At 72.2% G+C, this 56,922-nt stretch carries 50 protein-coding genes (1 of these 50 only partly in view); 31 read left to right on the plus strand and 19 right to left on the minus strand.

Annotation, left to right across the window (positions count from 1 at the left end; genetic code table 11):
• Window positions 1-841: the 5' portion of a pyridoxal phosphate-dependent aminotransferase gene (locus tag ACFYX3_RS07105; protein WP_389009057.1), read on the minus strand. 371 nt of this gene lie to the left of the window's left edge; the window shows 841 of its 1,212 coding nt (coding positions 1-841); it begins with the start codon at window positions 839-841; the stop codon falls past the left edge of the window.
• 84 nt (window positions 842-925) lie between these two features.
• On the opposite strand from ACFYX3_RS07105, the gene ACFYX3_RS07110 reads away from it, so the two are divergent.
• Window positions 926-1,555, plus strand: a complete 630-nt coding sequence (locus ACFYX3_RS07110; RefSeq protein WP_389009060.1) for a winged helix-turn-helix transcriptional regulator — start codon at window positions 926-928, stop codon at window positions 1,553-1,555.
• Window positions 1,556-1,562: 7 nt separating this feature from the next.
• On the opposite strand, the gene ACFYX3_RS07115 is transcribed toward ACFYX3_RS07110, so the two are convergent.
• The 3 genes from ACFYX3_RS07115 to ACFYX3_RS07125 are packed head-to-tail and all read right to left on the minus strand — an operon-like array spanning window position 1,563 to window position 3,153.
• On the minus strand, window positions 1,563-1,910 hold the full coding sequence (locus ACFYX3_RS07115; protein WP_389009063.1) for a MerR family transcriptional regulator: 348 nt from the start codon (window positions 1,908-1,910) through the stop codon (window positions 1,563-1,565).
• A 26-nt stretch (window positions 1,911-1,936) separates the two neighbouring features.
• Window positions 1,937-2,689, minus strand: coding sequence for an SDR family NAD(P)-dependent oxidoreductase (locus tag ACFYX3_RS07120; protein WP_389009066.1), 753 nt, complete (start codon window positions 2,687-2,689; stop codon window positions 1,937-1,939).
• 47 nt (window positions 2,690-2,736) lie between these two features.
• Complete coding sequence (locus ACFYX3_RS07125; protein WP_389009069.1) at window positions 2,737-3,153, minus strand: VOC family protein; 417 nt, start codon at window positions 3,151-3,153, stop codon at window positions 2,737-2,739.
• Between the two features lie 115 nt (window positions 3,154-3,268).
• Here ACFYX3_RS07125 and ACFYX3_RS07130 point away from each other — a divergent pair, with 115 nt between their 5' ends.
• A complete protein-coding gene (locus ACFYX3_RS07130) occupies window positions 3,269-3,904 on the plus strand; it encodes a uridine kinase (protein WP_389009072.1) in 636 nt (211 codons plus the stop codon).
• A 188-nt stretch (window positions 3,905-4,092) separates the two neighbouring features.
• On the opposite strand, the gene ACFYX3_RS07135 is transcribed toward ACFYX3_RS07130, so the two are convergent.
• Together ACFYX3_RS07135 and ACFYX3_RS07140 are read right to left on the minus strand one after the other, a co-directional pair.
• Entirely contained in the window at window positions 4,093-5,004 is a 912-nt protein-coding gene (locus ACFYX3_RS07135) for a carbohydrate kinase family protein (protein WP_389009075.1), read from the minus strand.
• Complete coding sequence (locus ACFYX3_RS07140; protein WP_389009078.1) at window positions 5,001-5,996, minus strand: pseudouridine-5'-phosphate glycosidase; 996 nt, start codon at window positions 5,994-5,996, stop codon at window positions 5,001-5,003. The genes ACFYX3_RS07135 and ACFYX3_RS07140 overlap by 4 nt, the downstream gene beginning before the upstream one ends.
• Before the next feature lie 275 nt (window positions 5,997-6,271).
• On the opposite strand from ACFYX3_RS07140, the gene ACFYX3_RS07145 reads away from it, so the two are divergent.
• The 4 genes from ACFYX3_RS07145 (at window position 6,272) to ACFYX3_RS07160 (ending at window position 10,593) form a co-directional block, all read left to right on the plus strand.
• Window positions 6,272-6,628, plus strand: a complete 357-nt coding sequence (locus ACFYX3_RS07145; protein ID WP_116161583.1) for a cupin domain-containing protein — start codon at window positions 6,272-6,274, stop codon at window positions 6,626-6,628.
• A gap of 313 nt (window positions 6,629-6,941) precedes the next feature.
• Window positions 6,942-8,282, plus strand: a complete 1,341-nt coding sequence (locus ACFYX3_RS07150; protein WP_389009081.1) for a discoidin domain-containing protein — start codon at window positions 6,942-6,944, stop codon at window positions 8,280-8,282.
• On the plus strand, window positions 8,282-9,616 hold the full coding sequence (locus ACFYX3_RS07155) for an MFS transporter (RefSeq protein WP_389009084.1): 1,335 nt from the start codon (window positions 8,282-8,284) through the stop codon (window positions 9,614-9,616). Before ACFYX3_RS07150 ends, ACFYX3_RS07155 begins: the two co-directional genes overlap by 1 nt.
• Complete coding sequence (locus tag ACFYX3_RS07160) at window positions 9,613-10,593, plus strand: TolB family protein (protein WP_389009087.1); 981 nt, start codon at window positions 9,613-9,615, stop codon at window positions 10,591-10,593. The genes ACFYX3_RS07155 and ACFYX3_RS07160 overlap by 4 nt, the downstream gene beginning before the upstream one ends.
• Window positions 10,594-10,619: 26 nt before the next feature.
• Here ACFYX3_RS07160 and ACFYX3_RS07165 read toward each other — a convergent pair whose 3' ends face one another.
• Complete coding sequence (locus tag ACFYX3_RS07165; RefSeq protein WP_389009090.1) at window positions 10,620-11,924, minus strand: MFS transporter; 1,305 nt, start codon at window positions 11,922-11,924, stop codon at window positions 10,620-10,622.
• 67 nt (window positions 11,925-11,991) lie between these two features.
• Complete coding sequence (locus tag ACFYX3_RS07170; RefSeq protein WP_389009093.1) at window positions 11,992-12,570, minus strand: methylated-DNA--[protein]-cysteine S-methyltransferase; 579 nt, start codon at window positions 12,568-12,570, stop codon at window positions 11,992-11,994.
• 234 nt (window positions 12,571-12,804) lie between these two features.
• Here ACFYX3_RS07170 and ACFYX3_RS07175 point away from each other — a divergent pair, with 234 nt between their 5' ends.
• From ACFYX3_RS07175 to ACFYX3_RS07195, 5 genes are all read left to right on the plus strand, one after another.
• Window positions 12,805-13,716 carry an MHYT domain-containing protein gene (locus ACFYX3_RS07175; RefSeq protein WP_389009096.1) on the plus strand — a complete coding sequence of 304 codons (912 nt, stop codon included), beginning with the start codon at window positions 12,805-12,807 and terminating at the stop codon, window positions 13,714-13,716.
• Between the two features lie 71 nt (window positions 13,717-13,787).
• Complete coding sequence (gene uvrB / locus ACFYX3_RS07180) at window positions 13,788-15,926, plus strand: excinuclease ABC subunit UvrB (protein ID WP_382651439.1); 2,139 nt, start codon at window positions 13,788-13,790, stop codon at window positions 15,924-15,926.
• A gap of 150 nt (window positions 15,927-16,076) precedes the next feature.
• A complete protein-coding gene (locus ACFYX3_RS07185) occupies window positions 16,077-16,655 on the plus strand; it encodes a TerD family protein (protein ID WP_041128672.1) in 579 nt (192 codons plus the stop codon).
• Window positions 16,656-16,799: 144 nt separating this feature from the next.
• A complete protein-coding gene (locus tag ACFYX3_RS07190; protein ID WP_389009456.1) occupies window positions 16,800-18,680 on the plus strand; it encodes a TerD family protein in 1,881 nt (626 codons plus the stop codon).
• Between the two features lie 235 nt (window positions 18,681-18,915).
• Window positions 18,916-19,923: a TerC family protein gene (locus ACFYX3_RS07195; protein WP_389009100.1), complete on the plus strand. Its 1,008-nt coding sequence runs from the start codon at window positions 18,916-18,918 to the stop codon at window positions 19,921-19,923.
• Window positions 19,924-19,999: 76 nt separating this feature from the next.
• Here the strand turns inward: ACFYX3_RS07195 and ACFYX3_RS07200 are convergent, their stop codons facing one another.
• From ACFYX3_RS07200 to ACFYX3_RS07210, 3 genes are all read right to left on the minus strand, one after another.
• Window positions 20,000-21,286: an MFS transporter gene (locus tag ACFYX3_RS07200; RefSeq protein WP_389009459.1), complete on the minus strand. Its 1,287-nt coding sequence runs from the start codon at window positions 21,284-21,286 to the stop codon at window positions 20,000-20,002.
• Window positions 21,287-21,406: 120 nt separating this feature from the next.
• Window positions 21,407-22,063, minus strand: a complete 657-nt coding sequence (locus ACFYX3_RS07205; protein ID WP_389009103.1) for an MBL fold metallo-hydrolase — start codon at window positions 22,061-22,063, stop codon at window positions 21,407-21,409.
• Between the two features lie 35 nt (window positions 22,064-22,098).
• Window positions 22,099-22,788: a maleylpyruvate isomerase family mycothiol-dependent enzyme gene (locus ACFYX3_RS07210; RefSeq protein WP_389009106.1), complete on the minus strand. Its 690-nt coding sequence runs from the start codon at window positions 22,786-22,788 to the stop codon at window positions 22,099-22,101.
• A gap of 213 nt (window positions 22,789-23,001) precedes the next feature.
• Between ACFYX3_RS07210 and uvrA the strand changes: the two genes are divergently transcribed.
• Window positions 23,002-26,010, plus strand: coding sequence for an excinuclease ABC subunit UvrA (uvrA, locus tag ACFYX3_RS07215; RefSeq protein ID WP_389009109.1), 3,009 nt, complete (start codon window positions 23,002-23,004; stop codon window positions 26,008-26,010).
• 150 nt (window positions 26,011-26,160) lie between these two features.
• Complete coding sequence (locus ACFYX3_RS07220) at window positions 26,161-26,586, plus strand: Rieske (2Fe-2S) protein (protein WP_376594968.1); 426 nt, start codon at window positions 26,161-26,163, stop codon at window positions 26,584-26,586.
• Between the two features lie 10 nt (window positions 26,587-26,596).
• On the opposite strand, the gene ACFYX3_RS07225 is transcribed toward ACFYX3_RS07220, so the two are convergent.
• Window positions 26,597-27,526 carry a hypothetical protein gene (locus ACFYX3_RS07225; protein WP_352025153.1) on the minus strand — a complete coding sequence of 310 codons (930 nt, stop codon included), beginning with the start codon at window positions 27,524-27,526 and terminating at the stop codon, window positions 26,597-26,599.
• A 230-nt stretch (window positions 27,527-27,756) separates the two neighbouring features.
• Here ACFYX3_RS07225 and ACFYX3_RS07230 point away from each other — a divergent pair, with 230 nt between their 5' ends.
• A complete protein-coding gene (locus ACFYX3_RS07230) occupies window positions 27,757-28,350 on the plus strand; it encodes a papain-like cysteine protease family protein (protein ID WP_389009113.1) in 594 nt (197 codons plus the stop codon).
• 5 nt (window positions 28,351-28,355) lie between these two features.
• On the plus strand, window positions 28,356-29,102 hold the full coding sequence (locus ACFYX3_RS07235) for a hypothetical protein (protein WP_389009462.1): 747 nt from the start codon (window positions 28,356-28,358) through the stop codon (window positions 29,100-29,102).
• Between the two features lie 382 nt (window positions 29,103-29,484).
• Here ACFYX3_RS07235 and ACFYX3_RS07240 read toward each other — a convergent pair whose 3' ends face one another.
• Window positions 29,485-30,237 (minus strand): SDR family NAD(P)-dependent oxidoreductase, encoded by a 753-nt coding sequence (locus ACFYX3_RS07240; protein ID WP_359509137.1) that lies wholly within the window; start codon window positions 30,235-30,237, stop codon window positions 29,485-29,487.
• Window positions 30,238-30,295: 58 nt separating this feature from the next.
• Here ACFYX3_RS07240 and uvrC point away from each other — a divergent pair, with 58 nt between their 5' ends.
• The 13 genes from uvrC to ACFYX3_RS07305 all read left to right on the plus strand — a co-directional run bounded on the left by uvrC (window position 30,296) and on the right by ACFYX3_RS07305 (window position 46,347).
• A complete protein-coding gene (gene uvrC, locus ACFYX3_RS07245; RefSeq protein ID WP_389009117.1) occupies window positions 30,296-32,302 on the plus strand; it encodes an excinuclease ABC subunit UvrC in 2,007 nt (668 codons plus the stop codon).
• Entirely contained in the window at window positions 32,299-33,261 is a 963-nt protein-coding gene (gene rapZ, locus ACFYX3_RS07250) for an RNase adapter RapZ (RefSeq protein ID WP_356904199.1), read from the plus strand. The genes uvrC and rapZ overlap by 4 nt, the downstream gene beginning before the upstream one ends.
• Window positions 33,258-34,283 (plus strand): uridine diphosphate-N-acetylglucosamine-binding protein YvcK, encoded by a 1,026-nt coding sequence (gene yvcK / locus ACFYX3_RS07255; protein WP_389009121.1) that lies wholly within the window; start codon window positions 33,258-33,260, stop codon window positions 34,281-34,283. The genes rapZ and yvcK overlap by 4 nt, the downstream gene beginning before the upstream one ends.
• Window positions 34,274-35,263, plus strand: coding sequence for a DNA-binding protein WhiA (gene whiA, locus ACFYX3_RS07260; RefSeq protein ID WP_030205188.1), 990 nt, complete (start codon window positions 34,274-34,276; stop codon window positions 35,261-35,263). The genes yvcK and whiA overlap by 10 nt, the downstream gene beginning before the upstream one ends.
• Window positions 35,264-35,430: 167 nt before the next feature.
• A complete protein-coding gene (locus ACFYX3_RS07265; protein WP_389009125.1) occupies window positions 35,431-38,382 on the plus strand; it encodes a M14 family zinc carboxypeptidase in 2,952 nt (983 codons plus the stop codon).
• Window positions 38,383-38,600: 218 nt separating this feature from the next.
• A complete protein-coding gene (gap, locus tag ACFYX3_RS07270) occupies window positions 38,601-39,611 on the plus strand; it encodes a type I glyceraldehyde-3-phosphate dehydrogenase (protein WP_116161606.1) in 1,011 nt (336 codons plus the stop codon).
• Between the two features lie 112 nt (window positions 39,612-39,723).
• The gene (locus ACFYX3_RS07275) at window positions 39,724-40,935 is read left to right on the plus strand and encodes a phosphoglycerate kinase (protein ID WP_389009129.1); all 1,212 of its coding nucleotides are present in this window, start codon (window positions 39,724-39,726) and stop codon (window positions 40,933-40,935) included.
• A gap of 7 nt (window positions 40,936-40,942) precedes the next feature.
• On the plus strand, window positions 40,943-41,722 hold the full coding sequence (gene tpiA, locus ACFYX3_RS07280) for a triose-phosphate isomerase (protein ID WP_389009132.1): 780 nt from the start codon (window positions 40,943-40,945) through the stop codon (window positions 41,720-41,722).
• Window positions 41,723-41,819: 97 nt separating this feature from the next.
• A complete protein-coding gene (gene secG / locus ACFYX3_RS07285) occupies window positions 41,820-42,050 on the plus strand; it encodes a preprotein translocase subunit SecG (RefSeq protein ID WP_116161609.1) in 231 nt (76 codons plus the stop codon).
• Between the two features lie 77 nt (window positions 42,051-42,127).
• Window positions 42,128-42,463: an RNA polymerase-binding protein RbpA gene (locus tag ACFYX3_RS07290; protein WP_078908267.1), complete on the plus strand. Its 336-nt coding sequence runs from the start codon at window positions 42,128-42,130 to the stop codon at window positions 42,461-42,463.
• Window positions 42,464-42,624: 161 nt separating this feature from the next.
• Window positions 42,625-44,286, plus strand: coding sequence for a glucose-6-phosphate isomerase (pgi, locus tag ACFYX3_RS07295; protein WP_389009136.1), 1,662 nt, complete (start codon window positions 42,625-42,627; stop codon window positions 44,284-44,286).
• A 4-nt stretch (window positions 44,287-44,290) separates the two neighbouring features.
• Entirely contained in the window at window positions 44,291-44,791 is a 501-nt protein-coding gene (locus tag ACFYX3_RS07300) for a PH domain-containing protein (protein ID WP_376586429.1), read from the plus strand.
• Window positions 44,788-46,347, plus strand: coding sequence for a PH domain-containing protein (locus ACFYX3_RS07305; protein ID WP_389009140.1), 1,560 nt, complete (start codon window positions 44,788-44,790; stop codon window positions 46,345-46,347). The genes ACFYX3_RS07300 and ACFYX3_RS07305 overlap by 4 nt, the downstream gene beginning before the upstream one ends.
• Window positions 46,348-46,378: 31 nt before the next feature.
• On the opposite strand, the gene pgl is transcribed toward ACFYX3_RS07305, so the two are convergent.
• From pgl to tkt, 5 genes are read right to left on the minus strand one after another with little or no spacing between them, the layout of a single operon-like run.
• Entirely contained in the window at window positions 46,379-47,161 is a 783-nt protein-coding gene (gene pgl, locus ACFYX3_RS07310) for a 6-phosphogluconolactonase (protein ID WP_116161612.1), read from the minus strand.
• Complete coding sequence (opcA, locus tag ACFYX3_RS07315) at window positions 47,158-48,216, minus strand: glucose-6-phosphate dehydrogenase assembly protein OpcA (RefSeq protein ID WP_382651412.1); 1,059 nt, start codon at window positions 48,214-48,216, stop codon at window positions 47,158-47,160. The genes pgl and opcA overlap by 4 nt, the downstream gene beginning before the upstream one ends.
• Window positions 48,213-49,745: a glucose-6-phosphate dehydrogenase gene (zwf, locus tag ACFYX3_RS07320; protein WP_376586420.1), complete on the minus strand. Its 1,533-nt coding sequence runs from the start codon at window positions 49,743-49,745 to the stop codon at window positions 48,213-48,215. Before zwf ends, opcA begins: the two co-directional genes overlap by 4 nt.
• Window positions 49,746-49,750: 5 nt before the next feature.
• Window positions 49,751-50,869 carry a transaldolase gene (tal, locus tag ACFYX3_RS07325; RefSeq protein WP_389009146.1) on the minus strand — a complete coding sequence of 373 codons (1,119 nt, stop codon included), beginning with the start codon at window positions 50,867-50,869 and terminating at the stop codon, window positions 49,751-49,753.
• 36 nt (window positions 50,870-50,905) lie between these two features.
• Window positions 50,906-53,008: a transketolase gene (gene tkt, locus ACFYX3_RS07330; protein ID WP_389009149.1), complete on the minus strand. Its 2,103-nt coding sequence runs from the start codon at window positions 53,006-53,008 to the stop codon at window positions 50,906-50,908.
• A 342-nt stretch (window positions 53,009-53,350) separates the two neighbouring features.
• On the opposite strand from tkt, the gene ACFYX3_RS07335 reads away from it, so the two are divergent.
• From ACFYX3_RS07335 to ACFYX3_RS07345, 3 genes are all read left to right on the plus strand, one after another.
• The gene (locus ACFYX3_RS07335) at window positions 53,351-54,304 is read left to right on the plus strand and encodes a heme o synthase (RefSeq protein WP_376586463.1); all 954 of its coding nucleotides are present in this window, start codon (window positions 53,351-53,353) and stop codon (window positions 54,302-54,304) included.
• Between the two features lie 100 nt (window positions 54,305-54,404).
• On the plus strand, window positions 54,405-54,725 hold the full coding sequence (locus ACFYX3_RS07340) for a hypothetical protein (protein ID WP_362645642.1): 321 nt from the start codon (window positions 54,405-54,407) through the stop codon (window positions 54,723-54,725).
• A 70-nt stretch (window positions 54,726-54,795) separates the two neighbouring features.
• On the plus strand, window positions 54,796-55,890 hold the full coding sequence (locus tag ACFYX3_RS07345; protein ID WP_389009153.1) for an amidohydrolase: 1,095 nt from the start codon (window positions 54,796-54,798) through the stop codon (window positions 55,888-55,890).
• 22 nt (window positions 55,891-55,912) lie between these two features.
• On the opposite strand, the gene ACFYX3_RS07350 is transcribed toward ACFYX3_RS07345, so the two are convergent.
• On the minus strand, window positions 55,913-56,881 hold the full coding sequence (locus ACFYX3_RS07350) for a heme A synthase (protein WP_376586461.1): 969 nt from the start codon (window positions 56,879-56,881) through the stop codon (window positions 55,913-55,915).
• Window positions 56,882-56,922: the final 41 nt, after the last annotated feature.

A 56,922-nucleotide genomic window follows, 5' to 3' on the forward strand; every position in this document is an offset into this window, starting at 1 on the left:
CGGGAGCGTTGGGGCAGAGCCGCATGGAGGCCAGCATCGTGAGGCCCTCCAGGTAGTTCTTCGCGTGCTGCTTGGGGCCGGTGACGACCAGCCAGCCGGAGCGGAAGCCCGCGACCCGGTAGGTCTTGGAGAGGCCGCCGAAGGTGAGGACGACCACGTCGGGGGCGAGGGAGGCGGCCGGGTAGTGGACGGCCTCGTCGTAGACGATCTGGTCGTAGATCTCGTCGGCGAAGACCATGAGGTTGTGGCGGCGGGCGAGGTCGAGGATGCCCTCGACGATCTCCTTCGGATAGACCGCGCCGGTGGGGTTGTTGGGGTTGATGACGACGACGGCCCGGGTCCGGTCGGTGATCTTCGACGCCATGTCGTCGAGGTCCGGGTACCAGTCGGCCGACTCGTCGCACAGGTAGTGCACGGGCTTTCCGCCGGCGAGCGTCACGACCGCGGTCCACAACGGGTAGTCGGGGGCCGGGATCAGGACCTCGTCGCCGTCTTCCAGGAGGGCCTGGGTGGCCATCGAGATGAGTTCGGAGACGCCGTTGCCGAGGTAGATGTCGTCGACGTCGACGTCCGGCAGGCCCATCGACTGGTAGCGCTGGGCGACGGCGCGGCGGGCGGAGAGGATGCCGCGGGAGTCGGTGTAGCCGTGGGCCTTGGGGAGCATCCGGATCATGTCCTGGACGATCTCCTCGGGCGCCTCGAAGCCGAAGAGCGCGGGGTTGCCGGTGTTGAGGCGCAGGACGCTGTGGCCCGCCTCCTCCAGGGCGTTGGCCTGCTCGATGACCGGGCCGCGGATCTCGTAGCAGACCTCGCTCAGCTTGCTCGACTGCCGGAACTCCATGTGCCGACCTCCCCAGAAGTGTTGATGCTTGGTTTTACCAAGTTCGAGCTTGGAAAGTCCAACAACATGTCTAGACTGCGTCGCATGCCACGTCAGCCACGCCGCCGCAGCTACGACCAGCACTGCGCCGCCGCGCGCGCCCTCGACCTCGTCGGCGACCGCTGGACCCTGCTCGTCGTCCGCGAACTCCTCGCCGGGCCGCGCCGCTACACCGACCTCCACGCCGACCTGCCCGGCGTCAGCACCGACATGCTCGCCGGCCGCCTCAAGGACATGGAGGGCGCCGAGCTCGTCACCCGGCGCCGACTGCCCCCGCCCGCCTCGGCGTACGTGTACGAACTCACCCCGCGCGGAAGGGACCTGCTGCCCGTCCTGCGCACCCTCGCCGCCTGGGGCGCGCCCGAGCTCGGGGAGCCGCGGCCCACCGACGCCGTCCGCGCCCACTGGTACGCGATCCCGCTGCTCGGGGTGCTCGCGGAGCTCGGCGCGGGGGTCGTCCAGGTGACCCTCGACGAAGGTGAGTTCCACGTACGGATCGGGGCCGACGGGAGCGTGTCCCACGGCGACGGCGGGGTGGACGCCCCCGACGCCCGCCTGCGGACCGATGCGTCGACCTGCCGGGCCCTCGCCACGGGGGAACTGACGCTGGACGAGGCGGTGGCGTCGGGCCGCGCCGCGCTGGAACGGGCCGCAGCGGTGGTCGCGCGGGCCTGAGGTCAGGTCACGACTGCGCTGCCAGCGCCCTCGCCAGGCGGTCGCGGGCAGCGGTCTGGGCCGCGATGCGCGCGTCGATCAGGGCGAGGCGCTCGCGGGCGATCTCCAGGGCGCGGGCGGACGGCGGGACCGCCGAGACGTCGCCGTCGAGGCAGGTGCGGAACGCCGACACGTCGTCGAGCGTGAGCCCCGCGTCGAGGAGGTACCGGATGTTGGACACCCGCGCGACGGCGATCTCCTCGTACACCCGGTACCCGTTGGCCGCGCGGACCGACGCGATCAGCCCCGCCTGCTCGTAGTGCCGCAGCGCGCGGGCCGACACCCCGGTCCGCCGGGCCAGTTCACCGATGCGCAAGGACGCCACCTCCCCGCGCAGTCGTATCACGACACCAGCGCGCCCCCGTCGACGGGCAGGACGGTGCCGGTCAGGAAGGCGGCGTCCGGAGCGGCGAGCGCGGTGATCGCCCAGGCGACCTCCTCGGGCCTGCCGACCCGTCCCAGCGGGGTGTGCGCGAGCTGCCACGCCCGCACCGCCTTCCGCTGCTCGGGGGTGAGGCCCATGTGCTCCGCGATCGGGGTCTCGATCGCCCCGGGCGCGACCGCGACGACCCGGACGCCGGCCGGCGCGAGCTCCACCGCCCAGCAGCGGGTCAGCGTCTCCAGGGCGCTCTTGGTCGCCGGATAGAAGGAGTTGGCCGGCCAGCCGCGCTGGCCGATCGTCGTCGTCACGTTCACCACCACGCCCCGGGACTCCCGGAGCGCGGGCACGGCCGCCTGGGTGAGCAGGACCGGGGCGACGAGGTTCGTCTCCAGGAGCGGGGCGATCACGGAGCGGTCGAGGGTGCCCAGCGGGCCGCCCGCGGAGATCCCGGCGTTGTTGACGAGGACGTCGAGCCGGCCGTGGGCCGTCAGCGAGGCACGGACGATCTGCTCGGCCGCGCCCTCCGCCGTGATGTCCGCGGCGAACGGGTGGATGCCCGGGTGCCCCTCGGCGGTCTCCCGCAGCGGCTCCTCCCGGCGGCCGACGGCGACGACCGTCGCCCCCTGCGCGGCGAAGGAGCGCGCGGTGGCCCGGCCGATGCCGGTGCCCGCGCCGGTGACGACGACGACCCTGGTGGGTGTGGTGGTGTCCATGGCGCCGATGCTCGAACCCTGACGCCAGTGACAAGGTCAAGCCCGGCTCACCGCTCGGGGCTGAGGAACTCCAGCCGGTTGCCGTGGCAGTCGGCGACGTAGAAGCGACGGTGGCCCGGGAAGTCGTCGTCCCACGTCACCTCGACCCCCTGGCCGGTCAGCCGCCCGGCCAGGCCGTCCAGGTCGGCGACCAGGATGCCCGGGTGCCCCTTGCGGGCCGGCCGGAAGTCCTCCTCGACGCCCAGATGGATCTCCAGCGCGTCCGAGCGGACCCACAGGCCGCCGCGCGCCGCGAGGACCGGAGGCTTCCGGATCTCGGTCATGCCGAGCACGTCCACGTAGAATCGGCGACACACCTCCTCCTCGCCCGGCGGCAGGGACAGCTGCACGTGGTGCAGCCCGAGGCCGAAGGGCGTCGTCGTCGCCGTGGTCTCGTAGGGCAGGGGTTCCTGACGCCGGCTCATGGGGAAGCGAGTCCTCTCCTCCGCGGGGTGCCGTGCGGTCGCGCGGCCAGGTCACCGTAATGCCGGGGGTGTCGGCCGGTACACGTCAGGGGCGGCGACGGGCAGGATGAGCGGGATGCGATACGAGGCGATCACCTGGGACCGACTGGCGGATGAACTCGCCGGCCACCTCGACGCGTCCCCCGCCGCCGCGGGGGACGACTGGCTCAAGGTGGGCATCGACGGGCCGCCCGCCGCGCCCGGCGGCGAACTCGCCGGACTCCTCGCCGAGGCGCTGCGCACGCGCGGGCGGGCGGTCCAGGTCGTGGGGACCGGCGGCTTCCTGCGGCCGGCGTCCCTCCGGTACGAGTACGGGAAGCAGGACCCCGACGCGTACTACAGCGGGTGGACCGACACCGGGGCCCTGTGGCGGGAGGTCTTCGGGCCGCTGGACCCCGGAGGCACCGGGCGGGTGCTGCCCGACCTGTGGGACCCGGTCAGGGACCGCGCGACCCGCAGCCCGTACGTCACGCTGCCACCGCGCGGCGTGCTCGTGCTGCACGGCCCCTTCCTGCTCGGCCACTGGTTCCCCTTCGACCTCACCGTGCACCTGCGCCTCTCGCCCGGCGCGCTCGCCCGGCGCACGGAGGAGCCCTGGACCCTGCCCGCCTTCGCCCGGTACGAGACGGAGGTCGGCCCCACGGACTCGGCGGACGCCGTCGTACGCGCCGACGACCCGCGGCACCCGGCCTGGACGGGCTTCCGGGCGTAGCCCGGGGTCGCAGGGCCGCCCGGCCCTACGGCGCCGTCCGAGCCCCGGCCGCCGCTCCTGGACCGTCGGGCCCTGCGACCCCGCCCGGCCCTACGGCCCCCATCCGAGTCCCGGCCGCCGGCCGCGGGCGGTCCGGCCTGAGACCCCGCCCGGCTTCAGGGGCGTCCCGCTCTACGGCCCGTCCGGATTCACGGCCCCGTTCGATCCGCCGGTCTCCCTCCCACCACCGTGACCGCTTCCGCGCCCGCGCGGCAGCCCGCCTCCGCGGCACGCACCGGGTCCGCGCCGGCCAGTCGCGCCGCCAGGAACGCCCCCGTGAACGCGTCGCCCGCGCCCGTCGAGTCCACCGGCCGCACCGGGGGCGCCGAAACCCGTGCCGTGACCGTCCCGCCCTCGGCGACCAGTGCGCCCCCGGCCCCGAGGGTGACCACGACCAGCGGGAAGCGTCGGCTCAACTCCTCGGCGGCCGCATCTGGTTCGCCGCACAGGGTGAGCGAGCAGGCCTCGTCGGCGTTGGGCAGCAGCGTCTCGGCGCCCTCCGCCGCCGCGAGGAACCGGTCCGCCCCCAGCTCCGCCAGGAAGCCCGCCGAAGCCGGGTCCACGCTCACCGGGACCCCCGCGTCCCGCGCGTCCCGCAGCGCCCGGCAGGCCGTCCCGCGGCTCGGCGCGGCGAAGAACAGATATCCCGAGAGGTGCAGCCGGGCCACGCCGTCGAGCAGTCCCGCGGACCAGTCGGCGGGGGAGAGGCGCAGCGCGGCGCCGCTGTCCGTCAGGAAGGTGCGCTCCGCCGAGCCGTCCACGAGCGCGATCACCGTGGCCGTCGCCGCGTCCGGGTCCTGGACGAGCAGCGGTCGCACGCCCGCCCCGCGCAGCGCCCGCTCGTGCCAGCCGGCCGCGTCCGTCCCCACCCGGCCGAGCAGCCGCACCTCACCCGCGCCCGAACGCGCGGCCCAGCAGGCCGCGTTGGCCCCGGCGCCGCCCGGCAGGGTCCGGATCTCCGCCGCCGTGTCCGTGGCGGGGGAGAGCGGGGTCCGGTGCCGGGCGACGACGTCCGTGACCACGTCCCCGACGACGAGCAGCGCGCCCCCGGCCCGGCTCACCGGCCGTCTGCGCCGGCCGCCGGAGCACGGTGCGACCCGGGGCCGCGCGAACCCGGCTCCAGGGCCGCCGCACCGCCGGACCCTCTCCCCGACGCGTACGCGCCCGCGATGGCCGCCGCGAGCCGCACATTGCCGCGTACCGCCGCGAGGTTGGCCTCCAGGGACGCTCCCTCCGTGTGCACCATCAGGTATTCGAGGAGGAACGGCGTCACCGCCTGCCCGGTGATCCCCTTCTCCTTCGCCGCCGCCAGGCCCCCCGCGAGCACCCGGTCGTGCAGCGCGGGATCCAACTGCTCGGCCTCCGGCACCGGGTTGGCCACGACCAGCGCGGCCCGGGGGCCGGCCAGGCCGTCCTGCGCCCGTATCACCCCCGCCACCTCCTCCGGGGTGCGCAGGGTCCAGTCGACCGGCTCGCCCGAGGAGGAGAGGTAGAAGCCGGGGAAGTGCTCCGTGCCGTACCCGACGACCGTCACCCCCAGGGTCTCCAGGCGCTGGAGCGTCGCGGGCACGTCGAGGATCGACTTGACCCCGGCGCACACCACGGTGATCCCGACCCGGGCGAGCAGCCGCAGGTCGGCGGACTCGTCCTGCGTCTCGCGCCACTCGCGGTGCACGCCGCCGAGCCCGCCCGTCGCGAACACCCGTATGCCGGCCGCGTCCGCCAGCCAGGCCGTCGCCGAGACGGTCGTCGCCCCGGTCGCGCCGGTCGCCAGGGCCGGGGCCAGGTCGCGGTGGCCCAGCTTCCGCACCGACGGGTCCTCGGCGATCCGGGTCAGGGCCGCCTCGTCGAGCCCGACTCTGGCCGTGCCGTCGATCACCGCGATCGTGGCGGGGACGGCGCCCCCGGCCCGTACCGACTCCTCCAGTTCCGCCGCGACGGCGAGGTTGCGCGGGCGGGGCAGGCCGTGGGCGATGAGCGTCGATTCCAGCGCGACGACGGGCCGGCCCTCGTGGAGCGCCTCCCGTACCTCTTCGGACACCTGTGTGGACATGCTCCATTCCTTGGCGCGATCACCGGCCCCGCAAACCTCGTCGGCGAGCTCCTGCCACCCGCCGGGAGGTGCCTGCGGAATCCGTGACGGGGGGCCGCACGGGAGCGGCGGGGACGGCCGCGGCACCCTTGGGGCGCTGGGGCGGAGGCCCTGTGCGGATTCCGTCGCCGTCGCGAGTTCTCGCCATCGTGCCTGGTGGGGGCTGAAACGGAGGCTGTTGTTCCATCCAGTCCCGACCTTGGAGGCCCTTCAGGGCCCCGCTACAGTCACCGCCCATGACCACTCATGACCTCCCCTCCTTCGCCGTGCACATCCCCGACGCGGAGCTCGAAGTCGAGCCCCTCGACCCCTCCCAGATCGTCTCCGGCACGCCCGAGGTGACGGGCAAGGTGCTGTGGGAGTCGGCCGACGGCAAGCAGCTGCGCGGCATCTGGCAGATCACGCCCGGCGTCGTCACCGACACCGAGGCCAACGAGCTCTTCGTGGTGGTCTCCGGGCGTGCGACCGTCGCCGTCGAGGGTGGGGACACTCTGGAGATCGGCCCCGGTGACGCGTGCGTGCTGCGGGAGGGCGACCGGACGACCTGGACCGTGCACGAGACCCTGCGCAAGGCGTACCACATCAGCCTCTGAGGGCCCTCCCGGCCTCTGAACTCCGGTCGGGGGACGGGGAGTCGGGAGTCTGGTAGGAAACCTTCCTGTCCGCTATCCTCCCGGGCAGCGGCTCGGCGCGGCGCCCCACCCGAGGGGCGTGACGCGCTCAGCGAGAGCTCTGACCCGGCCGCCGAGCACCACCCCGCCGTGTGGCGCCCGAATCGCCACCCGGCCGGTCGCCCGTGTCCGTCCCCCACGGCACGGGCGCCCCGGCCCGCACTTCCGCGGCCGGTCCGTGGTGCGCCGCACCGGTGTCCAGCTCTCGCCACCCCTCAGGCCAGGGAGCCCGGGTATGCGCCTGTTCGCCTCCGCCCCACCTCGCCGCACCACCGACCGTCTGCCCCTCGTCCTCGCCGCCGTGCTGCTGCTCGTCGGCGGACTCCTGCTCGCCCTCCCGGACCGGGCCGGAGCCGCCGCCGACACCCTGATCTCCCAGGGCAGGCCGGCCACGTCCTCCTCCGTCGAGGACAGCACCTTCGGCCCGGAAAAGGCCTTCGACGGCAACGCCACCACCCGCTGGGCCAGCGCCGAAGGCTCCGACCCGCAGTGGATCCGCGTCGACCTCGGCCCCTCGGCCACCGTCTCCCGCGTCAAGCTCGTCTGGGAGGCCGCCTACGCCAAGGCCTACCGCGTCGAGATCTCCGCCGACGGCACCACCTGGACCCGGCTCGCCACCGAGACCGCGGGCAACGGCGGCACCGACGACTGGACCGGACTCACCGGCACCGGCCGCCACCTGCGCGTCTACGGGACCGCGCGCGGCACCTCGTACGGCTACTCGCTCTACACCGTGGAGGTCTACGGCACCACCTCCACCACACCCCCGCCCACCGGCGCCTTCACCGTCGTCGCGGCCGGCGACATCGCCGCCCAGTGCACCGCCTCCAGCAGCTCCTGCGCCCACCCGAAGACCGCCGCGCTCGCCCAGCGGATCGCGCCGTCCTTCTACCTGACGATGGGCGACAACCAGTACGACGACGCCCGTCTCTCGGACTTCCGGAACTACTACGACAAGACCTGGGGCGCCTTCAAGGCGCAGACCCGGCCCGTGCCCGGCAACCACGAGTCCTACGACCCCGCCGGCGCGTTCTCCGGCTACAAGTCGTACTTCGGCGCCATCGCCTACCCCCAGGGCAAGCCCTACTACAGCTACGACCAGGGCAACTGGCACTTCGTCGCCCTCGACTCCAACACCTTCGACGACGCCGCGCAGATCCAGTGGCTCAAGGACGACCTCGCGCGGAACACCAAGGGCTGCGTCGCCGCCTACTTCCACCACCCGCTGTACTCCTCCGGCGGCCACGGCAACGACCCCGTCTCCAGGCCCGTCTGGCAGATCCTCTACGCGGCCAAGGCCGACCTCGTCCTCAACGGGCACGACCACCACTACGAGCGCTTCGCCCCACAGGACCCGAACGGGCGGGCCACCGCCGACGGCATCGTCGAGATCGTCGGCGGCATGGGCGGCGCCGAGCCCTACGACATCGAGACCGTCCAGCCCAACAGCCAGAAGCGGATCAGCGGCACGTACGGCGTCCTGAAGCTGGACCTCACCGACACCGCCTACACCTGGCAGTACGTCGGCACCGACGACCAGGTCAAGGACTCCGGCCCGACCTACACCTGCCACTGATGTACCTCGCGACCACCGGTCGCCGCGACGCGCCGCCCCGTCCCGCAGGGACCCGGCGGCGCGTCCCCGGCACCGTCCTCGCCCTCGGCGCCGTCAGCCTCGTCACCGACGTCTCCTCGGAGATGGTGACCGCCGTCCTGCCGCTCTACCTGGTCCTCGGACTCGGCCTCTCCCCGCTCCAGTTCGGCCTCCTCGACGGCCTCACCACCGGAGCCACCGCACTCGCACGGCTCCTCGGCGGCGCCGGCGCCGACCGGGGCGGCCGCCACAAACAGGTCGCCGGACTCGGCTACGCACTCTCCGCCTGCTCCCGGCTCGGCCTCCTCCTCGCCGGCGGGGCTCCCGGCTGGATCGCGGGCGCCCTCGCCGCCGACCGGCTCGGCAAGGGCGTCCGCACCGCCCCGCGCGACGCGCTCATCACCCTGCACAGCCCGCCCGAGGACCTCGGCCGCGCCTTCGGCGTCCACCGCGCCATGGACACCACCGGCGCCCTCCTCGGCCCCCTCGCCGCCTTCGCCCTGCTGTGGGCGACGGCCGACGCGTACGACGCCGTCTTCGCCGTCAGCGCATGTACCGGGGCCTTCGGCGTCCTGCTGTGGCTGCTCTTCGTCCCGGGGCGGAGCGCAGGCCACGGGCGGCTCCGAGACTCCGGGCGGCCGCGCGCCCCGGAGGTGCCGCGGGACCCCGAGGGGCTGCCGGGCGCCCGGCGGGAGGCCCCGGCCGCGGCGGCACGCGCGCGTGGCGGGCTCCTCGCCGTCCCGCGCTCGCCCGCGTACCGCCGGATCGTGCTCGTCGCCGTCCTCCTCGGCGCCGCCACCGTCGGCGACTCCTTCCTCTACCTGCTGCTCCAGCGGCGGCTCGACCTCGACGCCCCCTGGTTCCCGTTCCTGCCGCTCGGCGCCGCCGCCGTCTATCTGCTGCTCGCCGTCCCGGCCGGCCGCCTCGCCGACCGCTTCGGGCGCCGCCGGCCGCTCCTGTACGGGCACGGGGCCCTGCTCCTCGCCTACGGACTGCTCCTGGCCCCCGTGCCGGGCCCGGCGGCCCTCGTCGGCGTCCTCGGGCTGCTCGGGATCTTCTACGCCGCCACCGACGGCGTCCTGATGGCCCTCACCGGACCGTTCCTCGCCGAGGGACGGCAGGCCGGCGGCCTCGCGGTCGTCCAGACCGCGCAGGCCCTCGCCCGGCTCGGCGCCGCCGTCGGCTTCGGCGCCCTCTGGACGGCGAGCGGGCCGGAGACGGCCCTCGTCACGGCGCTCCTGGCCCTCGCGGCGGCCCTGGGCTGCGCCGCCCGTCTGCTGCCGTCCGGGCCGACCCCCGAAGGGACCACGACATGAACACCACCGCCTCCACGCGCGCGCGTGCGGCGATCCTCGTCCTCGCCCTGCTGCTGCTCGGCGGCGGAGCCACCGCCTACACGCTGCGGGCCGCCGAGGGACGGGCCTCGACCACCGGCACCGCCGAACCCGGCTTCACCCTCGACGGCGGCACCGGGGCGCTGTACGTCCGGGACAGCGCGAGCGGGCGCGTCGCGCGCGTGGACCCGGCCGCGCCCGGCGGCCGGGTGGCGGGCGGACCCTCCTGCGACCGCTTCCACGCGGCCGGTTCCACCGCCCTCTGCCTCCAGCGGCGGCCGGGCGTACCGGCCCGCTCGTACGTCCTCGTGCTCGACGGGCGGCTCCGCGAGGTCCGCCGCATCGCCCTGCCCGGCATCCCCAGCCGGGCCAGGGTCTCCGCCTCCGGGCACATGCTGTCCTGGACGATGTTCGCCACCGGCGACTCGTACGCGCGCTCGGCCTTCTCCACCCGCACGTCGATCCTCGACCTGCGCACCGGCTACCTGGTGAAGAGCATCGAGCAGATCCCGCTGACCCTCGACGGCCGCCGCCACCACGCCCCCGACGTCAACTACTGGGGCGTCAGCTTCGCCGCCGACGACAACCGCTTCTACGCCACCGTCTCCACGGGCGGCCGCACGCACCTCGTCGAGGGCGACATGCGGAACTGGTCCGCCCGCACCCTGCGGGAGAACGTCGAATGTCCCTCGCTCTCTCCGGACGGCACCCGGATCGCCTTCAAGAAGCGGGTGTCCGACGGCCCGCGCGAGCCATGGCGGCTGTACGTGTACGACCTCCGCAGCGGACGCGAGCACCCGGTCGCCGAGCGGCGCGGCATCGACGACCAGGCGCTGTGGACGGACCAGAGGACCCTCGCGTACGGATACGGGGGAGCGGTCTGGTCGGTGCCCGCCGACGGCACGGGCGCCCCGCGGCGGCTGGCCGGCGGGGCATCCTCCCCGGCAGTGCCGCGGTGAGGCGGCCACGGCCCGGAGCGGTCCGCTCAGGCCTTGCGGACGACGCCCCGCAGCGCGAGCGCCGCCATCGGCAGCAGCAGGCACGCGGCGATCGCGTTCAGCGGTCCGTAGCCCGCCTGCGAGACGATCAGGCCCGCCATGAGGCCGCCGACCCCGGCGGCGGTGTTCATGACGAAGTCGGAGAGTCCCTGGACGGCGGCGCGCGCGGCCTGCGGCACCGAGTCGGTGAGCAGCGCCGAACCGGACACGAGCCCCGCCGACCAGCCCAGACCGAGGATGAACAGGCCCAGGGCGGTGCGGCCGTGGGACGGTCCGGCGGTGCCCGCCACGAGCGCGGCCGTACCGATGAGACCCACCGCGAGCCCGATCACCGCGAGCCGGCCGAGCCGGTCGGACAGCCAGCCCATGACCGGCGAGAAGGCGTACATGCCCGTGATGTGACCGCTGATCACGAGGCCGATCAGCTGGATGTCCGCGCCGTGATGGGTGAGCGCCACCGGTGTCATCGACATGATCGACACCATGGCGGTGTGCGAGCCGGCGATGGTGACCAGGGCGAGCCGGGCCCGCGGTGACTTCCGTACGGCGTCCATCCCGGCCCGCAGCGAGCGGCCCTCCGCCGCCTCGCCCGGTCCGGAGTCCGCCAGCGCGCGGGCGGTGAGCAGCGGGTCAGGGCGCAGCAGCACGGCCACCACGGCGGCCGCGAGGACGAAGACGCCGGCGGCCCAGACGAACGGGCCCGCGGTGGCGGGGATGCCGAGGCCCGAGACGCTCTTCCCGGCGGGCGCGGCGACGTTCGGGCCGAGCACCGCGCCGATCGTGGTCGCCCACACCACCGTGGAGATGGCCCGGGCCCTGCGGTCCGGTTCGGCGAGGTCGGCGGCGGCGAAGCGGGCCGCCAGGTTCGCCGAGGACCCGGCACCGAAGCCGACCAGGCCGACGAGCAGGACGGGGAAGCTGTCGACGACCGCCCCGAGCACCACCACACCGGCGCCGACCGCCGCGACGAGGTACGCGAGGAGGAGCCCCGTCCGGCGCCCGCGCGAGGCCATCAGCGTGGCCAGCGGCATGGCGACCAGTGCGGAGCCGGCCACCGACGCCGTCGAGGCGAGACCGGACAGGGCCTCGGTGCCGCTCACGTCCCTCGCCAGGACGGCGGCGAGGGCGAAGCCGATGGCGATGCCGAGGCCTCCCAGGATCTGGGTGGCGATCAGCGCGGCCTGGACGCGCCGTCGGAGCGCCGGAAGCTCGGCGGGGGTGACGGGAGCGGTCGTCCCGCCGGGTATCTCGTCGGGCACGGTGGCGTCAGGGGCACTGGGGCTGTGGGTCACTTACGTGAGTGTGCCAGCCGTCCCAACCGATGGGAACGCCACCTCTCGCCCGACGGTCCCGGGACGCTCAGAACAGCGGAGCCGGCAGCACGCCCTCCAGCGCGAGGAGCTGCCGCTTCGTCTCCAGACCGCCCCCGAAGCCGCCGAGCCCGCCGTCGCTCTCCACCACCCGGTGGCAGGGCACGACCACCGGCAGCGGATTGGCGCCCATCGCCGCCCCGACCGCCTGCGCCGCCCCCGGCTGTCCCACACGTCTCGCCAGCTCCCCGTACCCCACGACCGTGCCGTACGGGACGCCCGCCGCCAGCTCGCGCAGCACCTGCCGGTTGAAGCCGGTCGTCAGGCTCCAGTCCAGCGGCAGGTCGAGGTCGTCCGGCTCGCCCGCGAAGTACCGGTCGAGCCGGCGTATCGCCTCCGCGAGCCGGCCCGAGCCACACTCCACGAGCTCCGCGCCGAGCTGCCCCGCGAGCCGGTCGAGCATCCGCTCCCGCCGAGCCGCGTCGGCGTGGAACTCGACCCGCACGAGCCCCCGCCCGGTCGCGGCGAGGAGGAGCGGCCCGATGGCGCTCTCCACGACCGTCCACTCCACCGTGGCGGCCCGCTCCCGGCGGTCCGGTCCCGCTTCCGCCCCCGTGTCGATGTCCATGCCGCCCACCGTACGACCCACCACCGACAAGCCGGTCCGGAACGGCACCCGACAACCCGGTCCGGAACGGTCACCCGGATCACGGACCGGTCTCGCTCCGGTCTCGCGAGCGGAAATTCCCCGGTCACGTGGTCGCCGGGCCCCCGGCGCGCCATAATCTCGCCCCGGTAGTACTACCCAGCGGTACCGACTGTTTTCGGACGACGTTGCACCAGGGGTGGAGGGCACACGCTCATGCAGGGCACGGTCGACGGATTCAGCTACGGGCTCGTCACGCCGGTGGCCGCCTTTCTCATGGCCTGCCTCGGCGGCGCCCTCGGTCTGAGGTGCACCACCAGATCGCTCCGGCACGACGACACCTTCAAGGCGGGCTGGCTCGCCCTCGGCGCCACCTCGATCGGCACCGGCATCTGGACGATGCACTTCATCGCGATGATGGGCTTCTCCGTCACGCAGGCGCCCATCAACTACGACCGTCCCATCACCTTCGCCAGCCTGGGCGTCGCCGTCCTCATGGTCGGCATCGGCATCTTCATCGTCGGCTACCGCGGGGCGACCGCCCTCACGCTGGTCACCGGCGGCACGATCACCGGCCTCGGCGTCGCCACCATGCACTACCTCGGCATGGCCGGTATGCGCTTCCAGGGCCGGATCGAGTACGACACGCTCACCGTGGCGCTCTCCGTGGTCATCGCCGTCGTGGCCGCCACGGCGGCCCTCTGGGCGGCCGTCTCCGTGCATGGATTTCTGGCCAGCCTCGGCGCGAGCCTGGTGATGGGCGTCGCCGTGAGTGGTATGCACTACACCGCCATGGCCGCCGTCAGCGTCCACCTGCACGGCGCCGGGGCGACCGGCGGCTCCGGCGACACCGCGACCTCGCTCCTGCTGCCCATGCTGATCGGCCCGGCGGTCTTCCTGATCCTGGCCGCCGTCGTCGTCATGTTCGACCCGCTGCTCGTGATGGGCGACCCGGACTGGCAGCGGCCCGCCCGTACCCCGCACCGCCCCGGCGTGCCCGCCCCGCGCCACGTCCCGTCCTACTACGGCGAGCCCGCCAACTGGACCGCGCGCCCCGCCGGCCGGACCGTCGGACGGGCCGCCCGCAGGACCGTCCCGCGCGGCGGGCACCGCTCCCAGGACTGGTGACGGGACACCTCGCGACCGGGCGGTGAGCCGATCACCGCCCGAGTGTCAGTGCCGGGTCGTACGGTGGTTGCATGCGGCCCGTTTCCAAGATCGAACGTTCGGTGGCACCCTTCGAGGTCGTCAGCGAGTACAAGCCCAGCGGCGACCAGCCGACCGCCATCGCCGACCTCGAGCGGCGCATCCGCGCGGGCGAGAAGGACGTCGTCCTCCTCGGCGCCACCGGCACCGGCAAGTCGGCGACCACCGCGTGGATGATCGAGAAGCTCCAGCGCCCCACCCTGGTGATGGCGCCGAACAAGACGCTGGCCGCCCAGCTGGCCAACGAGTTCCGCGAGCTCCTGCCGAACAACGCGGTGGAGTACTTCGTCTCGTACTACGACTACTACCAGCCCGAGGCGTACGTCCCGCAGTCGGACACGTACATCGAGAAGGACTCCTCGATCAACGAGGAGGTGGAGCGGCTCCGCCACTCCGCGACGAACTCCCTGCTCACCCGCCGGGACGTCGTCGTGGTCGCCTCCGTCTCCTGCATCTACGGCCTGGGCACGCCCCAGGAGTACGTGGACCGGATGGTCCCGCTCAAGGTCGGCGAGGAGATCGACCGCGACCAGCTGCTGCGCCGCTTCGTCGACATCCAGTACACCCGGAACGACCTGGCGTTCACCCGCGGCACCTTCCGGGTGCGCGGCGACACCATCGAGATCTTCCCGGTCTACGAGGAGCTGGCCGTCCGCATCGAGATGTTCGGCGACGAGATCGAGGCCCTCTCCACCCTCCACCCGCTCACCGGCGAGGTCATCAGCGAGGACCGCGAGCTGTACGTCTTCCCCGCCAGCCACTACGTCGCGGGCCCCGAGCGCATGGAGCGGGCGATCAACGACATCGAGCGCGAGCTGGAGGGCCGCCTCGCCGAACTCGACAAGCAGGGCAAGCACCTGGAGTCCCAGCGCCTGCGCATGCGCACCACGTACGACATCGAGATGATGCGGCAGATCGGCTCCTGCTCCGGCATCGAGAACTACTCGATGCACTTCGACGGCCGCGACCCCGGCTCCGCGCCCAACACCCTCCTCGACTACTTCCCCGAGGACTTCCTCCTCGTCATCGACGAGTCGCACGTCACCGTGCCGCAGATCGGCGCCATGTACGAGGGCGACGCCTCCCGCAAGCGGACCCTGGTCGACCACGGCTTCCGGCTCCCGTCCGCCCTCGACAACCGCCCGCTGAAGTGGGAGGAGTTCCAGGAGCGGATCGGCCAGACCGTCTACCTCTCCGCCACCCCCGGGACGTACGAACTCTCGCGCGGCGACGGCTTCGTCGAGCAGATCATCCGCCCCACCGGACTCGTCGACCCCGAGGTCGTCGTCAAGCCCACCGAGGGCCAGATCGACGACCTCGTCCACGAGATCCGGCTGCGCGCCGAGCGCGACGAGCGGGTCCTCGTCACCACCCTCACCAAGAAGATGGCCGAGGACCTCACCGACTACTTCCTGGAGCTCGGCATCCAGGTGCGCTACCTGCACAGCGACGTCGACACCCTGCGCCGCATCGAGCTCCTCCGCGAGCTGCGGGCCGGCGAGTACGACGTCCTCGTCGGCATCAACCTCCTCCGGGAGGGCCTCGACCTGCCCGAGGTGTCCCTGGTCGCCATCCTCGACGCCGACAAGCAGGGCTTCCTGCGCTCCGGGACCTCCCTCATCCAGACGATCGGCCGCGCCGCGCGCAACGTGTCGGGCCAGGTCCACATGTACGCCGACAAGATCACCCCGGCGATGGAGCAGGCCATCGACGAGACCAACCGGCGCCGCGAGAAGCAGATCGCGTACAACACGGAGCACGGCATCGACCCGCAGCCGCTCCGCAAGAAGATCAACGACATCGTCGCGACCATCGCGCGCGAGGAGATCGACACCGAGGAACTGCTCGGCACCGGCTACCGGCAGGCGAAGGAGGGCAAGGGCGCGAAGGCCCCCGTGCCCTCGCTCGCCGCGCACGGGCCCACGGCCCGCGGCAAGGGCGGCAAGGCCGGCTCCACCGTCGAACTCGGCGACCGGCCCGCGACCGAACTGGCCGCGATCATCGAGGAGATGACCGACCGGATGCGCGCGGCGGCGGCGGAGCTGCAGTTCGAGGTGGCGGCCCGGCTCCGCGACGAAGTGGGCGAGCTGAAGAAGGAGTTGCGCCAGATGAAGGAGGCGGGACTCGCCTGACCGGCGAGGGTCGACGGGCGGTCCGGTGTGTTGCAAGACCGACACAAAACCGGACCGCGCCGCCGCGGTGTCGGTGCCGCTGCGTAGGGTGCTCGACAACCGCACGCACCGGACAGCGGGCGCGGGGAACGCTAACGAGAGGGGCAACGCGTGTCGGTCAACATGACCAAGGGCCAGGCCATCAGCCTGGAGAAGCGGGGCGGAGGCAGCCTCAGCCAGGTGCGGATGGGCCTCGGCTGGCAGGCGGCGCCGCGCCGCGGTCTCTTCGGCTCGCGCACCCGGGAGATCGACCTGGACGCCTCGGCCGTCCTCTTCGCCGAGAAGCAGCCGGTCGACGTGGTCTTCTTCCGTCACCTGGTCAGCGACGACGGCTCGGTCAAGCACACCGGCGACAACCTCGTCGGCGGCGCGGGCCAGGGCGGCGACGACGAGGCGATCCTCGTGGACCTGGAGCGGGTGCCGGTCCACATCGACCAGATCGTCTTCACGGTGAACTCCTTCACCGGCCAGACCTTCCAGGAGGTGCAGAACGCCTTCTGCCGGATCGTCGACGAGACGAACGGGCAGGAGCTCGCGCGCTACACCCTCGACGGCGGCGGCAACTACACCGCGCAGATCATGGCGAAGGTGCACCGGGTCGGCTCCGGATGGCAGATGACGGCCCTGGGCAACCCGGCCAACGGGCGCACCTTCCAGGACCTGATGCCCGCGATCCTGCCGCACCTGTAGAAGGTCCAGGCACGGCACACCCACAGCTCCCGGAGGCGGCAGGCCACCGGGAGCTGTCCGCATGATCCGCACCCGCGTGACCCGCACCCGCGTGATCCGCATCCGTTGATTCCGCGCATGGAAACACCCGAGGGGACAGAGACGATGACGGCCGAGCTGGTCCGGGGACAGAACCACCCCCTGCCCGAGACCCGACTGGAGATCCGCGTGTCGGCCGGTCATCCCGTCCTCGCCGGAGCCGCGTTCGGCGACGAGCAGGGCCGGGTCGCGGGCACGGAGTGGATCGCCCACCCCGGCGCACCCTCCCTCCCCGGTGTCGACGTGCCCGCCCGGATCGCCGCCGACCACCGCCTCGCCGTCGACCTGGACGCGGTCCCCGGCGCCGTCCACCGCGTCTCGGTCCTCCTCGCGCTGACCGGCCCGGCCGCCCGCTTCGGCGCCCTCGCCGCCCCGTTCGTCGCGGTCGCCGGCCTCGACGGCACCGAGATCGCCGGCTACACCATCACCGGCCTCGACACGGAGTCCGCCGTCGTCGCCCTGGAGCTCTACCGCCGCCAGGGCGCCTGGAAGGTCCGCGCCATGGGCCAGGGGTACGAGGGCGGGCTCGCCGCCCTCCTCGGCGACCAGGGCCTGGAGCGCCCCGCCGATCTCGCCGCCACGATCCTGGCGACGGTTGCCCGGGACTCCGCCCCCGCCGCCCCGTCGCACGTCCCCGAGCCGGAGCGCGTGCTCCACACCGCGCCGCCCACCGCCCCGGACCCGGCACCGGCGCCGCCGCCTCCCACCCCCGCGACGGGCACCGGCACGGGCGGTCCCATCGACTACTCCCACCCCGGGCGCCGGACGGCCTCCGCCCAGGCCTCCGCCCCCGCCTCCGAGCCGCGGCAGGCCCCGCCCGTGCCGGTCGCCGGGGACGCCTCGGGCTGGTCGATGGACGAGCGGCTCTACAACCAGGTGTGGGGCATGTTCGAGGACCTGGCCCGCACCGCCGCCGCCTACCGCAGCGCCTGCGACTTCGCGGAGTCCCGGCTCGACCGGGAGCTCGACGAGACGCTCACCGACTACCGCTCCCGGGCCGGCGGCGCGAACGACGCCGCGCGTGCCGCCGCCCGCGCCCGGCACGACGAGCTCGTGGAGCGCGCCCGGGAGGTGCTCGACCGGGACCTCGCCCAGCTCGCCGCCGAGTCCGAGGTCGTCGAGCCGGCGCTGCCCATCGCCTACGCCCGCTGGGACAACCCCGTCTGGCACGCCTACCGGGTCCCGGCCGAGGAGCCGATGGCCGTCCGCCTCGGCGACCTCCACCTCCCCGAGCGCACCGACCTGCGGATCCCCATGCTCGTCCGGCTGCCCCTCGAGCGCGGCCTGTGGGTGGACTCCGGCCGCGGCCACTCCGAGGCGGCCGGGCTCCTCGACGAGGCCGAGCTGCGGCGGCTCGCCCTGGACTGCGCGGTGGCGCACGCGGCGCGGCTCCTCGCGGCGCACCCGGCCGGGGAGTTCACCGTCCATCTGATCGACCCGGCGGGCGCGGGTGCCGCGGCCCTCGCGCCCCTCGTGGAGACGGGCGCGGCCGCCCCGCCCGCCCGGGGCGCGGCCGGGGTCTCGGCGGCCCTTGAGCAGCTCACGGAGCGGGTCGACCTGCTCCAGATGGCGCTGCGGAGCGGGGCGACGGACGCGCTGCCGCCCGGTCTGGACACGGCCCGGCAGCTGCTGATCGTGCACGACTTCCCGCACGGCTTCGACGACCGGGCGGTCACCCGGCTGCGGTACCTCGCCGACGAGGGTCCCTCGGTCGGTGTGCACCTGCTGATGGTCGCGGCCCGGGAGGACGCGGCCGCGTACGGGCCGCTGCTCGACCCGCTGTGGCGCTCGCTGCTGCGCCTCACCCCCGTGCCCGACGACCACCTGGCCGATCCGTGGGTGGGTCACGCCTGGTCGTACGAGCCGCCGCTCGTCCCGCCGGGCAGTTCGATCCTGCGCCAGGTCCTGACACAGGTGGCGTCCGCTCGCCATGGGAAGCAGGCCTGACCTGGCCCCTTGGGTCTTCTTTACCCATCCCTTTACCTTCTCTTGGTCTTTCGGGTACTCTTCTTCCTGCGGAGGGGAGTACTCCCCATTGCGCGGCGCACCCGTCAGTACGGACGGATCGACATCGATCCGATCCCGGGGCGTCGGCCCGGCGCGGCCCGTCCGCCGCCCGGGTGGAAGAGACCTCCGGCAGCGAACGACGCTGATCAAGTAGCCGTACGACGCCGGAGGCGCAGTGGACGTTTCAATGACCCTGTGGGTACTGACCATCCTCGGTCTGGGTGCCCTCATCGGTGCCGACTTCCTCATCGGGCGCAAGCCCCATGACGTGTCGGTCAAGGAAGCAGGAATCTGGACGGTCGTCTGGATCGTGCTTGCCGGGCTCTTCGGCCTCGGCCTGTTCGTGTTCGGCAACGGCCAGGCGGCCGGTGAGTTCTTCGCGGGCTACATCACCGAGAAGTCGCTCAGCGTCGACAACCTCTTCGTCTTCGTCCTGATCATGGCGAAGTTCGCGGTCCCGTCCCACCTCCAGCAGCGGGTGCTGCTCGTGGGCGTGCTGATCGCCCTGGTGCTCCGCGCGGTCTTCATCGCCGCCGGCGCCGCGATCATCGCGAGCTTCTCCTGGGTCTTCTACCTCTTCGGCGCGTTCCTGATCTACACCGCCTGGAAGCTCATCCAGGAGGCGCGCTCCGACGAGGAGGAGGACGAGGTCCCGGAGAACCGCGTCCTCAAGACCGTCCAGAAGAAGTTCGGCGTCGCCGACCGGTACCACGGCACCAAGCTCTTCATCCGTGAGAACGGCAAGCGGGTGCTGACGCCGTTGATGGTCGTCATGATCGCCATCGGCACCACCGACGTCCTCTTCGCCCTCGACTCCATCCCGGCGATCTTCGGCCTCACCCAGGACCCGTACATCGTCTTCACCGCCAACGCCTTCGCCCTCATGGGCCTGCGGCAGCTGTACTTCCTGATCGGCGGCCTGCTCAAGAAGCTGGTCCACCTCAGCTACGGCCTGTCGGTGATCCTCGGCTTCATCGGCGTCAAGCTCGTGCTGCACGCCCTGCACGAGTCCGGGGTGCACGTCCCCGAGATCTCCATCCCGTTCTCGCTCGCGGTCATCGGCGGTGTCCTGGTCATCACCACGGTCACCAGCCTGATCGCCTCCAGGAAGCAGGAGCAGCGCGCGGCGGCCGAGGCCCCGGCCGCTTCCGAGGACGCTCCGAAGGACAGCGTCGAGGCCTGACGCACCCACCGCACACACCGACGGCCGACCGGGTCCACCCCGGTCGGCCGTCGCTGTTTCGTCGGGAAGGAACCGCTCAGACCGCGGCGGGCTCGGGCGCCGGACGCCCGGCGCGGTCCGGGAGGGTCTCCGGGAGGAGCGCGAAGCAGCCGAGGCTCACCAGGGCGAGCAGTGTCAGGTAGGCCGCGACGCCCCAGGGCGGGCCGGAGCCGCCGTCGGAGAGGGCGGTCGCGACGACGGGCGTCAGCGCGCCGCCCAGGACGCCCGCCAGGTTGTAGCCGACGGCCGCGCCGGTGCAGCGGACGCGGGGCTCGTACAGCTCCGGGAGGTACGCGGCGATCACCGCGAACATGGTGATGAAGGCCAGCAGCGAGCCCAGGAAGCCGAGGAACATCAGCAGCGGCCGCGCCGTGTGCAGCAGCGCCACCATCGGGAACGTCCACAGCGCGGAGGCCGCGCACCCCGCCAGACAGAGCGGCCGGCGGCCCCAGCGGTCGCCGAGCAGGGCCACGAGCGGGGTGAGCGCGCCCATGACCGCCACCGCCGCCATGACACAGCTCAGCATCATCGTGCTGCTCACCCCGAGCCGCTCGGTGCCGTACGCCAGTGCCCAGGTCGAGACCGAGTAGAAGACGGCGTACCCCACCGCGAGCGCCCCGGCCGTCAGGAGCACGAGCCGCCAGTGGTCGCGGACGACCTCCGCGAGCGGAGCGCCCGCGCGCCGCCCGGACGCGGACAGCTCCTCGAACTGCGGGGTCTCCGCGAGCGAGGACCGCAGCAGCAGGCCGCCGGCCGCGAGCAGCCCCGCCGCCCAGAACGGCACCCGCCAGCCCCAGGCGCGGAACTCGGCGTCGCTCAGCCCCGCGGTGAGCGCCAGCATCACCCCGTTCGCGAGGAGGAAGCCGATCGACGGGCCGATCTGCGGGAAGCTCGACCACAGCGCGCGCCGGTGCGCGGGGGCGTGCTCGGCGGTGAGCAGGACCGCCCCGCCCCACTCGCCGCCCAGGCCGAGACCCTGCAGGAAGCGGAGGGTGAGGAGCAGTGCCGGGGCGGCGATGCCGAGCGTCGCGTACGTCGGGACGAAGCCGACCGCGACCGTGGCGCAGCCGGTCAGGAGCAGCGAGGCGAAGAGGACCGGCCGCCGGCCGTACCGGTCGCCGACGTGCCCGAAGAGCATCGACCCGAGCGGACGGGCGAGGAAGCCCGCGGCGAAGGTGCCGAACGCGGCGAGGGTCCCGGCCAGGGGCGAGAACGTGGGGAAGAAGAGCGGCCCCAGGACGAGGGCGGCGGCGGTCCCGTAGACGAAGAAGTCGAAGAACTCGATGGCGGTGCCGACGAGCGAGGCGGCGGCGAGCCGGATCATCGAGGGCGGCCGGGACGGCGACGGAGGGTGACTTTGGCGCATGTCGCGCCAACTACCCCGCCGCCGTCCGGGTTACGGGGGCGTACGGAGGTGCGCAGCTCCGGGGCCGCGCGCCCGGCGTCACCAGCCGCGCTCGCGCCATTCCGCGAGGTGCGGGCGCTCGTCACCGAGGGTGGTGTCACGGCCGTGGCCGGGGTAGATCCAGGACTCGTCGGGCAGGACCGCGAAGAGCTTGGTCTCCACGTCGTGGAGCAGGCTCGCGAAGGCCTCCGGGTCCTTCCACGTGTTGCCGACGCCGCCGGGGAAGAGGCAGTCGCCGGTGAAGACGTGGGGGTGGCCGTGCGGGTCGTCGTAGATCAGGGCGATCGAGCCCGGCGTGTGCCCGACGAGGCGGCGCGCGGTCAGCTCGACCCGGCCCACCCGGATCGTGTCGCCGTCCTCCACCAGCTCGTCGGTCCCGACCGGGATGCCCTCCGCGTCGTACGCGCCCGCGTACGTCCGGGCGCCGGTCGCGGCGACGACCTCCGCGAGCGCCTGCCAGTGGTCGCCGTGCCGGTGCGTGGTGACGACGGCCGTGATGCCGTCGTCACCGATCAGCGTGAGCAGCGTCGAGGCCTCGTTCGCCGCGTCGATCAGCAGCTGCTCGCCGGTGGCCCGGCAGCGCAGCAGATACGCGTTGTTGTCCATCGGACCGACCGCGACCTTCGAGATCATCAGGTCCGTGAGCTCGTGCACGTCCGCCGCGCCGCCGACCTTCACCACTCCGCTGTACGTCATGGCCTCAGACTAGCCCCGGGGAGTGACGGCGGCGCCTACAGCGGGGGCAGTTCCGGCAGGGAGCCGCCCTCGGTCTTCAGGGCGGAGCCGTCGCGGCGGCCGGCGAGCCAGCCGAGGAGCTCGGCGGGGGAGCCGCTCACGGTGACGGCGGAGCCCTCCGCGGAGCCGGTGGTCCAGCTGCCCGAGCCGTCCTCGGCCAGGACCCGGGTCGGCGGGACGGACGCGTTGCCGGTGAACCGTTCCGCCAGGAAGTCGATCTCCCGCTGGACGAACTCCTCCGGCAGGTCCTCCAGCTCGTAGCCGACGCCCAGGTCGACGTGGTGCAGGGCCACCTCGACCCAGCGGCGGAAGGGGATCCGGGAGGCGCTGTCGGTGACCCCGTTGCGGAGCTCGACCGTGCGGTTCCAGTCGGCGGGCTCGTCGCCGGCGGCCTGGAAGCGGTCGGCGGTCTCGCGCAGGTCGGCGAGGTGGACGTCGAGCGGGCGGTCGGCGTCGCGCTCGATGTCGGCGTCCCGGGTGGCGGCGTCGGCGTACATGGGACGGCCCTGGAGGACGTTCACCAGAGCGTCGGCGTTGCGGGACACGTGGGCGAGGACGTGGCCGCGGGTCCAGCCGGGAAGCCGTGACGGCTCGGCCGTCGCGGCGTTGTCCCAGGAGGCGACCGCGGCGATCAGCCGGTCGGTCGCTTCGCGTACGGAAGCAAGGTCGAGTTCGTGGTCGATCATGGCGCCGACCCTAGGGGGTGCCGTGCCGGTCGGGCCAGAGCCGATCGCGCCCGACCGTCAACGCACCCCCGGCGCCGCCACTCGTTCGGGTGAAGAGGTCTCCACGCGGCCGGAAATCGAATGTGCGTGCTATAGGCTCGACGGAAGCATCCGGCATCCTTGGTTGTTGGGTGTGTCAGGACATCCGCTCTCTCAAGAAAGGTGCGGACCGGCGTGGCCGACCGTCTCATCGTCCGTGGCGCTCGCGAGCACAACCTCAAGAACGTCTCGCTCGACCTCCCGCGTGACTCCCTCATCGTCTTCACCGGGCTCTCGGGGTCGGGCAAGTCCTCCCTCGCGTTCGACACGATCTTCGCCGAGGGGCAGCGCCGGTACGTCGAGTCGCTCTCCTCGTACGCCAGGCAGTTCCTCGGACAGATGGACAAGCCGGACGTCGACTTCATCGAGGGCCTCTCGCCCGCCGTCTCCATCGACCAGAAGTCGACCTCGCGCAACCCGCGCTCGACGGTCGGCACCATCACCGAGGTCTACGACTACCTCCGCCTGCTCTTCGCCCGCATCGGCAAGCCGCACTGTCCCGAGTGCCGCCGCCCCATCTCCCGCCAGTCGCCGCAGGCCATCGTCGACAAGGTCCTGGAGCTCCCCGAGGGCAGCCGCTTCCAGGTGCTCTCCCCGCTCGTGCGCGAGCGCAAGGGCGAGTTCGTCGACCTCTTCGCCGACCTCCAGACGAAGGGCTACAGCCGCGCCCGGGTCGACGGGCAGACCATCCAGCTCAGCGAGCCGCCGACGCTGAAGAAGCAGGAGAAGCACACGATCGAGGTGGTCGTCGACCGCCTCACCGTGAAGGACAGCGCCAAGCGCCGGCTCACCGACTCCGTCGAGACCGCGCTCGGACTCTCCGGCGGCATGGTCGTGCTCGACTTCGTGGACCTCGCGGAGGACGACCCCGAGCGCGAGAAGATGTACTCGGAGCACCTCTACTGCCCGTACGACGACCTGTCCTTCGAGGAGTTGGAGCCCCGCTCCTTCTCCTTCAACTCGCCCTTCGGCGCCTGCCCGGACTGCACCGGCATCGGCACCCGCATGGAGGTCGACCCGGAGCTGATCGTCCCCGACGAGGAGAAGTCCCTCGACGAGGGCGCCATCCACCCCTGGTCGCACGGCCACACCAAGGAGTACTTCGGCCGGCTCATCGGCGGTCTCTCCCAGGCCCTCGGCTTCCGCACGGACATCCCGTACGCCGGGCTGCCGCAGCGCGCCAAGAAGGCCCTGATGCACGGCCACAAGACCCAGGTCGAGGTCCGCTACCGCAACCGGTACGGGCGCGAGCGGGCGTACACCACCCCGGCCTTCGAAGGCGCCGTCTCCTTCGTCAAGCGGCGCCACACCGAGGCCGAGAGCGACTCCAGCCGCGAGCGCTTCGAGGGCTACATGCGCGAGGTGCCCTGCCCCACCTGCGAGGGCACCCGCCTCAAGCCGATCGTCCTCGCGGTCACGGTCATGGACCGGTCCATCGCCGAGGTCTCCGCGATGTCCATCAGCGACTGCGCCGAGTTCCTCTCCCGGCTCACGCTCAACGCCCGCGACAAGAAGATCGCCGAGCGGGTCCTCAAGGAGGTCAACGAGCGGCTCCGCTTCCTCGTCGACGTCGGCCTCGACTACCTCTCCCTCAACCGGGCGGCCGGCACGCTCTCCGGCGGAGAGGCCCAGCGCATCCGGCTCGCCACCCAGATCGGCTCCGGCCTGGTCGGCGTGCTCTACGTGCTCGACGAGCCGTCCATCGGCCTCCACCAGCGCGACAACCACCGCCTGATCGAGACCCTCGTCCGGCTCCGGGACATGGGCAACACGCTCATCGTCGTCGAGCACGACGAGGACACGATCAAGGTCGCCGACTGGGTCGTCGACATCGGCCCCGGCGCCGGCGAGCACGGCGGAAAGGTCGTCCACTCCGGCTCCCTGAAGGAGCTCCTCGCCAACGAGGAGTCGATGACCGGGCAGTACCTGTCCGGCCGCCGGTCGATCACCACCCCGGACATCCGCCGCCCGGTCGACCCCGGACGCCGGCTCACGGTGCACGGCGCCCGCGAGAACAACCTGCGGGACATCGACGTCTCCTTCCCGCTGGGCGTCCTCACCGCCGTCACCGGCGTCTCGGGCTCCGGCAAGTCGACCCTGGTCAACGACATCCTCTACACCCACCTGGCGCGCGAGCTGAACGGCGCCAAGTCGGTGCCCGGACGGCACACGCGCGTGGACGGCGACGACCTCGTCGACAAGGTCGTGCACGTCGACCAGTCGCCGATCGGCCGCACCCCGCGGTCGAACCCGGCGACGTACACCGGCGTCTTCGACCACGTCCGCAAGCTCTTCGCCGAGACGATGGAGGCCAAGGTCCGGGGCTACCTGCCCGGCCGCTTCTCCTTCAACGTCAAGGGCGGCCGCTGCGAGAACTGCTCCGGCGACGGCACGATCAAGATCGAGATGAACTTCCTCCCGGACGTCTACGTCCCGTGCGAGGTCTGCCACGGCGACCGGTACAACCGGGAGACCCTGGAGGTCCACTACAAGGGCAAGTCCATCGCCGAAGTCCTGAACATGCCGATCGAGGAGGCCCTCGACTTCTTCGAGGCCGTCCCGACCATCGCCCGCCACCTGCGCACGCTCAACGAGGTCGGCCTCGGGTACGTCCGGCTCGGCCAGTCCGCGCCGACGCTCTCCGGTGGCGAGGCGCAGCGCGTCAAGCTCGCCTCCGAGCTCCAGAAGCGCTCGACGGGCCGCACGGTCTACGTCCTCGACGAGCCGACCACCGGTCTGCACTTCGAGGACATCTCGAAGCTGATCAAGGTCCTGTCCGGCCTGGTCGACAAGGGCAACTCGGTGATCGTCATCGAGCACAACCTCGATGTCATCAAGACCGCGGACTGGGTCATCGACATGGGCCCCGAGGGCGGCAGCGGCGGCGGCCTGGTGATCGCCGAGGGCACGCCGGAGGAGGTCGCCTCGGTCCCCGAGAGTCACACCGGCAAGTTCCTCAGGGACATCCTCGACACCGACCGGATCAGTGACGCGGGCGGGAAGATCCCGGCGGCGCGCGGGGCGAGGAAGACGGCGGCGAAGGCTCCGGCCAAGGCCGCCGCGAAGAAGGCGGCCACCGCGACCAAGGCGACCGCGACCAAGGCCACCGCCAAGAAGGCGACGGCCAGGACGCGCAAGGCGTGACGGCCGGCCACGTGCAGTGACGGAGGCGGGGTCCCGGCCGGGGCCCCGCCTTTCACGTCAGGCCCGGGCGACGGCCTCCAGACGGGCGCCGGTATCGTCGGTTCGGTCACCCCTGGGGTGTCTTGTCCCCGATCTCACCGTGGAGCGTTCATGTCCGGCCAGTCCAGCCGCCGCACCGTACTGAAAGGCGCGGCCCTCGCCGGAGCCGCCGGGCTGGGCGTCGCCGCCTGCTCCACCGACTCCAAGCTCGGCCACGCCGAGACGCCGACCCCGACCGCGCCCGTCCCGCTCGGCGCCCCGGACGAGGTGCCGGTCGGCGGCTCCAAGCTCTACCGCGAGCAGCGGCTCGTGGTGAGCTGCCCGGCCAAGGGCCAGTACAAGGCCTTCAGCGCCCAGTGCACCCACGCCGGCTGCGTCCTCGACAAGGTCGAGGACAACGAGGGCAACTGCCCCTGCCACGGCAGCCGCTTCGACGTGACGACCGGCAAGGCGGTCCAGGGCCCCGCCACCGTCCCGCTGCCTGAGGTCCCGATCCGCGTCGAGAACGGCAAGCTGGTGGCCGGCCCCCAGGCCTGAGCCGCGGGACTCACGCCCAGTCCCAGTCGATCCCCAGGATCCCCGGGCGTACCCCCTGCTCCACGAGGTGCACCGTGCGGTGCCGGCCGCTCAGGGTCAGCTCCGCACGGCCGCCCCGCGGCGCGCCCGCCGAGGCCTGCGCGAACCTCCGGCACCGCACCGGGAGCGCCGCCTCGTCGAAGCGGACCTGGAGCGCGTACAGCCCGCCCGCGAAGCTGAACCCGCGCACGTACTCCCCGCTCGGACCCGCCGTACCGTCCTCGAAGCCGTACGAGAACAGGTACGTGTCCCCGGCCCGCAGCCGCGCGTCGAAGAGCAGCTCCGCGACCAGCACGCCCGTCCCCGCGTGCCACCGCACCCGCCCCGTCCGGCAGTTCTCCACCGCCCGCACCTCCACCCGGGACGGGTCGCAGCCGGGGTCGCCGTGGTGGATGGCGAGGTAGCGGTCCACGCCGTCCCGGTGCGCCCGCACCACATGCTGCGACTCGCGCCCCACCAGCTCCCGCGCCGCCCCGATCCGTACCCGCTCGTGGTGCCCCACCGTGTGCAGCCCGCCGTCCGCCGGGGACTCGAGCTCCGCGAGCAGCTCCTCGACCGAGCCCGAGGCCTCCACCAGTGAGCGGTACGAGCGGGCCGCCGGGCGCTCCACCTCGGAGCGGGCGGCCGCGTCCCCCGTCAGGAGCCGCAGCAGCGAGTTCCCCGGCAGCTGGAGTACGTCCTCCAGGGCCCGGACGGCCTTCAGGGACTCCGGCCGCTGCGGACGCCTGGCGCCCTGCTGCCAGTAGCTCAGACTCGTCACCCCGACCCTGACGCCCCGGTGGGCCAGATGGTGCTGGACCCGCTGGAGCGGCAGCCCGCGCACGGCCAGCGCGGTGCGCAGCGCCAGATGGAAGGGGCCGGTCTGCAGCAGCTGCGTCAGATCCGCCTCGGTGTGGCTCACGAGGACTCCTCGGTGAACGTTCACGACGGGGGCGCGGACCGTCGCGCCGCGAGGGGTGGGCGGGCTGGTGGGCCGTGGGAGTCCGTTCACACCCGGGTCACACCGTTCACAGTCCGATGTCACCCCGCATTGAAGCGTGTTGACCCGATCCGGACAACGGAAGATGCTCCTGACCAGCGTCCGGACGCGCTCCTCCACCCCCCTCATCCCCAGCTCCTGGGAGGAACGCGATGCGCAGAAGAAAGCCCAACCTCGCGGTGCTTGCCGCGGCCGCCCTCTTCCTCGTCCCCGCCACTTCGGCGTCCGCCGCGCCCGCGCCTGCCGGTGAAGGCGTCTCCGTCCTGGCCTCCAAGCGCCTGGACATCACCATGCAGGCCCAGCAGAAGAGCAACTGGTGCTGGGCGGGGAGCGGCAACACCATCGCCACCTGGTACGGGCGGAACTACAGCCAGAACCAGTTCTGCAACGCCGCCTTCAACCGTCAGCAGGGCTACGACTGCCCCAACTGGCAGGCCACGCTCGGCAACGTCCAGACCGGACTGAGCTGGGCCGGCATCAGCCCCGGCTCGTACGTCGACGGCTGGCTGCGCTACCCCACCGTCCAGACCGAGATCAACGCGAACCGGCCCATCGAGACGCGGATCCAATGGTCGAGCGGCGGCGGCCACATGCACGTGATCTACGGCTACGACGACGCGAACAGCTGGGTCTACTGGGGCGACCCCTGGCCCTCCAGCGACCGCTACAACTGGGCCTCCCACGCCTGGTACGTCAACAACGGGTCCTTCTCCTGGACCCACTCGCTCTACCGGATCGGGGCGTGACGACGATGAACGCACGAGCCACGGCCGCGGGTCTCCTCGCCGCGGCGGCCCTTGTCGCCCTCGGGGCGGTCCCGGCGGGCGCCGCCGAGCGCCCGCCGTCCGCGCCGACCCCCGAGCGGGCCGCCTCCGCGCCGGGGACGCTGGACACCCTGGCCCGGTTCTTCGCCCGCGACGGGGCCCTCGCCCGTACCGCGGCCGCGCCGCGCGTCGACGGCGCCTCCGTTCCCGTGCGCGTCCTCTCCCCGGACTTCGTCGCCGGGAAGCCCGGCGCTCCCGTCGCCCGCGTCGAGTTCCGCGCCAGCAGGGCCGTGGCGTCGGACGGGCAGAAGGCCTCGCTGTGGACCGTGAAGCAGCCGGGCGGCGGCTGGCAGGTGGTCAACATCGCCACCGGCGACGACGAGATCCGCTACGCCGAACTCGGCCACGGCTTCGTCTTCCGCGAGCCGCAGATCGACGCGTGGTACGTCCTTCGGGGCGCGAAGGTGCTGCCGCTGGACGAGGACGCGGTACGGGCCGTCGGGCGGGGCGGGACGAGCCTCGCGGCCTATCGGGAGCGGGTGGTACGGGCGTACGGCGACAAGCTGCCGGGGTCGGCGTATGCGCGGCGGGGGGTGGCGGGGGGTTACGACGAGCCGGCGCCCGCGCCCCGGGAGACGCCGGCGGTCGCGGCGCTGGGCGCTGGTGCGGGGCTCCTTCTCGCCCTGACGGCCACGGTGACGCTGCGCCGCCGACGCGGAGCCGGACGCCCCTGAGCCACCGCCGCCCGTTGTGGGCCCGGCCCCCGCCCGTTGTGGGCATGCGTTCCGCCGGGGCGGAACGGGTGGGCACAACGGAACGGCGCCCTTGCCGGCGCCAGAGGCCCCCGAGCCCGGACCCGCACCTGACGTGCGCCGCACTCGTGGTGCGGGTCCAGGCCCGGAACGCGGAGGCGCCGCTGAGGGCGCCGTCCCGTGTGCCCACCCTCCCCCGAGCTCTCGGCTTCGCTCGAGCAGGGGCCCCCTCGCCCCAGCGGGACGATTGCCCACACGGAGGTGGGCACCGCCCCACCGGGCGCGGGCCACACGGGGGTGGCGGGCACCGCCCTGCCAGGCGCAGCGCTCACGCGCGGGCCCGTACCGCGGGGCGCCGGGTCCGTCAGCGGGCCAGGTAGCCGCCGTCCACCGGGAGGATCGCCCCCGTGATGAACGACGCCTCGTCCGACGCCAGGAACAGGATCGCCGACGCCACCTCCTCCGGTGTGCCGAAGCGGCCCATGGGGTGGGCGCGGACGATCTCCGTGAGGTATTCCGGGCCGCCCGGCTCCACGCGCGCCGCGGCGACGCGTTCGGTCTCGATGGTGCCGGGGGCGACCGCGTTGACGCGGATGCCGTGCTCCGCCCACTCCACCGCCAGGTGCTTCGTCAGGCCGGTCGCGACGAACTTCGCCGGGCCGTACACCGCCTGCCTCGCCTGGCCGGCCAGGCCGGAGATCGACGAGGTGCACACGATGGCCCCGCCGCCCGAGACGAGCATGGCCTCGATCGCGTACTTGCAGGTCAGGAACATGCCGCGGCCGTCGACGGCCATCACCTGGTCGAAGTCCGCGGCCTCCGCCTCGGTGACGGAGAGCAGCGGGATCACTCCCGCGTTCGCCACCAGGACGTCCAGCCACCCGAAGCGTTCCACAGCCGTGTCGATCATCCGGCGGGCGTCCTGTTCGACGGAGACGTCGCCGACCACCGGGATCACCCCCGGGAGCGTCGCGAGGCGGTCGCCGTCCACGTCCGCCGCCACCACCCGCGCCCCCTCCCTGAGGAAGCGCTCCGCCGTCGCCCGCCCGATTCCGCTCGCCGCGCCGGTGATCACGCACACCCGGTCCGCCAGCCGTCCTGAAGTGTCCTGAGCCATGTCCGGCCAACGAGCGCGCCCGCTCTGAGTGTCGGTCCCCGCCAGTAGGGTGGGGAGCATGGCAGACCCCTCCAGCTACCGCCCCAAGCCGGGGCAGATCCCCGACTCCCCGGGGGTCTACAAGTTCCGCGACGAGCACCGCCGGGTGATCTACGTGGGGAAGGCGAAGTCCCTGCGTCAGCGGCTGGCGAACTACTTCCAGCCGCTCACGAGCCTGCACCCGCGCACGGCCACCATGGTGACGACGGCCGCGTCCGTGGAGTGGACCGTGGTGTCCACCGAGGTCGAGGCGCTGCAGCTGGAGTACTCCTGGATCAAGGAGTTCGATCCCCGGTTCAACGTGAAGTACCGGGACGACAAGAGTTATCCGTACCTCGCCGTCACCATGAACGAGGAGTTTCCGCGCGTCCAGGTCATGCGCGGGCACAAGAAGAAGGGCGTGCGCTACTTCGGGCCGTACGCGCACGCGTGGGCGATCCGCGAGACCGTCGACCTGATGCTGCGGGTGTTCCCGGTGAGGACCTGCTCGGCGGGCGTCTTCCGGAACGCCGCGTCGGCCGGGCGACCCTGCCTGCTCGGCTACATCGGGAAGTGCTCCGCGCCCTGCGTCGGCCGGGTCACGCCGGAGGAGCACCGCGAACTGGCCGACGACTTCTGCGACTTCATGGCCGGCCGCACCGGCACGTACATCCGCCGGCTCGAGAAGCAGATGATGATCGCGGCCGAGGACATGGAGTACGAGAAGGCCGCCCGGCTCCGTGACGACATAGAGGCCCTGCGCCGGGCCATGGAGAAGAGCGCCGTCGTCCTCGCCGACGCCACCGACGCCGACCTGATCGCCCTCGCCGAGGACGAGCTGGAGGCCGCCGTCCAGATCTTCCACGTGCGCGGCGGACGCGTCCGCGGCCAGCGCGGCTGGGTCACGGACAAGGTCGAGGCCGTCGGCACGGCGGGGCTCGTGGAGCACGCGCTCCAGCAGCTGTACGGCGAGGAGAGCGGCGACACGGTCCCCAAGGAGGTCCTGGTCCCCGCGCTCCCCGAGGACGCGGAGTCCGTCTCCGCCTGGCTGTCCGGCCGCCGCGGGTCCCTCGTCTCGCTGCGCGTCCCGCAGCGCGGCGACAAGAAGGACCTGATGGAGACGGTCGCGCGCAACGCGCAGCAGGCGCTCGTGCTGCACAAGACCAAGCGCGCCAGCGACCTGACCACCCGCTCCCGGGCCCTGGAGGAGATCGCCGAGGCCCTGGACCTGGACTCGGCGCCGCTGCGCATCGAGTGCTTCGACATCTCGCACCTCCAGGGCGAGGACGTCGTCGCGTCCATGGTCGTCTTCGAGGACGGGCTGCCCCGCAAGAGCGAGTACCGCCGCTTCCAGATCAAGGGTCGTGTCGGAGACACGCAAATCTGGCACGGCGAGGGCCAGGACGACGTCCGGTCCATGCACGAGGTGATCAGCCGCCGCTTCACGCGCTACCTCGCCGAGAAGGAGAAGACCGGCGAATGGGTGGACGGCGAGGTCCCCGCCGAGACCCCCGAGGACGACGGGCGGCCCAGGCGGTTCGCGTACCCGCCGCAGCTCGTCGTCGTCGACGGCGGGCAGCCGCAGGTCGCCGCCGCCCGCCGTGCCCTCGACGAGCTCGGCATCGACGACGTCGCGGTCTGCGGCCTCGCCAAGCGCCTGGAGGAGGTCTGGCTGCCCGGCGACGACGACCCGGTGGTGCTGCCCCGCTCCAGCGAGGGCCTCTATCTGCTCCAGCGGGTGCGTGACACGGCTCACGACTTCGCCATCCGCTACCAGCGGTCCAAGCGGACGAAACGCATCCGGACCAGCCCTCTCGACGCCGTCCCCGGCCTCGGGGAGACGCGCAAGCAGGCCTTGATCAAGCATTTCGGCTCGGTGAAGCGGCTGAAGCAGGCGACAATCGAGCAGATCTGTGAGGTCCCCGGCTTCGGCCGGAAGACCGCGGAGGCGGTCGCCGTGGCCCTGGCCCAGGCGGCCCCCGCCGCACCCGCCGTGAACACGGCCACAGGAGAGATCATGGAAGACGACGGGGGCACCACCGCATGACCGAGCGCCACACGCACGACGAGCACGACCGAGAAGACGGAGCAGGACACGTGAGTACGGGCACGAAGGAGACCCCCGGCGACAACGGCGCCGAGGCGGCCATTCCCGAGCTGGTGATCATCTCCGGCATGTCCGGAGCCGGCCGGTCCACCGCGGCGAAGTGTCTGGAGGACCTCGGCTGGTTCGTCGTCGACAACCTGCCGCCCGCGCTGATCCCCACCATGGTGGAGCTCGGCGCCCGCTCCCAGGGCAACGTCGCCCGGATCGCCGTCGTCGTGGACGTCCGCGGCCGGCAGTTCTTCGACAACCTCAGGGAGTCCCTCGCCGACCTGGACGCCAAGCAGGTCACCCGCCGGATCGTCTTCCTCGAGTCCTCCGACGAGGCCCTCGTCCGGCGCTTCGAGTCGGTCCGCAGGCCGCACCCCCTCCAGGGCGACGGCCGCATCACCGACGGCATCGCCGCCGAGCGCGACCTGCTGCGCGAGCTGCGCGGCGACGCCGACCTGGTGATCGACACCTCCAGCCTCAACGTGCACGAGCTGCGCGCCAAGATGGACGCCCAGTTCGCCGGCGACGAGGAGCCCGAGCTCCGGGCCACCGTGATGTCCTTCGGCTTCAAGTACGGCCTGCCGGTCGACGCCGACCTCGTCGTCGACATGCGCTTCCTGCCGAACCCGCACTGGGTCCCCGAGCTGCGCCCCTTCACCGGCCTCAACGAGGAGGTGTCGAACTACGTCTACAACCAGCCCGGCGCCAAGGAGTTCCTCGACCGCTACACGGAGCTCCTCCAGCTGATCGCCGCGGGCTACCGCCGTGAGGGCAAGCGGTACGTGACCATCGCCGTGGGCTGCACCGGCGGCAAGCACCGCTCCGTGGCCACCGCCGAGCGCCTCGCCGCCCGCCTCGCCGCCGAAGGCGTCGAGACCGTCGTCGTCCACCGGGACATGGGGCGCGAGTGAAGCCGTACCGTCGGCGTACCTCCACCCTCTCGGTGCGGCGTACGCTCCGCAGGCGCGGCGCCCAGCCCAAGGTGGTCGCGCTCGGCGGCGGCATGGGCCTGTCGGCCTCCCTCGCCGCGCTCCGCCGGATCACCGGCGACCTCACCGCCGTCGTCACCGTCGCCGACGACGGGGGCTCCAGCGGCCGGCTCCGGGAGGAGCTCGGCGTGCTGCCCCCGGGCGACCTGCGCAAGGCGCTCGCCGCCCTGTGCGGCGACGACGACTGGGGCCAGACCTGGGCCCGGGTCATCCAGCACCGCTTCCAGTCCAAGGGCGAGATGGGCGGCCACGCCGTCGGCAACCTGCTGATCGTCGCCCTCTGGGAGCAGCTCGGCGACCCCGTGCAGGCCCTCGACCTGGTCGGCCGGCTGCTCGGCGCCCAGGGCCGGGTGCTGCCCATGTCCGCCGTGCCCCTGGAGCTCCAGGCCCTGGTCAGGGGCCACGACCCGGAGCGTCCCGACGACGTGGACACCGTCCGCGGTCAGGCGACCGTGGCGCTCACGCCCGGCGAGGTGCAGTCCGTGCACCTCGTGCCGAACGACCCGCCGGCCGTGCCCGAGGCGGTCGCGGCGGTCCTGGACGCGGACTGGGTGGTGCTCGGTCCCGGCTCCTGGTTCTCCTCGGTGATCCCGCACCTGCTGGTCCCCGAGCTCCTCGACGCCCTGGCCGAGACGAAGGCCCGGAAGGTGCTCTCGCTGAACCTCGCGCCGCAGCCCGGAGAAACCGAGGGCTTCTCCCCGCAGCGTCATTTGGAGGTTTTGGGACGACACGCCCCTAAACTCGCCCTGGACGTGGTGCTGGCCGACGAGGCCGCCGTGCCCGACCGCGACTCCCTCGCCGATGCCGCCAAGCGGCTCGGCGCCGCGGTCGAGCTGGCGCCGGTGGCCCGGCCCGACGGCTCCGCGAAGCATGACCCGGAGCTGTTGGCCGCCGCGTACGACCGTATTTTTCGGATGCATGGAAGGATCGGCCCATGGCGATGACGGCAGCGGTGAAGGACGAGATCTCCCGGCTTCCCGTCACCCGGACCTGCTGCAGGAAGGCAGAGGTCTCGTCGATCCTGCGGTTCGCGGGCGGGCTGCACCTGGTGAGCGGCCGCATCGTGATCGAGGCGGAGCTCGACACCGCGATGGCGGCCCGCCGCCTCAAGCGGGACATCCTGGAGATCTTCGGGCACAGCTCGGAGCTGATCGTGATGGCCCCCGGCGGGCTGCGGCGCGGCTCGCGCTTCGTGGTGCGGGTGGTGGCCGGAGGCGACCAGCTGGCCCGGCAGACGGGTCTCGTGGACGGCCGCGGCCGCCCCATCCGCGGCCTGCCGCCGCAGGTGGTCTCCGGGGCCACCTGTGACGCCGAGGCGGCCTGGCGCGGCGCGTTCCTCGCGCACGGCTCGCTGACCGAGCCCGGCCGCTCCTCCTCCCTGGAGGTGACCTGCCCGGGTCCGGAGGCGGCCCTCGCCCTGGTCGGCGCGGCCCGCCGGCTCTCCATCGCGGCGAAGGCCCGCGAGGTACGGGGCGTGGACCGGGTCGTCGTCCGCGACGGCGACGCGATCGGCGCCCTCCTCACCCGGCTCGGCGCGCACGAGTCGGTGCTGGCCTGGGAGGAGCGGCGGATGCGGCGCGAGGTCCGCGCCACCGCCAACCGCCTGGCCAACTTCGACGACGCCAACCTGCGCCGCTCGGCCCGCGCGGCCGTCGCCGCCGGGGCCCGGGTGCAGCGCGCCCTGGAGATCCTCGGCGAGGAGGTGCCCGAGCACCTCGCCGCGGCCGGCCGGCTCCGCATGGAGCACAAGCAGGCCTCCCTGGAGGAGCTGGGCGCGCTCGCCGACCCGCCGCTGACCAAGGACGCGGTGGCCGGCCGGATCCGCCGGCTCCTCGCGATGGCCGACAAGCGGGCGCAGGACCTGGGCATCCCCGGGACCGAGTCCAACCTGACGGAGGAGCTCGACGACAGCCTGGTCGGCTGAGCCGTACGGGCGACCCCGTACGGAACCCCGAACTCCGCGCTGCCGGTGCCTTTCTGAGGCACCGGCAGCTTTTTCGTACACCCCGCGAGGCACCCTTGACAGTGCCATGAGCGCCCAAGAGCCTGGCGTCTGTTCACCTTCGTGACTGACAACAGCAAGGGGGGCTCATGAGACGCAGAGCGAGATCGATCCTCGCCGCGGCTTCACTGCTGATCGCGGGAGTGGCGGCGGCACCCGTCGCCGGAGCACAGCCGAACGACCGGGACGGCGGCGACGCCCTGTCCGTGTGGCGCGCCCAGGTCACCAAGGAGCAGGTCCCGCTGCTCCTCGACGCCGGTGCCGACGCCCATGAACTCACCGAGCAGGTCCCGGCGAAGGGCTCCGCGACCGTCGAGCTCTTCCTCACCGGCCGGCAGGCCGGGCGGCTGCGCGGCCAGGGCGTCGAGATCGCCGAGCACAACCTCACCGCCCAGGCCGAGAAGCGGGTCGCCGCCGCCGGGGACGGCGTCTTCCGTCCGTACGGCGGCCCGAACGGCCTCAAGCAGGAGATCCTGGACACCGCGCGGGCCAACCCCGGCCTGACCAAGGTCGTCTCCATCGGCAAGACCCTCAAGGGCCAGGACATCCTCGCCCTCAAGCTGACCAAGGGCGCGCGCAAGGCCAAGGACGGCTCGAAGCCCGCCACGCTGTACATGTCCAACCAGCACGCGCGCGAGTGGATCACCCCCGAGATGACCCGGCGGCTGATGCACTACTACCTCGACGGCTACGGCAAGGACCCCCGGGTCACGAGGATCGTCGACTCCACCGAGCTGTGGTTCGTGCTCTCCGCCAACCCGGACGGCTACGACTACACGCACGCCGACCCCGCCAACCGCCAGTGGCGGAAGAACCTCCGCGACAACGACGGCGACGGGAAGATCGGCCCCGGCGACGGCGTCGACCTCAACCGCAACTTCGCCTACAAGTGGGGCTACGACGACGAGGGTTCGTCCCCCGACCCCACCGACGAGACCTTCCGCGGCAAGGGCCCCATGTCGGAGCCCGAGACGAGGGCCCTCGACGCCTTCCAGAAGCGCATCGGCTTCGCGTACGGCATCAACTACCACTCCGCCGCCCAGCTCCTGCTGTACGGCGTCGGCTGGCAGGTCGCCACCGACACCCCCGACGACGTGGCCCTGAAGGCCCTCGCCGGCACCCCGCAGAAGTCCGCCGTGCCCGGCTACCGCCCGCAGGTCTCCTCCGAGCTGTACATCACCAACGGCGAGGCGGACGGACACGCCGCCAACGTCAACGGGATGCAGATGTTCACCCCGGAGATGTCGACCTGCGCCACCGCCTCCCGCGTCGACCCGAACGACGCGTGGAACCCGGCCGACTGCGCCTCCGTCTTCACCTTCCCGGACGACGAGAAGCTGATCCAGGCCGAGTTCGCCAAGAACATCCCCTTCGCGCTCGCCGTCGCCGAGACCACCGCCCACCCGGACCGGCCCGTCTCCCCGGTCGGCATCGACGCCCCCGACCTCACCCCGAAGACCTTCACCACCTCCTACGCCCGCGGCCAGGAGCAGGAGGTCGCCGTCACCGCCCGCAAGTCGCTGCGCGGCAAGACCCTCAAGTACCGCGTCAACGGCGGCCGCACCCACAGCGAGGAGCTCGACGCCTGGAAGGGCGGCGAGACCTACGGCGGCAAGGACAACCTCTACTTCGACGAGTACCGCGCCGAGGTCGAGGGAACCCGGCCCGGCGACTCCGTCGAGGTCTGGTTCACCGCCCGCACCCGCGAGGGCCGCGCCACCTCCTCCGCCCCCTTCACGTACAAGGTGGCCGAGCGTCCCCGCGGCGACGTGCTCGTCCTCGCCGACGAGGGCGGCAGCACGCCCGCCCGGCACGCCGCGGAGTACGTGAAGGCGCTCGCCGACAACGGCCGCAAGGCCGCCGTCTGGGACGTCGCCACCCAGGGCGCCCCGGACGCCCTCGGCGTGCTCTCCCACTTCCGCACCGTCGTCTGGTACACCGGCGCCGAGCGCCCCACCGGCGCAGCCGAGCTCGCCGTCCGCGCCTACCTCAACGAGGGCGGCAAGCTGATCAACGCCGGTGAGAAGTCCGGCGGCCTCACCGAGGTCGGCCTCGCCGAGACCAACGACTTCGCCCAGTACTACCTCGGCGCCTACCGCCGCGCGGGCCTCAAGAACCCGCCCGCCTTCGCCGGCAGCGGCGCCTTCGCGGGCGTCGGCGCGACGCTCGGCGCCGCCGCGGACAACCCCCTGGACAACGCGGGCGCGTACACCGTCACCTCGGACACGCTGAAGCCGGACCGGTTCCCGCAGTTCGCGAGCAGCGCCTCCGCAGGTGACTACCCGGGCATCCGCACCCCCTTCGAGCCCGCCGAGGGATCGAGCTTCGCGGCCGTCAAGCACACCGACGACACCTGGGCCCGGCTCGCCAGGACCGTCGACCTCACCGGCGTCGCCGCCGGGGCGAACCCGCGCCTGGACTTCCAGGTCAGCTACGACACCGAGCCCGGCTACGACAACCTCGTCGTCGAGGCCCACACCGTCGGCCAGGACGACTGGACGACCCTGCCCGACACCAACGGCGGCACCTCCACGCAGCCCCCGGCCGACTGCGGCGAGGGCTTCTACGTCCGCGGCCACCCCTTCCTCGCCCACTACCTCACCGTCGGCGAGGACGGCTGCGCGCCCACCGGCACCACCGGCGCCTGGAACGCCTTCACCGGCCCCTCCAACGGCTGGCGGCAGGCCTCCGTCGACCTGGGCGCCTGGGCCGGCAAGAAGGTCGAGCTCGCGATCTCGTACGTCTCCGACCCCGGTACGGGAGAGATGGGCGCCTTCGTCGACGACACCCGGCTCGTCACCGGGACCACCACCGAGGCGGAGGGCTTCGAGACCTCCCTCGGAGCCTGGTCCACACCCGGCGCCCCGGCCGGAAGCCCCGGCAACGCCTCCGACTGGACGCGCTCCGCGGCGCTCTTCCACTCCCAGGCGGCGGTCACCACCCGCGACACCGTCCTCCTCGGCTACGGCCTGGAGCACGTGCCCGGCGAGGCGGACCGCGCACGGGTCGTCGGGCGTGCCCTCGCGGTGCTCCGGCGCTGACGGAGAGTAGCGGGGACAAAGGTCCCAAGGCGGCCCGTACCCGTTGGTAGGGGCGGGCCGTCGGCCGTTTTCCCTCACTTTCCGGGCTCGCCCGGATGCGCAGGATGTCCCCCGCCGACGAACGGGGAGGTAGGGTCGTAAGCGGTCGGGGACATCCCAAAGAACACAAATCTCGCCGGCGTCGAGAACTCCGGCGTAGCAGACGAGGAGATCGGTTCGTGACGATCCGCGTAGGCATCAACGGCTTTGGCCGCATCGGCCGGAACTATTTCCGAGCGCTCCTTGAGCAGGGTGCCGACATCGAGATCGTGGCTGTCAACGACCTCGGTGACACCGCGACCACCGCGCACCTGCTGAAGTACGACACCATCCTGGGTCGCCTCAAGGCCGAGGTGACCCACACCGCCGACACCATCACCGTCGACGGCCACACCATCAAGGTGCTGTCCGAGCGCGACCCGGCCGACATCCCCTGGGGCGACCTGGGCGTCGACATCGTCATCGAGTCGACCGGCATCTTCACGAAGAAGGCCGACGCCGCGAAGCACATCGCCGGCGGCGCCAAGAAGGTGCTCATCTCGGCTCCGGCCACCGACGAGGACATCACCATCGTCATGGGCGTCAACCAGGACAAGTACGACCCGGCGCAGCACCATGTCATCTCGAACGCGTCCTGCACCACCAACTGCGTCGCGCCGATGGCCAAGGTGCTCGACGAGAGCTTCGGCATCGTCAAGGGCCTCATGACCACGGTCCACGCGTACACCAACGACCAGCGCATCCTGGACTTCCCGCACAAGGACCTGCGCCGCGCCCGCGCCGCCGCGGAGAACATCATCCCGACCACGACGGGTGCCGCCAAGGCCACCGCCCTGGTCCTCCCGCAGCTCAAGGGCAAGCTCGACGGCATCGCCATGCGCGTCCCGGTGCCGACCGGCTCCGCGACCGACCTGGTCGTCACCCTCGACCGCGAGGTCACCAAGGACGAGGTCAACGCCGCGTTCAAGAAGGCCTCCGACGACGGCGACCTCAAGGGCATCCTGTTCTACACCGAGGACCCGATCGTCTCCTCGGACATCGTCAGCGACCCGGCGTCCTGCACCTTCGACGCCTCCCTGACAATGGTCCAGGAAGGCAACACGGTGAAGATCCTCGGCTGGTACGACAACGAGTGGGGCTACTCCAACCGTCTCGTCGACCTGACCGTCTTCGTCGGCGGCCGGCTCTAAGCTCTAGGGTTCAGGGCAGGCTTTCGATGTGAGCAGGGCTCGGGCAGCGCAATGCCGCGCTGTGCGAGCCCTGTTTGTGTGCTCCACCCCGTACCAAGGAGTCTGTTAACAGATGAAGACGATCGACGAGCTTCTCCGCGAGGGCGTCGAAGGAAAGCGCGTGTTCGTCCGCGCCGACCTCAACGTGCCGCTCGACGGCACCACCATCACCGACGACGGCCGCATCCGCGCCGTCGTCCCCACGGTCAAGGCGCTTGCCGACGCCGGCGCCCGCGTCGTGGTCGCCTCGCACCTGGGCCGCCCGAAGGGCGCCCCGGACCCGGCCTTCTCCCTCGCCCCGGCCGCCGCCCGCCTCGGCGAGCTGCTCGGCGCCGACGTGGCCTTCGCGACCGACACGGTCGGCGACTCCGCCACCGCGACGGTCGCCGGGCTCGCCGACGGCCGGGTGGCCGTCGTCGAGAACCTCCGCTTCAACGCCGGCGAGACCTCGAAGGACGACGCCGAGCGCGGCGCCTTCGCGGACCAGCTGGCCGCCCTCGCCGACATCTACGTCGGCGACGGCTTCGGCGCCGTGCACCGCAAGCACGCCTCGGTCTTCGACCTCCCGGCCCGCCTCCCGCACTACGCCGGCCACCTCATCGCCACCGAGGTCGGCGTCCTGAAGAAGCTCACCGAGGACGTCCAGCGGCCGTACGCGGTCGTGCTCGGCGGCTCCAAGGTCTCCGACAAGCTCGGCGTGATCGACCACCTCCTGGAGAAGGCCGACCGCATCCTCGTCGGCGGCGGCATGGTCTTCACCTTCCTCAAGGCCCAGGGCCACGAGGTCGGCAGCTCGCTGCTCCAGGAGGACCAGATCCCGGTGGTCCAGGAGTACCTGGAGCGCGGGAAGGCCCGCGGCGTGGAGTTCGTGCTCCCCGTCGACGTCCTGGTCGCGCCGGAGTTCCCCGACATGAAGACCAAGGCCCCGGCCCACCCGGAGAACGTCGCCGCGGACGCCATGCCGGCCGGCCAGATGGGTCTGGACATCGGTCCCGAGACCCGTAAGCTCTACGCCTCGAAGCTCGCCGACGCCGCCACCGTCTTCTGGAACGGCCCGATGGGCGTCTTCGAGCACCCGGACTACGCCGAGGGCACCAAGGCTGTTGCCCAGGCTCTCGTCGACTCCCCGGCCTTCACGGTCGTCGGCGGTGGCGACTCCGCCGCGGCCGTCCGCATCCTGGGCTTCGACGAGAAGGCATTCGGACACATTTCGACCGGCGGCGGCGCCTCCCTCGAGTACCTCGAGGGCAAGACGCTTCCCGGCCTCGCCGCACTGGAGGACTGACCGCTTTATGAGCAGCACCCGCACCCCGCTGATGGCGGGCAACTGGAAGATGAACCTCAACCACCTCGAGGCCATCGCCCACGTCCAGAAGCTCGCCTTCGCCCTGAACGACAAGGACTACGACGCCTGCGAGGTCGCCGTCCTGGTCCCCTTCACCGACCTGCGGTCCGTCCAGACCCTGGTCGACGGCGACAAGCTCAAGATCAAGTACGGCGCCCAGGACATCTCGGAGCACGACTCCGGCGCCTACACCGGCGAGATCTCGGGCCTCATGCTGTCCAAGCTGAAGTGCGCCTACGTCGCCGTCGGCCACTCCGAGCGCCGCCAGTACCACGCCGAGAACGACGAGGTCTGCAACGCCAAGGTGAAGGCCGCCTTCAAGCACGGCGTGACCCCGATCCTCTGCGTCGGCGAGGGCCTCGACGTCCGCAAGGCGGGCAACCAGGTCGAGTACACCCTGGCCCAGATCGACGGCGGCCTGAAGGACGTCCCGGCCGAGCAGGCCGAGACCGTCGTGATCGCGTACGAGCCGGTGTGGGCCATCGGCACCGGCGAGGTCGCCACCCCCGACGACGCCCAGGAGGTCTGCGGGGCGATCCGCGGCCGCCTCGCGGAGCTGTACTCGCAGGAGCTGGCCGACAAGGTCCGCATCCAGTACGGCGGCTCGGTCAAGGCCGGCAACGTCGCCGCGATCATGGCGCAGCCGGACGTCGACGGCGCCCTGGTGGGCGGCGCGGCGCTGGACGCCGACGAGTTCGTCAAGATCGTGCGCTTCCGCGACCAGTGAGTATGCGGTAGCGGAGTTACGTCGTACCCTTGCGGGGGTCGGGCAGGTGCCCGGCCCCCGTCCGTATAAGTCCGAGGAAGTTGGTCCAGCCGTGGTTATGGGGTTCTCGATCGCCCTGATCATCTTCAGCGCGCTGCTGATGCTGCTCGTGCTGATGCACAAGGGGAAGGGCGGCGGCCTCTCCGACATGTTCGGTGGCGGCATGCAGTCCTCCGTGGGCGGCTCCTCGGTCGCCGAGCGGAACCTGGACCGGATCACGGTCGTGGTCGGTCTGTGCTGGTTCTCCTGCATTGTGGTACTTGGTCTGCTGATGAAGTTGGACCGGTAACTCCAATCACTGGACGCGCGTTGGGCCTTACGTAGACTGGGGCATCTTCGAGCACCATCACGCAGGGAGTTACGACCGTGGCAAGTGGCAACGCGATCCGGGGAAGCCGGGTCGGAGCGGGGCCGATGGGGGAGGCCGAGCGGGGCGAGTCGGCACCGCGCCTCCGCATCTCCTTCTGGTGCTCGAACGGGCACGAGACGCAGCCGAGCTTCGCCAGCGACGCGGCGGTCCCGGATACCTGGGACTGCCCGCGCTGCGGCTTCCCGGCAGGTCAGGACCGGGACAACCCGCCGGACCCGCCGCGCACGGAGCCGTACAAGACCCACCTCGCCTATGTGCGTGAGCGCCGCAGCGACGCGGACGGCGAGGCCATCCTCGCCGAGGCGCTGGCCAAGCTGCGCGGCGAGATCTGAAGCGTGGTGTGACGGTGTGACGAACGGGCCCTGCCCGCGAACCTGGTTCGCGGGCAGGGCCCGTTCGGCGTTCGCGCCCGCCTTCGCGTCGACCGTTCCCCAGATCAATTAGGTTGGGGGGTGCAGCGGGGCAGACAAGCAGTATTGAGAAGAAGTGGGCGATGTCCGAGATGACCAGCGAAGGCCGTACCAGGCTCAACCGGCTGCCCGAGTGGGCGGCCCTCGGCAAGCACCGTGAGCAGCTGGGCGAGACCCATCTGCGTGAACTGTTCTCCGCCGACCCGGAGCGGGGCACCGGCTACACCCTGCGCGTCGGCGACCTCTATCTGGACTACTCCAAGCACCTCGTCACCGACGAGACGCTGACCCTGCTGCGCGAACTGGCCGCCGTCACCGGCGTCGCCGAGCTCCGCGACGCCATGTTCCGCGGCGACAAGATCAACACCACCGAGGACCGGGCGGTCCTCCACACCGCGCTGCGCGCCCCCCGCGAGGCCGTCATCGAGGTCGACGGCGAGAACGTCGTCCCCGCCGTGCACGCCGTCCTCGACAAGATGGCGGCCTTCTCCGACAAGGTCCGCGCGGGCGAGTGGACCGGCCACACCGGACGGCCCGTCAAGAACATCGTCAACATCGGCATCGGCGGCTCCGACCTCGGCCCCGCCATGGCCTACGAGGTCCTGCGCTCCTACACCCAGCGGGACCTGACGTTCCGTTTCGTCTCCAACGTCGACGGCGCCGACCTCCACGAGGCCGTCCGCGACCTCGACCCCGCCGAGACGCTGTTCATCGTCGCCTCGAAGACCTTCACCACCATCGAGACGATCACCAACGCCACCTCCGCGCGGAACTGGCTCCTCACCGAGCTGCGCGCCGGCCAGGAGGCCGTCGCCAAGCACTTCGTGGCCCTCTCGACCAACGCGGAGAAGGTCGAGGAGTTCGGCATCGACACCGCGAACATGTTCGGGTTCTGGGACTGGGTCGGCGGCCGCTACTCGTACGACTCCGCCATCGGCCTCTCCCTGATGATCGCCATCGGCCCGGAGCGCTTCCGCGAGATGCTCGACGGCTTCCACCTCGTCGACGAGCACTTCCGCACCGCCGCGCCCGAGGAGAACGCGCCGCTGCTGCTCGGCCTCCTCGGCGTCTGGTACGGCGCCTTCTTCGACGCCCAGTCGCACGCCGTCCTGCCGTACTCCCACTACCTGTCGAAGTTCACCGCCTACCTCCAGCAGCTCGACATGGAGTCCAACGGCAAGTCGGTGGACCGCCAGGGCAACCGGGTCGACTGGCAGACCGGACCCGTCGTCTGGGGCACCCCCGGCACCAACGGGCAGCACGCCTACTACCAGTTGATCCACCAGGGCACCAAGGTCATCCCCGCCGACTTCATCGGCTTCGCCCGACCCGTCGACGACCTGCTGCCCGGGCTCGTCGCCCAGCACGACCTGCTCATGGCCAACTTCTTCGCCCAGACCCAGGCGCTCGCCTTCGGCAAGACGCCCGAGGAGGTACGGGCCGAGGGCGTCGCCGAGGAGCTCGTCCCGCACAAGACCTTCCAGGGCAACCACCCGACCACCACGATCCTCGCCGACGCGCTCACCCCGTCCGTCCTCGGCCAGCTGATCGCGCTCTACGAGCACAAGGTCTTCGTCCAGGGCGCCGTCTGGAACATCGACTCCTTCGACCAGTGGGGCGTCGAGCTCGGCAAGGTCCTCGCCAAGAAGATCGAGCCGGTCCTGACGGAGGGCGAGGGAGCCGAGCAGCTCGACAGCTCCACCGCCGGACTCGTCTCGGCCTACCGCTCGCTGCGCGGCCGGTAACAGGATGAGGGGGGAGGGCGCGGTACGGCTGCGGCCGCCGAGGAACGCCGTCGACCAGCGGGCCGTCACCTGGTGGCGGACCCGCCTGCTCGTGACCACCGCCGTCCCGGTGGCGGTCCTGGCCGTGCTCGGCGCGCTGATCGGGCCCGCCCGGTCCTGGCTGCTGCTCGCGGCCGGGGCCGTGGCGGTTCTCGGCCTCGGCTGCACCGCGTTCCTCCCCGCCTGGTGGTTCCGGGTGCACCGCTGGGAGGTCACCGACGAGGCCGTCTACGTGCGGACCGGCGCCCTCTGGCAGGAGTGGCGGATCGCCCCGATGTCCCGGATCCAGACGGTCGACACCGTACGGGGGCCGCTGGAGCAGACGTTCCGGCTGGCCACCGTCACCGTCACCACCGCCTCCTCCAAGGGGGCGATCCGCATCGAGGGGCTCGACCACGAGCTCGCCGCCGAGCTCGCCGAGCGGCTCACCCTCATCACCCGGGCCACCCCCGGGGACGCCACATGAGCGAGGGGGAGTGGCGGCGGCTCGACCCGCGCACCCTGCTCGCCGGCGCCGCCGTCCTGTGCGGGGTGGCCGGCGGTGCGGCCCTCCCGGCCGTGGCCGGCCTCTCGGGCGGCCGGCCCCTGTGGCAGGCCGTCGCCTGGGTCCTCGCCGGCGCCGCACTCCTCGTCCTCGCCGGCACGGCCGCCGACTGGGTCCGGCTGCGCCGCACCCGCTACCGCGTCGGCCCCGAGCAGGTCGACCTCCACACCGGGCTCCTGCTGCTCAAGCGCCGCTCCCTGGCCCGTGAGCGGATCCGCAGCGTCGACCTCACCGCCAACCCCCTCCAGCGCCTCCTCGGCCTCGTCAAGGTCCGCATCGGCACCGGCGAGAGCACCGCCCTCGGCGAGTCCACCCTCGAACTGGACCTGGTCGCCCGCACCGAGGGCGAGCGGCTCCGCCGGGAGCTCCTCACCCGCACCACCGCCCCCGAGGAGCCGGGCCACGACAGCGTCCTGGCCGCCCTCGACCCGCGCTGGATCCGCTACGCCCCCGTCTCCTTCCTCGCCCCCGCCCTCGGCGGCGCGGCGGCCGGCGCCGTCCTGCAGGTCAGCGAGTGGTTCGGCGCCCAGGCGGAGGTCGTCGACTGGATAGGGGACCGCTTCCAGGACACCTCCCTCACCTGGACGATCGTCGACCTGGTCCTGCTCGCCACCGCCGCCGGGACCGTCGGCGCCCTCGGCCTCTGGGTCGAGATGTGGTGGAACTACCGGCTGGAGCGCGAGCCCGGCGGTACCCTCCGCGTCCGTCGCGGCCTGTTCACCGCCCGGTCGGTCACGCTGGAGGAGCGCCGGCTGCGCGGGATCGAGCTCGTCGAACCGCTCGGCGTACGGCTGTTCGGGGCCGCCCGCGTCGACGCCGTCGCCACCGGACTCGCCCAGGACGACGGCGACAAGCACGGCGACCTGAAGAACCTGCTGCCCGCCGCACCCCGGGAGCGCGCCGAGCGGGTCGCGGCCCTGGTGCTGCGCGCGCCGGAGCCGCCGACCCGGGCGCCCCTCGCCGCCCACCCCCGGGCCGCCCGCGCCCGGCGGCTGCGCTGGGCCCTGTGGAGCGTCCTCGGGCCCGTCGCGGTCCTCGCCGTCCTCGGCCTCCTCCTCACGCCGGTCCTGCTGTACGTGGCGGCCGGCTGCGCCCTCGTCCTCGGACCGGTCGCCGCGCTGCTCGCCCTCGACGCGTACCGCGCCCTCGGACACGGCGTCAGCGGCGGCTACCTGGTGACCCGTTCGGGCACCGTCCGGCGCACGACGGTCGCCCTCCAGCGCTCCGGCGTCATCGGCTGGACCGTCAAGCAGTCGTACTTCCAGCGGCGCGCCGGCATCCTGACCGTCACCGCCACCACGGCGGCGGGCGAGGGCGCGTACGACGTGCTCGACGCGGGCGAGAGCCAGGGCCTCGCCTTCGCCGCCGAGGCCGTACCGGGGCTCCTGGCGCCGTTCCTGGAAACGCCTGACCTGGGAACGCCCGATCTGGGAACGCCTTTCGTGGAAACGCCGGAGGCCCGGCCCACCGAAAGGTGAACCGGGCCTCCGGACAAGCCGTACCGGGGACTCAGGCCGAGGCCGGCGGATACAGGCTCCGCGGCAGCTCCGACGCGGCCGCCGCGTCGAGCAGCCACAGCGTCCGCGAGCGGCCACGGGCGCCGGCCGCCGGGGCCTGCACCTCGCCCGCGCCGGACAGCGCGATCGCCGCGGCCTTCGCCTTGTCCTCTCCGGCCGCGAGCAGCCACACCTCGTGCGCCGCCCGGATGGCCGGGAGGGTCAGCGAGATCCGGACCGGCGGCGGCTTCGGCGCGCCGTGCACCCCGACCACCGTCCTCTCGGTCTCGCGGACCGCCGGCAGCTCCGGGAAGAGCGAGGCCACGTGCGTGTCCGGGCCGACGCCCAGCATCAGCACGTCGAAGGTCGGCACCCCGCCGTGGTCACCGGGACCCGCGGCGGCGGCCAGTTCCTCCGCGTACGCGGCCGCGGCGGCATCGACATCGCTGCCGTACGGGCCGTCCGAGGCCGGCATGGCGTGCACCCGGGCCGGGTCGAGCGGCACCCGGTCGAGCAGCGCCGCACGGGCCTGCGTGACGTTCCGCTCGGGGTCGCCCTCGGGCAGGTACCGCTCGTCGCCCCACCACAGGTCGAGGCGCGACCAGTCGACCGCGTCCCGCGCGGGCGCCGAACCGAGCGCCGCGAGCAGGCCGTTGCCGTTGCGGCCGCCGGTCAGGACGACCGAGGCGGAGCCGCGGGCGGCCTGGGCGTCCACGATCTTCGTGATCAGCCGGGCCGCGGCGGCCTCGGCCATCAGCTCCTTGTCGCGGTGGACGACCAGCTGAGGGGTGCTCACTTGGCCGCCGCCTTCTTGGCCGGGGCCTTCTTCGGAGCGGGCTTGGGCGCGGGAGCCTTCTCCTCGACGGTCTCCACCACGGTTTCCACGACCGTGTCGACGACGGTCTCGGGCGCGGTCGTCGCCGCCTTCTCGTCGAGCCGCTCGAGGCCGAACCTCAGCGCCGTCGCGTAGGTGTCGTCCGGGTCGAGCCGGCGCAGCTCCTCCGCGATGAGCTCGGCCGTGTCGCGGCGCTTGAGCGCCACCGCACGGTCCGGCTGGCCCTGTATCGACAGCGTCGCGAGCGAGCCGTCGGGCCGGTCGAGCACGATCGGGCCGGCGTCGGTCTCCATCCGTACGGAGGTGAGACCGGGGCCCCCCGACTTCGAGCGCCGCACCGGCACCTTCAGCCGGTCCGCGAGCCACATCGCGAGCAGCTCGACGCTCGGGTTGAACTCCTCGCCCTCCACCTCGGCCGAGGTGACCTCGCAGGCGACCTGGTCGAGCGCGGCGGCCAGCATCGAACGCCACGGGGTGATCCGGGTCCACGACAGGTCCGTGTCGCCCGGGGTGTACGCGTCCGCGCGCGCGGTCAGCTCCTGGATGGGCTGCTCGGCGGCGTACGTGTCGGTCACCCGGCGCTGGGCGAGCGCGCCCAGCGGGTCGCTCGCCGGGTCGGACGGCGCGTTCACCGGCCACCAGACGACGACGGGGGCGTCCGGGAGGAGCAGCGGCAGCACCACCGACTGGGCGTGGTCGACGACCTCGCCGTACAGCCGGAGCACCACCGTCTCGCCGGTGCTGGCGTCGGCGCCGAGGCGGACCTCGGCGTCGAGCCGCGCCTGCGCGCGGTCCCGCGGGGTGCGCGAGACCCGCTTGATGACGACGAGGGTCCGCGAGGGGTGCTCGCGGGACGCCTCGTTGGCCGCCTTGAGCGCGTCGTAGGCGTTCTCCTCGTCGGTGACGATCACGAGGGTGAGCACCATGCCGACGGCCGGCGTGCCGATCGCCCGCCGCCCGAGCACCAGCGCCTTGTTGATCTTGGAGGACGTGGTGTCCGTCAGGTCGGTCTTCATGGCCGGCGCCAGCTCCTGCCGTCTCGTGCGAGCATCTCGTCCGCCTCGACCGGACCCCAGGTCCCGGACTGGTACTGCGCGGGCTTGCCGTGCGTGTCCCAGAACTGCTCGATCGGGTCGAGGATCTTCCAGGACAGCTCGACCTCCTCGACCCGCGGGAAGAGGTTGGAGTCGCCGAGCAGGACGTCGAGGATGAGCCGCTCGTACGCCTCGGGGCTGGACTCCGTGAAGGACTCGCCGTACGCGAAGTCCATCGACACGTCCCGGATCTCCATCTGGGTGCCGGGCACCTTGGAGCCGAACCGCACCGTCACGCCCTCGTCCGGCTGGACCCGGATGACGATGGCGTTGCGGCCGAGCTCCTCGGTCGCGGTGTGGTCGAAGGGGGAGTGCGGGGCGCGCTGGAAGACGACCGCGATCTCGGTGACGCGGCGGCCCAGGCGCTTGCCGGTCCGCAGGTAGAACGGGACGCCCGCCCAGCGGCGGTTGTCGATCTCCAGCTTGATGGCCGCGTAGGTGTCGGTCTTCGACTGGGGGTCGATGCCGTCTTCCTGGAGGTAGCCGACGGCCTTCGCGCCGCCCTGCCACCCGGCGGCGTACTGGCCGCGGACCGTGGACTTGCTCAGGTCCTTGGGCAGCTTCACCGCGCCGAGGACCTTGGTCTTCTCGGCGGCCAGCGCGTCGGCGTCGAAGGAGGCGGGCTCCTCCATCGCGGTCAGCGCGAGCAGCTGGAGCAGGTGGTTCTGGATGACGTCACGGGCGGCGCCGATGCCGTCGTAGTAGCCGGCGCGGCCGCCGATGCCGATGTCCTCGGCCATGGTGATCTGCACGTGGTCGACGTACGAACGGTTCCAGATCGGCTCGAAGAGGGTGTTGGCGAAGCGGAGCGCCAGGATGTTCTGGACGGTCTCCTTGCCGAGGTAGTGGTCGATCCGGAAGACCGCGTCGGGCGGGAAGACCTCGTGGACGACCTCGTTGAGCTCCTTGGCGGAGACCAGGTCGTGGCCGAAGGGCTTCTCGATGACCGCGCGGCGCCAGGAACCGTCCTTCTGGTCGGCCAGGCCGTGCTTCTTGAGCTGCTGGACGACGAGCTCGAAGAACTTCGGCGGCACGGACAGGTAGAAGGCGAAGTTGCCTCCCGTGCCCTGCGCCTTGTCGAGCTCCTCGATCGTCGCCTTGAGCTGCTCGAAGGCCGTGTCGTCGTCGAAGTCGCCCTGGACGAACCGCATGCCCTGGATCAGCTGCTGCCACACCTCCTCGCGGAAGGGGGTGCGCGCGTGCTGCTTGACGGCTTCGTAGACCTCCTGCGCGAAGTCCTCGTCCGCCCATTCGCGGCGGGCGAAGCCGATGAGCGAGAAGCCCGGCGGCAGCAGGCCGCGGTTGGCCAGGTCGTAGACGGCGGGCATCAGCTTCTTACGGGACAAATCGCCCGTGACGCCGAAGATCACCAGACCCGACGGCCCCGCGATGCGCGGGAGCCGTCGGTCTGCGGCGTCACGGAGCGGGTTGGCTCCGTGGACTGCGCTCAAAGTGCTTACGCCTCCGAACGTACGCGGCGCTCGAGCTCCGCCTCGGTGGACTTGAGCAGGTCGTTCCAGGACGCCTCGAACTTCTCGACGCCCTCGTCCTCCAGGAGCTGCACGACGTCGTCGTAGCTGATACCCAGCTTCTCGACGGCCGCCAGCTCGGCGCGGGACTGCTCGTACGTGCCGCGGATGGTGTCACCGGTGACCTCGCCGTGGTCGGCGGTGGCCTCCAGGGTGGCCTCCGGCATGGTGTTCACCGTGCCGGGGGCGACCAGGTCCACGACGTACAGCGTGTCCTTGTACGCCGGGTCCTTGACGCCGGTCGAGGCCCACAGCGGACGCTGCTTGTTGGCCTGCGCCTTGTCGAGGGCGGCCCAGCGGTCCGAGGAGAAGACCTCCTCGTACGCCTCGTAGGCCAGGCGGGCGTTGGCCAGGGCGGCCTTGCCCTTGAGCGCCTTGGCCTCGTCGGTGCCGATGCCGTCCAGGCGCTTGTCGATCTCGGTGTCCACGCGGGACACGAAGAAGGAGGCCACCGAGTGGATCTTGGAGAGGTCGAGGCCGCGCTCGCGGGCCTTCTCCAGACCCGCCAGGTAGGCGTCCATGACCGCGCGGTAGCGCTCCAGCGAGAAGATCAGCGTGACGTTGACGCTGATGCCGAGGCCGATGACCTCGGTGATCGCCGGCAGACCCGCCTTGGTGGCCGGAATCTTGATCAGGGTGTTGGGGCGGTCCACCAGCCAGGCCAGCTGCTTGGCCTCGGCGATGGTGGCGGCCGTCTCGTGGGCGAGACGGGGGTCGACCTCGATGGAGACCCGGCCGTCCTGGCCGTCGGTCGCGTCGAAGACCGGCCGCAGGATGTCGGCGGCGTCACGGACGTCCGCCGTCGTGATCATGCGGATGGCCTCGTCGACGGTCACCTTGCGGGCGGCGAGGTCCACGAGCTGCTGCTCGTAGCCGTCACCCGAGGAGATGGCCTTCTGGAAGATCGACGGGTTCGTGGTCACACCGACCACGTGGCTCTGGTCGATGAGCTCGGCCAGGTTGCCGGACGTGATCCGCTTGCGCGAGAGGTCGTCCAGCCAGATCGCGACGCCTTCGTCGGAGAGGCGCTTGAGAGCGTCTGTCATGAGAATTGCATCTCCATTAAGTCGTACGTATTCGCGTCAGCGCGCGACGGCGTCGAGAGATTCCCGCGCGGCGGCGACGATCGCCTCCGGCGTGAACCCGAACTCGCGGAACAGGACCTTCGCGTCCGCCGAGGCACCGAAGTGCTCGAGCGAGACGATCCGGCCGGCGTCACCGACGTACTTGTGCCAGGTGAGACCGATACCCGCCTCGACCGCGACACGGGCCTTGACGGACGGCGGCAGGACGGAGTCCTTGTACGCCTGGTCCTGCTCCTCGAACCACTCCACGGACGGCATCGAGACCACGCGGGTCGGGACGCCGGCGGCCTGGAGCTGCTCGCGGGCCTCGACGGCCAGGTGCACCTCGGAACCGGTGCCGATCAGGACCACCTGGGCGTCTGTGTTCTGCCCGGAGGGCCCTTCGGCCTCGAACAGCACGTAGCCGCCCTTGACGGTGTCCTCGTTCGGGGCGTACGTCGGCACGCCCTGGCGGGTGAGTGCCAGACCGTGCGGGGCGCCCTTGCCGAAGACCTTGGTGTGGCGCTGCATGATCTCGCGCCAGGCGAGGGCCGTCTCGTTGGCGTCGGCCGGACGGACCACGTTCAGACCCGGGATCGCGCGCAGCGAGGCGAGGTGCTCCACCGGCTGGTGCGTCGGGCCGTCCTCGCCCAGACCGATCGAGTCGTGGGTCCAGACGTACGTCACGGGCAGGTGCATCAGGGCCGACAGGCGCACGGCGTTGCGCATGTAGTCGGAGAACACCAGGAAGGTGCCGCCGTAGATGCGGGTGTTGCCGTGCAGCGCGATGCCGTTCATCTCCGCGGCCATGGAGTGCTCGCGGATGCCGAAGTGGATCGTGCGGCCGTACTTGTCCGCCTCCGGCAGCGGGTTGCCCTCGGGCAGGAACGACGAGTTCTTGTCGATCGTCGTGTTGTTCGAGCCGGCGAGGTCGGCCGAACCGCCCCACAGCTCCGGGATGACCGCACCGAGGGCCTGGAGGACCTGGCCCGACGCGGCACGGGTGGCGACACCCTTGCCGGCCTCGAAGACCGGGAGCTTCTCGGCCCAGCCGGCCGGCAGCTCGTTCGCCTGGATGCGGTCGAACTCGGCGGCGCGCTCCGGGTTGGCCGTACGCCACTCGGAGAGCTGCTTCTCCCACGCGGCGCGGGCCTCGCGGCCGCGGTCGCCGAGCGCGCGGGTGTGCGCGATGACCTCGTCGGTGACCTCGAAGGTCTGCTCCGGGTCGAAGCCCAGGACGCGCTTGGTGGCCGCGATCTCCTCGTCGCCGAGCGCCGAGCCGTGCGCGGCCTCGGTGTTCTGCGCGTTCGGCGCGGGCCAGGCGATGATCGAGCGCATCGCGATGAACGACGGACGCTCGGTCTCGGCCTCGGCGGCCTTGATCGCCGCGTACAGCGCGGCCGGGTCCAGGTCGCCGTTGGCCTGCGGCTCGACGCGCTGGACGTGCCAGCCGTACGCCTCGTACCGCTTCATCGTGTCCTCGGACACGGCGGTCTCGGTGTCGCCCTCGATCGAGATGTGGTTGTCGTCCCACAGCAGGATCAGGTTGCCGAGCTTCTGGTGGCCGGCCAGCGAGGACGCCTCCGCGGAGATGCCCTCCTGCAGGCAGCCGTCACCGGCGATCACGTAGATCCGGTGGTCGAACGGAGAGGCGCCGGTGGCGGCCTCCGGGTCGAACAGACCGCGCTCGTAGCGGGCGGCCATCGCCATGCCCACGGCGTTGGCGACACCCTGGCCCAGCGGGCCCGTGGTGGTCTCGACGCCGGCGGTGTGGCCGTACTCCGGGTGACCGGGGGTCTTCGAGCCCCAGGTGCGGAAGGTCTTCAGGTCGTCCAGCTCGAGACCGAAGCCACCCAGGTACAGCTGGGTGTAGAGGGTCAGGGACGAGTGCCCGGCGGAGAGGACGAACCGGTCGCGCCCGACCCACTCGGGGTCGGCGGGGTCGTGCCGCATCACCTTCTGGAAGAGGGTGTACGCGGCGGGCGCCAGGCTCATCGCCGTACCGGGATGGCCGTTGCCGACCTTCTGTACGGCGTCCGCGGCCAGGATGCGGGCGGTGTCGACGGCCCGCTGGTCCAACTCGGTCCACTCGAGGTCTGTGGTGGTCGGCTTAGTGCTCACCCTGGGTCAGGGCTCCTCTCCACATGTCTTGAGCCGGTGACTGAGGGTGTACCGGCGTTGTCGAGCCTACCCCCGCGGAACGCCCCTCTTTTCGTGTCCATGCCCCTCATATGAGCGGAGAAATAGAGGGACACGGCAAGAGTGCCGGTGGTCGTGGGAGTTCGCCTGCCGAGCCGCGCCCGGAGCCGTCCTCGAACGGTGTCCACCCCTTGGGACGTACCGCGCCAACACGACCCCACCCCCGCGAAGATCGGCGTCTGGGCAACGTCTACAGTGGCGTGGTACGCGCAAGCTTTACCCCGTCTTCACTCGGGGAGCTTGCTGGGAATTTCTCTGTCAGGGGTGTGCGTGACGGCCGTCGAGTCCCGACCCGCAGGGGTCGTCTTGACTCCCAGCCCGGGGGGCCATAGGCCGTTCGGGGCCCGCGTCAAGGCATTCGTGGCGCTGACCAAGCCGCGGATCATCGAACTGCTGCTCATCACGACAGTTCCGGTGATGTTCCTCGCCGAACAGGGTGTGCCGAACCTCTGGCTGGTGCTCGCCACCTGCTTCGGCGGCTACCTCTCGGCGGGCGGCGCCAACGCGCTGAACATGTACATCGACCGGGACATCGACGCACTGATGGACCGCACCTCCCAGCGCCCGCTGGTCACCGGCGTGCTCACCCCGCGCGAGGGCCTGGTCTTCGGACTCACCCTCGCCGTGGTCTCCACGCTGTGGTTCGGCCTGCTCGTCAACTGGCTGTCCGCCGCCCTCTCGCTCGGCGCGCTCCTCTTCTACGTCGTCGTCTACACGATGATCCTGAAGCGGCGCACCGCGCAGAACATCGTCTGGGGCGGCATCGCCGGCTGCCTCCCGGTGCTCATCGGCTGGTCGGCCGTGACCAACTCGATGTCGTGGGCCGCGGTCATCCTCTTCCTCGTCATCTTCTTCTGGACGCCGCCGCACTACTGGCCGCTGTCCATGAAGGTGAAGGACGACTACGCCCGCGCTGGCGTGCCGATGCTGCCGGTGCTCGCCTCCAACAAGGTCGTCGCCAAGCAGATCGTGATCTACAGCTGGGTCATGGTCGCCGTGTCCCTGCTGCTCACGCCGCTCGGCTACACGGGTTGGTTCTACACGGCGGTGGCGCTGCTCACCGGCGGCTTCTGGCTCTGGGAGGCGCACGCGCTCCTCAACCGCGCCAAGGCCGAGGTGACGGGCGCCAAGCTCAAGGAGATGCGCCTCTTCCACTGGTCCATCACCTATGTCTCCCTGCTCTTCGTGGCGGTCGCGGTGGACCCCTTCCTTCGCTAGTCGCTCAGATGATCGGACCGGTTCGACGGCCGGGTCACGTGGGATAGGCCACGTGACCCGGCCGTCGCCGTTCGTTCTACCGCTCGGTAGCATCCGTGTCATGGCAGAAACGAAGCAGGAAGAGCGCAGGGCGGCCAGGCTCGCCAAGGAGATCAAGGCCTTCTCCAAGGCGCACGGCGGCGCCGAGGGACACCTCGCGCACATCGGCCAGGCGGGCACCCGGATCGTCCTGGTCGGCACGGACGGCGGTTGGGGCGACCTCGTCGCGAAGTCGTACGCGATCGCGCAGCAGGCCGCCGAGAAGGCCGGCCTGACCCTCCACGAGGAGTTCGACGGCGAGTTCGCCGCCAAGGTCGCCACCGGCCCGTACGAGTGGACCCGGATGGCCGGCATCCAGGTCGGCGGTCCCTCCAACAGCTGAGGCAACAACCTCGCGCGGGGCTCACCCGTTAGGACGTGTGGAGACACGCCCACACAGGGAGCCCCCCGAGATGATCGACACGCCGCACCTGGTGGACCAGTACTGCCACGGGGTGCTCCGTACGGAGCTCGGCCTCGGCACCTTCGAGGCCCGGCTCGGCGCGCACCTGGGCGGGGCCGAGGTCCTGCCCGCCGCCGGCACCACCTTCTTCGACACCCAGACCGGCTTCGCCGTGCGCCGCTGGTGCCCGCCGCTCCTCGGTCTGGAGCCGCACTGCCCGCCCGCCCGCTACCTCGCCCGCCGCCGGGAACTCGGCGCCGCCGAGGCCGGCCGCCGGCTCCTGCGCGCCTCCGGGATCTCCACCTACCTCGTCGACACGGGCCTCCCCGGCGACCTCACGCGCCCCGCGGAGCTCGCCGCCGCGGGCGCCGCCGAGGCCCACGAGATCGTCCGCCTCGAAGCCCTCGCCGAGCGGGTCGCGGACGCCTCGGACACCGTCGAGGACTTCCTCGCCGACCTCGCCGAAGCCGTCCACGGGGCCGCCGCGGACGCGGTCGCGTTCAGTTCGGTGTCGGGGGTACGGGGCGGGCTCGCGGCCCTGCCCGAACCTCCGGGCCCCGGCGAGGTCCGCGGGGCCGCCGGGGGCTGGCTCGCCGCACGCCCGGCAGGCGGCCCGCTCACGGACCCCGTCCTGCTGCGCCATCTGCTCTGGACCGCGGTCACCGCGGGGCGCCCCCTCCAGCTGCACACGGAGGATCCGGCCGCCCTGAACGGCTTCGCCGCCGCCACCGCGGGGCTCGGCGCCGACCTGGTGCTGCTGCACCGCTACCCGTACCACCGCGCGGCCGCACACCTGACCGGACTTCACCCGCACGTGTACGCCGACCTCGGCCCCGTCCTCGCCCACACGGGGGCCCGGACGGCGGCCGTCCTCGCCGAGGTCCTGGAACGGGCGCCCTTCGGCAAGCTGCTGTTCTCCAGCGGCGCCCAGGGTCTGCCCGAGCTCCACGTGGTCGCCGCGAACGCGTTCCGCTCGGCGCTCACCCGGGTGCTCGGGGAGTGGGTCATGGACGGCGCCTGGTCCCGTACGGACGCGCAGCGGGTGGCGACGATGATCGCGGCGGACAACGCGAGACGGGTCTACCGGCTCGCGGGGAGCCGGTAGACCCGTCAGGATCGTGGGACCGTCAGGCCTTCGCCAGTTCCGGGTCCGCCTGGGCAGGGATGCCCGGCACGGGCAGCGGGCGCTCGCGCATGCTCAGGGCGAGCCGCAGGACCGCGATCCACATCAGCGAGGAGCCGAGCATGTGGGCGGCGACCAGGAGCTCGGGGACGCCCGTGAAGTACTGGACGTAGCCGATGCCGCCCTGCGCCACGAGGACGATCAGCAGGTCGCGGGCGCGGGCCCTCGTGTCGTCCGGGGCGTCGACCACGCGCAGGACCAGCCACATCGCGAGGGCGAGGGCGCAGACGATCCAGGCGGCGACGGCGTGGACGTGGGCGGCGTTCGTCCAGTCCCACGGCATGCGCGGGACGTCGCTGCTGTCACCGGCGTGCTTGCCGGCGCCGGTCACCGTCGTGCCGAGCACGATCAGCAGGGCGGAGACGATCGTGATCGCCCAGGACAGCTTGCGGACCGGGCGCGGCACGCGCGGGCGGGGGGCGGTGTCGCCCTCGCCGGTGCGGTGCCAGGTGATGACGGCGACCGTGAGCAGGGAGTTCGCGGCGATGAAGTGGCCGGCCACCGTCCACGGGTTGAGGCCCATCCACACCGTGATGCCGCCGATGACGGCGTTGCTCATCACGATCCAGAACTGGGCCCAGCCGAGCCGGGTGAGCCCGCGGCGCCACGGCTTGGTGGAGCGGGCGGCGACGATCGCCCAGCCGACCGCCGCCGACAGCACGTACGTCAGCATCCGGTTGCCGAACTCGATCGCGCCGCGGTAGCCCTGCTCGGGCGTCACGATGAGGCTGTCGTCCGTGCACTTCGGCCAGGTGTCGCAGCCGAGACCGGAACCGGTCAGCCGGACCGCGCCGCCCGTGACGATGATGAGCACGCTCATCACGACGGCTGCGAGCGCGGCGCGCCGGAGCGTCCGGGGGGACGGGGTCCAGCGCTGGGCGATGGAGGCGAGGGGGGTCTGCACGGGCCCTATCGTAGGGCGGCGCTTGTGCGCGCTTTCACGAGGGGGGCGTA

Origin of the sequence: Streptomyces sp. NPDC002463, from assembly GCF_042889835.1 — a bacterium.
Classification (GTDB): domain Bacteria; phylum Actinomycetota; class Actinomycetes; order Streptomycetales; family Streptomycetaceae; genus Streptomyces; species Streptomyces nymphaeiformis.

Excerpts from the sequence above, each read along its gene's own strand:
- whiA (WP_030205188.1), top strand. The coding sequence starts at position 34,274 with ATGGCGATGACGGCAGCGGTGAAGGACGAGATCTCCCGGCTTCCCGTC.
- ACFYX3_RS07230 (WP_389009113.1), top strand. The coding sequence starts at position 27,757 with ATGCGCAGAAGAAAGCCCAACCTCGCGGTGCTTGCCGCGGCCGCCCTC.
- ACFYX3_RS07200 (WP_389009459.1), bottom strand. The coding sequence starts at position 21,286 with ATGATCCGGCTCGCCGCCGCCTCGCTCGTCGGCACCGCCATCGAGTTC.
- ACFYX3_RS07235 (WP_389009462.1), top strand. The coding sequence starts at position 28,356 with ATGAACGCACGAGCCACGGCCGCGGGTCTCCTCGCCGCGGCGGCCCTT.
- opcA (WP_382651412.1), bottom strand. The coding sequence starts at position 48,216 with ATGAAGACCGACCTGACGGACACCACGTCCTCCAAGATCAACAAGGCG.
- ACFYX3_RS07340 (WP_362645642.1), top strand. The coding sequence starts at position 54,405 with ATGGCAGAAACGAAGCAGGAAGAGCGCAGGGCGGCCAGGCTCGCCAAG.
- ACFYX3_RS07300 (WP_376586429.1), top strand. The coding sequence starts at position 44,291 with ATGAGGGGGGAGGGCGCGGTACGGCTGCGGCCGCCGAGGAACGCCGTC.
- ACFYX3_RS07130 (WP_389009072.1), top strand. The coding sequence starts at position 3,269 with ATGCGATACGAGGCGATCACCTGGGACCGACTGGCGGATGAACTCGCC.
- ACFYX3_RS07275 (WP_389009129.1), top strand. The coding sequence starts at position 39,724 with ATGAAGACGATCGACGAGCTTCTCCGCGAGGGCGTCGAAGGAAAGCGC.
- ACFYX3_RS07265 (WP_389009125.1), top strand. The coding sequence starts at position 35,431 with ATGAGACGCAGAGCGAGATCGATCCTCGCCGCGGCTTCACTGCTGATC.
- ACFYX3_RS07155 (WP_389009084.1), top strand. The coding sequence starts at position 8,282 with ATGTACCTCGCGACCACCGGTCGCCGCGACGCGCCGCCCCGTCCCGCA.
- ACFYX3_RS07305 (WP_389009140.1), top strand. The coding sequence starts at position 44,788 with ATGAGCGAGGGGGAGTGGCGGCGGCTCGACCCGCGCACCCTGCTCGCC.
- ACFYX3_RS07170 (WP_389009093.1), bottom strand. The coding sequence starts at position 12,570 with ATGGACATCGACACGGGGGCGGAAGCGGGACCGGACCGCCGGGAGCGG.
- ACFYX3_RS07190 (WP_389009456.1), top strand. The coding sequence starts at position 16,800 with ATGACGGCCGAGCTGGTCCGGGGACAGAACCACCCCCTGCCCGAGACC.
- rapZ (WP_356904199.1), top strand. The coding sequence starts at position 32,299 with ATGACCGAGCGCCACACGCACGACGAGCACGACCGAGAAGACGGAGCA.
- pgi (WP_389009136.1), top strand. The coding sequence starts at position 42,625 with ATGTCCGAGATGACCAGCGAAGGCCGTACCAGGCTCAACCGGCTGCCC.
- ACFYX3_RS07220 (WP_376594968.1), top strand. The coding sequence starts at position 26,161 with ATGTCCGGCCAGTCCAGCCGCCGCACCGTACTGAAAGGCGCGGCCCTC.
- tal (WP_389009146.1), bottom strand. The coding sequence starts at position 50,869 with ATGACAGACGCTCTCAAGCGCCTCTCCGACGAAGGCGTCGCGATCTGG.
- ACFYX3_RS07160 (WP_389009087.1), top strand. The coding sequence starts at position 9,613 with ATGAACACCACCGCCTCCACGCGCGCGCGTGCGGCGATCCTCGTCCTC.
- ACFYX3_RS07345 (WP_389009153.1), top strand. The coding sequence starts at position 54,796 with ATGATCGACACGCCGCACCTGGTGGACCAGTACTGCCACGGGGTGCTC.
- uvrB (WP_382651439.1), top strand. The coding sequence starts at position 13,788 with ATGCGGCCCGTTTCCAAGATCGAACGTTCGGTGGCACCCTTCGAGGTC.
- ACFYX3_RS07125 (WP_389009069.1), bottom strand. The coding sequence starts at position 3,153 with ATGAGCCGGCGTCAGGAACCCCTGCCCTACGAGACCACGGCGACGACG.
- ACFYX3_RS07120 (WP_389009066.1), bottom strand. The coding sequence starts at position 2,689 with ATGGACACCACCACACCCACCAGGGTCGTCGTCGTCACCGGCGCGGGC.
- ACFYX3_RS07175 (WP_389009096.1), top strand. The coding sequence starts at position 12,805 with ATGCAGGGCACGGTCGACGGATTCAGCTACGGGCTCGTCACGCCGGTG.
- ACFYX3_RS07110 (WP_389009060.1), top strand. The coding sequence starts at position 926 with ATGCCACGTCAGCCACGCCGCCGCAGCTACGACCAGCACTGCGCCGCC.
- tpiA (WP_389009132.1), top strand. The coding sequence starts at position 40,943 with ATGAGCAGCACCCGCACCCCGCTGATGGCGGGCAACTGGAAGATGAAC.
- ACFYX3_RS07150 (WP_389009081.1), top strand. The coding sequence starts at position 6,942 with ATGCGCCTGTTCGCCTCCGCCCCACCTCGCCGCACCACCGACCGTCTG.
- uvrC (WP_389009117.1), top strand. The coding sequence starts at position 30,296 with ATGGCAGACCCCTCCAGCTACCGCCCCAAGCCGGGGCAGATCCCCGAC.
- ACFYX3_RS07205 (WP_389009103.1), bottom strand. The coding sequence starts at position 22,063 with ATGACGTACAGCGGAGTGGTGAAGGTCGGCGGCGCGGCGGACGTGCAC.
- ACFYX3_RS07210 (WP_389009106.1), bottom strand. The coding sequence starts at position 22,788 with ATGATCGACCACGAACTCGACCTTGCTTCCGTACGCGAAGCGACCGAC.
- ACFYX3_RS07140 (WP_389009078.1), bottom strand. The coding sequence starts at position 5,996 with ATGTCCACACAGGTGTCCGAAGAGGTACGGGAGGCGCTCCACGAGGGC.
- ACFYX3_RS07240 (WP_359509137.1), bottom strand. The coding sequence starts at position 30,237 with ATGGCTCAGGACACTTCAGGACGGCTGGCGGACCGGGTGTGCGTGATC.
- secG (WP_116161609.1), top strand. The coding sequence starts at position 41,820 with ATGGGGTTCTCGATCGCCCTGATCATCTTCAGCGCGCTGCTGATGCTG.
- ACFYX3_RS07145 (WP_116161583.1), top strand. The coding sequence starts at position 6,272 with ATGACCACTCATGACCTCCCCTCCTTCGCCGTGCACATCCCCGACGCG.